Source organism: Streptomyces roseus (assembly GCF_001044425.1).
Classification (GTDB): domain Bacteria; phylum Actinomycetota; class Actinomycetes; order Streptomycetales; family Streptomycetaceae; genus Streptomyces; species Streptomyces roseus.
The window spans coordinates 1-56,906 of record NZ_LFML01000074.1 but is presented as its reverse complement, the minus strand read 5'-3'; the positions used below and the strand labels follow the sequence as shown (position 1 = coordinate 56,906).

Genomic DNA, 56,906 nt, shown 5'->3' with positions numbered 1-56,906 from the left:
GCGGGCGTCGTCGTGCAGCTCGGCGGCCAGACCCCGCTGGGCCTCGCCCAGGCCCTCAAGGACAACGGCGTCCCCGTCGTCGGCACCCCGCCGGAGGCCATCCACGCCGCCGAGGACCGCGGAGCCTTCGGCCAGGTCCTCGCCGACGCCGGCCTGCCGGCCCCCAAGCACGGCACCGCCACCACGTTCGCGGGCGCGAAGGCCATCGCCGACGAGATCGGCTACCCGGTCCTGGTGCGCCCCTCGTACGTGCTCGGCGGCCGCGGCATGGAGATCGTCTACGACGAGGACCGGCTGTCCTCGTACATCGCCGAGTCCACCGAGATCTCGCCGACCCGCCCGGTCCTCGTCGACCGCTTCCTCGACGACGCCATCGAGATCGACGTCGACGCCCTCTACGACGGCACCGAGCTCTACCTGGGTGGCGTCATGGAGCACATCGAGGAAGCCGGCATCCACTCCGGCGACTCGGCCTGCGCCCTGCCCCCGATCACCCTCGGCGGGCACGACATCAAGCGCCTGCGCGCCTCCACCGAGGCCATCGCCAAGGGCGTCGGCGTACGCGGCCTGATCAACATCCAGTTCGCGATGGCGGGTGACATCCTCTACGTCCTGGAGGCCAACCCGCGCGCCTCCCGCACCGTCCCCTTCACCTCGAAGGCGACCGCGGTCCCGCTGGCCAAGGCCGCCGCCCGCATCTCGCTCGGCGCCACCATCGCCGAGCTGCGCGAAGAGGGCATGCTCCCGAAGACCGGCGACGGCGGCACCCTGCCGCTCGACGCGCCGATCTCCGTCAAGGAGGCCGTCATGCCGTGGTCGCGCTTCCGCGACATCCACGGCCGCGGCGTCGACACCGTCCTCGGCCCGGAGATGCGCTCCACCGGCGAGGTCATGGGCATCGACTCGGTCTTCGGCACGGCGTACGCCAAGTCGCAGGCCGGCGCCTACGGCCCGCTGCCCACCAAGGGCCGCGCGTTCATCTCGGTCGCCAACCGCGACAAGCGCTCGATGATCTTCCCGGCGCGCGAGCTCGTCAACCACGGCTTCGAGCTCATGGCCACCTCCGGCACCGCCGAGGTCCTGCGCCGCAACGGCATCAACGCCACCATCGTGCGCAAGCTCAGCGAGGGCGAGGGCCCGGGCGGCGAGAAGACCATCGTCCAGCTCATCCACGACGGCCAGGTCGACCTGATCGTCAACACCCCGTACGGCACCGGCGGCCGTCTCGACGGCTACGAGATCCGCACGGCGGCCGTGGCCCGCGGCGTCCCGTGCCTGACCACGGTCCAGGCGCTCGCCGCGGCCGTCCAGGGCATCGACGCGCTCAACCACGGCGACGTGGGCGTGCGCTCGCTCCAGGAGCACGCCGAGCAGCTGACCGCGGCCCGCGACTAGCAGCCCGTACGAGGAGGGGGACACGGATGCGCGCCGCGCGTCGGTGTCCCCCTCGTCATGAGCGCACAAGGGATCTTCTCGACATGTACAAACTCTTCTTCGACCTGGTCTTCAAGCGGATGGACCCGGAGCAGGCCCACTACCTGGCCTTCCGCTGGATCCGGCTCGCGGCCCGCACCCCCGTCCTGCGCACCTTCGCCGCGGCCGCCCTGGCCCCCCGGTACGAGGAGTTGCGCACCGAGGCGCTCGGGCTGCGCATGCACGGCCCCTTCGGCCTCGCGGCGGGCTTCGACAAGAACGCCGTCGCCATCGACGGCATGGCGATGCTCGGCTTCGACCACGTCGAGATCGGCACGGTCACGGCGCAGGCGCAGCCGGGCAACCCCAAGAAGCGGCTGTTCCGGCTCGTGCCGGACCGCGCGCTGATCAACCGCATGGGCTTCAACAACGAGGGCTCGGCGGCCGTGGCGGCCCGCCTGGGGGCCCGCGTGCCGGTCTTCAAGACCGTCGTGGGCGTCAACATCGGCAAGACCAAGGTGGTGCCCGAGGAGGAGGCGGCGGCGGACTACGTGGCCTCCACCGAGCGCCTGGCCCGCCACGCGGACTACCTGGTCGTGAACGTCTCCTCGCCGAACACGCCGGGCCTGCGCAACCTCCAGGCCACCGAGTCCCTGCGCCCGCTGCTGACGGCCGTACGGGAGGCCGCGGACCGCACGGTGACCGACCGCCGGGTCCCGCTGCTCGTCAAGATCGCCCCCGACCTGGCGGACGAGGACGTGGACGCGGTCGCCGACCTGGCCCTGGAACTCGGCCTGGACGGCATCATCGCCACCAACACCACCATCGCCCGCGAGGGGCTGGGCCTGAAGTCCTCCCCGGACCTCGTCAAGGAGACCGGCGGCCTGTCCGGCGCCCCGGTCAAGGAGCGCTCCCTGGAGGTCCTGCGCCGCCTGTACGCCCGTGTGGGCGACCGGCTGGTGCTGGTGGGCGTCGGGGGCATCGAGAACGCCGAGGACGCCTGGCAGCGGATCCTGGCCGGCGCCACCCTGATCCAGGGCTACAGCGCCTTCGTCTACGAGGGCCCGTTCTACGCCCGCGCGATCCACAAGGGCCTGGCCGCGCGCCTGGCCGCCAGCCCGTACGAGACCCTCGCCGAGGCCGTCGGCGCCGAGACCCGGAAGGCCACGCAGTGACCGAGACCCCGCAGACCCCCGTGACCCCCTTCGGCACCCGCCTGCGCGCGGCGATGGACGCGCGCGGCCCGCTGTGCGTGGGCATCGACCCGCACGCCGCCCTCCTGGCGTCCTGGGGCCTGAACGACGACATCCCGGGCCTGGAGAAGTTCTCCCGCACGGTCGTCGAGGCGCTGGCCGACTCCGTGGCCGTCTTCAAGCCGCAGGCGGCCTTCTTCGAGCGCTTCGGCTCGAAGGGCATCGCGGTGCTGGAGCAGACCGTGGCCGACGCGCGGGCCGCCGGCACGCTCGTGGTGATGGACGCCAAGCGCGGGGACATCGGCTCGACGATGGCCGCGTACGCCGAGACCTTCCTCTCGCCGTCCTCCCCGCTGTTCTCCGACGCCCTGACGGTCTCCCCGTACCTGGGCTACGGCTCGCTGGAGCCGGCCGTGGAGCTGGCCCGCCGCTCGGGCGCCGGACTCTTCGTCCTCGCGCTCACCTCGAACCCGGAGGGCGCCGAGGTCCAGCGCGCGGTGCGCGAGGACGGCCGCACGATCGGTGCGACGATGCTCGGCCACCTCGCGGCGGAGAACGCGGGCGCGGCCCCGATGGGCTCCTTCGGAGCGGTGGTCGGTGCCACGCTCGGCGACCTGTCCTCCTTCGACCTGGACATCAACGGTCCGCTGCTGGCCCCTGGCATCGGTGCCCAGGGCGCGACGGCGGCCGACCTCCCGGCGGTCTTCGGCGCGGCCGTCCGCAACGTGGTCCCGAACGTCTCGCGGGGCGTGCTGAAGCACGGCCCGGACGCCGCCGCCCTGCGCGCCTCGGCGACCCGGTTCGCGGACGAAATCCGCGCGGCGGTCTCCGCCTGAACACCTCGCGTCGTACGGCCTGACGAAAATCGAACGTCTTTCCCCGGACAAAACCGGGGTGGTTTGTCTGTGATGTACGGTTCAGTGGAGGCTGACCAGGACTTTTCGTCCGTTCTCGCTGACTGGAGCGGTCATGGCCGCTAGTCTCCGAGCAGAGTGACGAGCAGCGAACGAGTTTCACCGCTGTTCGGGCATTCGCCTGGTGTGGCGCCCTTGGGCTCCCCACTGGTCCGTATCCGACAGTTCGACATCCGAGGTGACGTAGGCGTGGCTCTTCCGCCCCTTACCCCTGAACAGCGCGCAGCCGCGCTCGAAAAGGCCGCCGCGGCTCGCCGGGAGCGGGCCGAGGTGAAGAATCGACTCAAGCACTCCGGCGCCTCGCTCCAAGAGGTCATCAAGACGGGCCAGGAGAACGACGTCATCGGCAAGATGAAGGTCTCCGCCCTGCTGGAGTCCCTGCCTGGCGTGGGCAAGGTCCGCGCCAAGCAGATCATGGAGCGCCTCGGCATCTCCGAGTCCCGGCGTGTCCGAGGTCTCGGTTCCAACCAGATCGCGTCTCTGGAGCGTGAGTTCGGCACTCCTGCCGGCTGACGCGTTGCCCGAAGTGCTTCCGGCGTTCTCAGGCAGTCCCGAGAACCTGGATAATCGCTCTATGGCAGCAGAGGTTCGTCCGCGGCTGACCGTGCTCTCCGGCCCCTCGGGGGTCGGCAAGAGCACGGTCGTCGCGCATATGCGCAAGGTCCACCCCGAGGTATGGCTCTCGGTGTCGGCCACCACCCGCAAGCCGCGGCCCGGTGAGCGACACGGAGTCCACTACTTCTTCGTCAACGACGACGAGTTCGACAAGCTGATCGCCAACGGCGAGCTGCTGGAGTGGGCCGAGTTCGCGGGCAACCGCTACGGCACACCGCGCGGCGCGGTGGCGGAACGACTGGAGAGCGGCGAGCCCGTTCTCCTGGAGATCGACCTCCAGGGCGCGCGGCTGGTCCGCGAGTCCATGCCGGAGGCGCAGCTCGTCTTCCTCGCGCCGCCGAGCTGGGACGAACTGGTCCGCCGGCTCACCGGCCGCGGCACCGAATCACCGGAGGTCATCCAGCGCAGGCTGGAGTCCGCCAAGGTCGAACTGGCTGCCGAGTCCGAGTTCGACACCACCCTGGTCAACACCTCCGTCGAGGACGTGGCGCGCGAGCTGCTAGCCTTGATGGAAGTTGTCTGATCGTTGACCGTTGTTCATTTCGGTCAATGCTTGATCATTCACCCATTCTTCGGAAGGTAGAGCGTGTCCTCTTCCATCACCGCGCCCGAGGGCATCATCAACCCGCCGATCGACGAGCTGCTCGAGGCCACGGACTCGAAGTACAGCCTCGTGATCTACGCGGCCAAGCGCGCGCGTCAGATCAACGCGTACTACTCGCAGCTCGGTGAGGGCCTGCTGGAGTACGTCGGCCCGCTGGTGGACACCCACGTCCACGAGAAGCCGCTTTCGATCGCGCTGCGCGAGATCAACGCGGGTCTGCTGACCTCCGAGGCCATCGAGGCCCCGGCCCAGTAAGGCACCCGGAATTCCTTTCACCACAGGCCCGGCAGAACATCTGCCGGGCCTGTGGTGTGTCATAGACACGTACGACGATCAGCGAGAGGGCGTGTGTGGTGGGTAAGCCGAAGGTCGTGCTCGGAGTCAGCGGCGGGATCGCCGCCTACAAGGCGTGCGAGCTGCTGCGCCGGCTCACCGAGTCCGGGCACGAGGTACGGGTCGTCCCCACGGCCGCGTCCCTGAACTTCGTGGGCGAGGCCACCTGGGCCGCCCTCTCCGGCAACCCGGCGGGGACCGAGGTCTGGGAGAGCGTCCACGAGGTCCCGCACGTCCGCATCGGACAGGGCGCCGACCTGGTCGTCGTCGCCCCCGCCACCGCCGACCTGCTCGCCAAGGCAGCCCACGGCCTCGCCGACGACCTGCTCACGAACACGCTGCTCACCGCCCGCTGCCCGGTGGTGTTCGCCCCCGCCATGCACACGGAGATGTGGGAGCACCCGGCCACGCAGGAGAACGTGGCGACGCTGCGCCGCCGCGGGGCCGTCGTCATCGAGCCCGCCGTGGGCCGGCTCACCGGCAAGGACACCGGCAAGGGGAGGCTGCCCGACCCCGAGGAGATCTTCGAGGTCTGCCGCCACGTCCTCGGGAGGCGGGGTCCGGCGAGCGGCGCGGCCGGCCCCGACCTGGCCGGCCGGCACGTGGTGATCAGCGCCGGCGGCACCCGGGAGCCCCTCGACCCCGTCCGCTTCCTCGGGAACCGCTCCTCCGGCAAGCAGGGCTACGCGCTGGCCCGTACGGCCGTCGCCCGCGGAGCCCGCGTCACCCTGGTGGCGGCCAACACCGCGCTGGCCGACCCGGCCGGGGCGGACGTCGTACGGGTCGGGACGGCCCTGCAGCTGCGCGAGGCCGTGCTCAAGGCGGCGGCGGACGCCGACGCCGTGGTGATGGCCGCCGCCGTCGCCGACTTCCGGCCGGCGGAGTACGCCGGCGGCAAGATCAAGAAAAAGGACGGGGAGGACCCGGCCCCCGTGGCCCTGGTCCGCAACCCCGACGTCCTCGCCGAGATCTCGGCCGAGCGCGCCAGGGAAGGCCAGGTCGTGGTCGGTTTCGCCGCCGAAACCGACGACGTGCTCGCGAACGGCCGGGCCAAATTGCTCCGCAAGGGATGTGATCTTCTCGTCGTGAACGAGGTCGGCGTAGCCAAGACCTTCGGTTCCGAGGAGAACGAGGCGGTCATCCTGGCCTCGGACGGGACGGAAATCCCGGTTCCCTACGGTCCGAAGGAGGCGCTGGCCGACGTGCTGTGGGACCGGATCGCCCCGCGACTCGCCCCCCGACGCGCCTGAGCGACGACCCTTCTCGTAGCGGATTCCATGAGCCAGAATGGAGTGCCGCAGGTCACATGGCTCCCATTGGGCGAGACAGGTGGTCCGGCAAACGGTGGCGACCGATAAACTGCACACTCGGAACGTGATCGGGCGCAGCCCCCGGTGTGGTTCCGCCAAATGATCAGCCAGCAGCCGCTGCAACCCCAGGGAGCGTTGTGTCCCGTCGCCTGTTCACCTCGGAGTCCGTCACCGAGGGTCACCCCGACAAGATCGCTGACCAGATCAGCGACACGATCCTCGATGCACTTCTCACCGAGGACCCGACCTCGCGTGTGGCCGTGGAGACCCTCATCACCACCGGTCTCGTCCACATCGCCGGTGAGGTGACGACGAAGGCGTACGCGCCGATCGCTCAGCTCGTCCGCGACAAGATCCTCGAGATCGGCTACGACTCGTCGAAGAAGGGCTTCGACGGCGCCTCCTGCGGCGTGTCGGTGTCCATCGGCGCGCAGTCCCCGGACATCGCGCAGGGCGTCGACACCGCGTACGAGAAGCGGGTCGAGGGCGACGAGGACGAGCTCGACAAGCAGGGCGCCGGCGACCAGGGCCTGATGTTCGGCTACGCGTGCGACGAGACCCCCGAGCTCATGCCGCTCCCGATCCACATCGCGCACCGGCTCTCGCGCCGCCTGTCCGAGGTCCGCAAGAACGGCACCATCCCGTACCTGCGCCCCGACGGCAAGACCCAGGTCACCATCGAGTACGACGGGGACAAGGCCGTCCGCCTCGACACCGTCGTCGTGTCCTCGCAGCACGCCTCGGACATCGACCTGGACTCCCTCCTCGCCCCGGACATCCGCGAGTTCGTCGTCGAGCACGTGCTGGCCCAGCTCGTCGAGGACGGCATCAAGCTGGACACCGAGGGCTACCGCCTGCTGGTGAACCCGACCGGCCGCTTCGAGATCGGCGGCCCGATGGGCGACGCCGGCCTCACCGGCCGCAAGATCATCATCGACACCTACGGCGGCATGGCCCGCCACGGCGGCGGCGCCTTCTCGGGCAAGGACCCGTCCAAGGTCGACCGCTCCGCCGCGTACGCCATGCGCTGGGTCGCCAAGAACGTGGTCGCCGCCGGCCTCGCCTCGCGCTGCGAGGTCCAGGTCGCGTACGCCATCGGCAAGGCCGAGCCCGTCGGCCTCTTCGTCGAGACCTTCGGCACCGCCAAGGTGGAGGTGCAGAAGATCGAGGACGCGATCGGCCAGGTCTTCGACCTCCGTCCCGCCGCGATCATCCGCGACCTCGACCTGCTGCGCCCGATCTACGCCCAGACCGCCGCGTACGGCCACTTCGGCCGCGAGCTGCCGGACTTCACCTGGGAGCGCACCGACCGCGTGGACGCCCTGCGCGCGGCCGCCGGCCTCTAAGCGCCGCCCGCCTCCGGGCCACCCCGCCCCACGGCGAACGCGTACGGCCCCGGACCTGCCTTCCCTGGTCCGGGGCCGTACCGCGTCCGCCGACGGCCGACGGCCGACCGCCGACCGCCGCCCGGGCGCCCCGGTCCCGGGGGAGCGCCCGCTGTCGGTGCCATTTGCAAGAATGCTGCTGTGAGCAGCGACGACGGCGAGAGCGCAACCGGGGCGGGGGGCCCGCCGGAGCAGCTCGCGCTGATGCGGGAGATGGTCGCCGAGGCGAAGGCCAAGGCGCCCAAGGCCAAGCCGCGCACCTGGCGCGGGGCCGCCGTCGCCGAGGAACTGCCCGTGGCCCGCGTCCTGGTCAACAAGGGCGTGCTCCACCTCGACCGGCTCTTCGACTACGCCGTCCCCGCCGAGCTCTCCGAGGCCGCCCGCCCCGGCGTCCGCGTGCGCGTCCGCTTCGGGGCCGGCGGCCACCGCGTCCACGGCGGCCGCCGCGAGGGCGGCGGCCTCATCGACGGGTTCATCGTCGAGCGGCGCGCCGAGTCCGACTACGAGGGAGCCCTCGCCGCCCTCGCCCAGGTCGTCTCGCCCGAGGTCGTCCTCGGCCCGTCCGTGCTCGCCCTCGCCCGCGCCGTCGCCGACCGGTACGCCGGCAGCCTGGCCGACGTCCTCCAGCTCGCCCTGCCCGCGCGCAGCGCCCGCGCGGAGGCCAAGCCGTCGCCCGAGCCGCTGCCCCCGCCCCCCGCGCCCGAACCGGGTGGCTGGGCGCGGTACGGGGCCGGCCCCGCCTTCCTGCGGGCACTGGCCACCGGCGCCGCCCCGCGGGCCGTGTGGACCGCGCTGCCCGGCCCCGGCTGGGCCGACGAGCTGGCCCGGGCCATGGCCGCCACCCTCGCCTCCGGCCGCGGCGCCTTGGCCGTCGTCCCCGACGGGCGCAGCGCCGCCCGGGTCGACGCGGCGCTCACCGCCCTGCTCGGCGAGGGCAGGCATGCGCTGCTCACCGCCGAGTCGGGCCCCGAGAAGCGCTACCGCCAGTGGCTCGCCGTGAGCCGGGGCTCGGTGCGCGCCGTCGTCGGCACCCGGGCCGCGATGTTCGCGCCCGTACGGGACCTCGGGCTGGTCGCCGTCTGGGACGACGGCGACTCCAGCCACGCGGAGGACCGCGCCCCCTTCCCGCACGTCCGCGAGGTACTGGAGCTGCGCGCGGTCAGCGACGGCTGCGGATTCCTCGCCGGGAGCACGAGCTGCACCGTCGAAGCAGCCCAGCTGGTCGAGTCGGGCTGGGCCCGGCCGCTCGTCGCCGACCGCGAGACGGTCCGGGCCTGCGCGCCCCGGATCCGGACCGTGGGCGACGAGCTCCTGGCCCGGGACGGGGCGGCTCGCGCCGCCCGGCTGCCCACCCTGGCCTGGGAGACCGTACGGGAGGGGCTGAAGACCGGGCCGGTACTGGTCCAGGTGCCGCGGCGCGGCTACGCACCGCGGCTGGCGTGCGAGCGCTGCCGAACCCCCGCCCGCTGCACGGTCTGCGCGGGCCCGCTGGAGGCCCCCGACGCGCGGGACCTGCACTGCGGCTGGTGCGGCCGGCAGGAGAGCGCCTGGCACTGCGAGGAGTGCGGCTCGTTCCGGCTGCGCGCCCAGGTGGTGGGCGCCCGGCGGACCGCCGAGGAGCTCGGGCGGGCCTTCCCCGCCGTGCCCGTACGGACCTCCGGGCGCGACCACATCCTGGACGAGGTGCCGGACCGGCCCGCGCTGGTCGTGTGCACCCCGGGGGCCGAGCCGGTCGCGGCGGGCGCCGGGTACGCGGCCGCGCTGCTGCTGGACGGCTGGGCGATGCTGACCCGGCCCGACCTGCGGGCCGGGGAGGACGCGCTGCGCCGGTGGATCGCGGCCGCCTCGCTGGTCCGGGGGGAGGGCCAGGTCGTCGTGGTCGCGGAGCCGACGCTGCGGCCGGTCCAGGCGCTGGTGCGGTGGGACCCGGTGGGCCATGCCGTCCGGGAGCTCGCGGAGCGGGCCCAGCTCGGGTTCCCGCCGGTGTCGCGGATGGCGGCCGTGGCCGGCCGGGGCGAAGCGGTGGAGGCCTTCCTGGCCGGGGCCGGGCTGCCGCCGGACGCGGAGGTGCTGGGTCCGGTCCCGGTACCGGGGCGGCGCGGGGAGCCCTCGCGGGAGGACCGCGCCCTGGTCCGTGTCCCGCCGGGCAGCGGGGCCGCCCTGGCGGCCGCCCTGAAGTCGGCCCAGGCGGCGCGACTGGCCCGCGGGGTCCCGGCGTCGGAGGCGGTCCGCATCCGCATCGACCCGCCGGACATCGGCTGAGCCCGGCGGGGTGCAGCCGAACGCCCCCGGTGGGGACGGCCTCGGGGGCGTCCTCAGCGGGGGCGGGGTGGGGCGGGTCACGGCGTCGGGCCTGCCGGCCGTCGGAGAGTCGGCGTCCCGGCGGCCGGCGGCGGGTCAGCCGTTGCGGGGACCCGGGAAGGCTGCCGCGGCGCGGGGCGCGGTCGCGGCCTGGGACTCCTCGCGCAGCGGCTGCGGCGGCACCGAGCGGGCGGCCGGGACCGTGGGCAGCGGCCCGAGGGTCCGCGTGGTCGTGCCCTCGGCCAGTGGCTCCGCGGACTCGGCGGCCTGGGCCCGCCGGGCACCGTACCGCCGGTGCACGGCCTGCTTGGTGACACCGAGCGCGGAACCCACGGCGTCCCACGAGAAGCCGAGCGATCGGTCGAAGTCCACCGCTGCGGTCACCAGCGTCTCGACGCTGTCCCGCAGCTCCTGCGCGAGACGGACGGTGGGCGCGGGGGCCCGGCCGTAGACGACGAAGCCCGTGGAGGGACCGGAGCGGCGCGGGCGGTACACGTTGCCGAGCTGGGCGGTGAGCGTACGCAGAGCATCCACCTGCCGGCGAACCCGCTCGATGTCCCGCACCAGGAGGTGCAGACTGGCCCGTGCTTGGGCGTCGTGGGTGGCGTGGTCGGCCATGAAGAAGCCTCTCGAACCGGTGCTGAAGAGCGGATCGGGCCGCAGACACCGATCTCATCGCGCGGCCCGGTTTCGGTCAATCTCCTTTGACCAACGCGTCATACGGCATTGAAGTCACGCACCGGGGGCGTGTCGGCATATGCGAGAGGCGCGTGTGTCTGCGTACGCCCCCTGATGGGGTGTACGGAGCCGTCCGGCACCCCCCGAAGGGCGCCGACGGCGCCCCGTCGGGCATCCGCCGGCCACCTGTCGGGCACCGTCCACCGGCCCGGGCGGCCCGCTCGGCACCGGGACCATAGACTGGTGCGCTGCTGACAGCCGAGATAGCGAGGTAGGACCCCAGTGAAGCTCGTCTTCGCAGGCACCCCCGAGGTCGCCGTGCCCGCCCTGGACGCCCTCATCGCCTCAGGGCGGCACGAGGTCGCGGCCGTCATCACCCGCCCCGACGCACCGGCCGGCCGCGGCCGCCGGCTCGTCGCCAGCCCGGTCGCCGAGCGCGCCGAAGAGGCCGGCATCGAGATCCTCAAGCCCGCCCGGCCCCGCGACCCCGCCTTCCAGGCCCGGCTGCGCGAGATCGGCCCGGACTGCTGCCCGGTCGTCGCGTACGGCGCCCTGATCCCCAAGAGCGCCCTGGAGATCCCGCGCCACGGCTGGATCAACCTGCACTTCTCGCTGCTGCCCGCGTGGCGCGGGGCCGCCCCCGTCCAGCACTCGATCATGGCGGGCGACCAGGTCACCGGCGCCTCCACCTTCCTCATCGAGGAGGGCCTGGACACCGGACCCGTCTACGGGCACCTGACCGAGGAGATCCGCCCCACCGACACCAGCGGCGACCTGCTGACTCGCCTGGCCTTCGCCGGCTCCGGGCTGCTGGCCGCCACCATGGACGGCATCGAGGACGGCACCCTGCGCGCCGTCGCGCAGCCCGCCGACGGCGTCTCGCTCGCGCCCAAGATCACCGTCGAGGACGCCCGGATCGACTGGAACGCCCCCGCGATGCGCGCCGACCGCGTGGTGCGCGGCTGCACGCCCGCGCCCGGCGCGTGGACCGTCTTCCGCGGGGAGCGGCTCAAGCTCATCTCCGTCGGGCTGGTCGCCGACCGCACGGACCTGGCTCCCGGCGAACTCGCCCCGGCCAAGAACAACGTGTACGCCGGAACCGGCTCGCACGCCGTGGAGCTGCTCTGGGTCCAGCCCCAGGGCAAGAAGCCGATGCGCGGCGCCGACTGGGCGCGCGGGGTGCGGATCGCTCCGGGCGAGCGCCTCGGCGGCGCCGACGTAGGCTGATCCGTACCGGCACACGCCGGCCGTCTTTCGTACACCCGTAAACCCGGAGCACCTTTCACGTGAGCGATCAGTCCCGTCCCCCGCGCAGCGCCGCAGGCCAGCGGCAGGCCAAGCCGTACCGCCGCCCCAAGAAGGACCCCGTCCGGCTGCTGGCCTTCGAGGCGCTGCGGGCCGTGGACGAGCGCGACGCGTACGCGAACCTCGTCCTGCCCCCGCTACTGCGCAAGGCCCGCCAGACCGAGGGCTTCGAGGCGCGGGACGCGGCGCTGGCCACCGAGCTCGTCTACGGGACGCTGCGCCGGCAGGGCACGTACGACGCGGTGATCAAGGCGTGCATCGACCGGCCGCTGGGGGAGGTGGACCCGCCGGTGCTGGACGTGCTCTCGCTCGGCGCCCACCAGCTGCTGGGGACCCGGATCCCGACGCACGCGGCGGTGTCGGCCAGCGTGGAGCTGGCCCGGGTGGTGCTCGGGGACGGGCGCGCCAAGTTCGTGAACGCCGTGCTGCGCAAGATCGCCGCGCACGATCTGGACGGCTGGCTGGAGCGCGTGGCCCCGCCGTACGAGGAGGACGCCGAGGAGCACCTCGCGGTGTACCACTCGCACCCGCGGTGGGTCGTCAGCGCCCTGTGGGACGCCCTCGGCGGCGGCCGGGCCGGCATCGAGGACCTGCTCGAAGCCGACAACGAGCGGCCCGAGGTCACGCTGGTGGCGCGGCCCGGCCGGTCCACGACGGAGGAGCTGGTGGAGGCGCTCGGCGAGGACTCGGCGCTGCCGGGGCGCTGGTCGCCGTACGCCGTGCGGATGGCCGAGGGCGGCGAGCCCGGCGCGCTGGAGGCGGTGCGCGACGGGCGGGCCGGCGTCCAGGACGAGGGCAGCCAGCTGGTGGCGATGGCCCTGGCGGCCGCACCGGTCGAGGGCCGCGACGAGCGCTGGCTGGACGGCTGCGCGGGGCCCGGCGGCAAGGCGGCCCTGCTGGGCGCGCTGGCGGCGCAGCGCGGGGCGTTCCTGCTGGCCTCCGAGAAGCAGCCGCACCGGGCCCGGCTGGTCGAGCGGGCCCTGGCCGGCAACCCCGGCCCGTACCAGGTCATCACGGCGGACGGCACCCGGCCGCCGTGGCGGCCGGGCTCCTTCGACCGGGTCCTGATGGACGTCCCCTGCTCCGGGCTGGGCGCGCTGCGCCGCCGCCCGGAGGCCAGGTGGCGGCGGCGCCCCGAGGACCTGGAGGGCTTCGCCCCCCTCCAGCGCGCGCTGCTGCGCGAGGCCCTGTCGGCGGTCCGGGTGGGCGGGGTCGTGGGCTACGCGACGTGCTCCCCGCACCTGGCCGAGACCCGGGTCGTCGTGGACGACGTCCTGCGCGGCCGGGGGGCGGGTGCCTCGCCGGTGGACGCCGAACTGATCGACGCCAGGCCGTACGTGGCGGGCGTCCCGGCCCTGGGCGACGGCCCGGACGTACAGCTGTGGCCGCACCTGCACGGGACGGACGCGATGTACCTGGCGCTGATCCGGCGCACGGGGTAGGGCGGGAACGCGAGGGGGTCGGCGGGGCGGGAGTCGCGGCCCAGTTCCGGGGTCGTGGCCGGAAGTGCGTCACGGCATGGCAGGCTTGGGGCATGGCCGCTCAGATCTATCCCAGCATCCTGTCCGCCGACTTCGCCCGACTCGCCGAGGAGGCGAAGGCCGTCGAGGGGGCCGACTGGCTGCATGTCGACGTCATGGACAACCACTTCGTCCCGAACCTCACCCTCGGTGTGCCCGTCGTGGAGTCGCTGAGCCGCGCCACGGACATCCCGCTGGACCTGCACCTGATGATCGAGAACCCGGACCGCTGGGCCCCGCAGTACGTCGAGGCCGGCGCCGGGTCGGTCACCTTCCACGCCGAGGCCGCCGCCGCGCCCGTGCGGCTCGCGCGGGAGATCCGGGCGAAGGGGGCGCGGGCGTCCATGGCGCTCAAGCCCGCCACGCCGATCGAGCAGTACGAGGACATCCTCCCCGAGCTCGACATGCTGCTGATCATGACGGTCGAGCCCGGCTTCGGCGGCCAGCCCTTCCTCGACATCATGCTCCCCAAGATCCGGCGTACCCGGGAGCTCATCGCCAAGCACGGACTGGAGCTGTGGCTCCAAGTCGACGGCGGGGTCTCGGCCACGACGATCGAGCGGTGCGCCGAGGCCGGCGCGGACGTGTTCGTCGCCGGAAGCGCGGTCTACGGGGCCGTCGACCCGGCCGCGGCCGTACGGACCCTGCGGGAGCAGGCGGACGTCGCGATCGCCGCGGCGCCCTGGGCTTGCGAGCACTGAGACGAGAGTTCGTGGACGGCTCGGTGAACGGGAGCTGTCCAGGCTGATCAACGGCCGCCGGATCTGACAGGATGAACGGCGAGTCGAGAGTGTGAACAGCAGTGAGGAGAACGCGGTGTCTGCAATGTCGGCGGGACGGTCAGCCCTGCGGATGGGACCCGCGGAGCTGGTGCAGGCGGCTGCCATGGCGCGCCGCTTCTACCTGGAGGGCAAGTCCAAGATCCAGATCGCCGAGGAGTTCGGCGTGAGCCGCTTCAAGGTGGCCCGGGTCCTGGAGACCGCCCTGGAGCGCGACCTCGTACGCATCGAGATCCGGGTGCCGGCCGAGCTCGACGCGGAGCGGTCCGACGCGCTGCGCGCCCGGTACGGGCTGCGGCACGCCGTCGTCGTCGAGTCCCCGGCCGACGCGACCGAGGACGCGCCGGATCCGGAGAACCTCGGCGCGGTCGCCGCCGACCTGCTCGGCGAGCTCGTCAACGAGGGCGACGTACTGGGCCTCGCGTGGGGGCGCTCGACCATCCACATGGCCGCCTCCCTGCACCGGCTGCCCCCGTGCACCGTGGTGCAGCTGACGGGCGTGTACGACGCCGGTACGGCCGAGCGCGGGTCCGTGGAGGCCGTACGGCGCGCGGCCCAGGTCTCGGGCGGCGACGCCCACCCCATCTACGCCCCGATGCTGCTCCCCGACCCGGCGACCGCGGCCGCGCTGCGGAACCAGACGGGGATCGCCCGCGCCTTCGAGTACTTCGACAAGGTGACGGTCGCCGCGGTCTCGATCGGCTCGTGGGAGCCGGGGATCTCGACCGTCCACGACATGCTCACGGACGAGGAGCGGGCCCACTACGCCTCGCTCGGTGTCGCGGCCGAGATGTCCGCCCACCTGTTCGACGCCGAGGGGCGGCGCGTGGGCCGGGACCTCGGCGAGCGCTGCATCACCGTCGAGGCGGACCGGCTGCGGCGGATTCCCGAGGTCGTGGCCATCGCGGGCGGCCTGCGCAAGGCGTCCGCGATCGGGGCGGTGCTCCGCTCCGGGCTCGTGACCAGCCTGGTCACCGACACGGCGGTCGCGGACTACCTGCTCACCGAGTCGGAGCCGGGGCTGCGGCCCGCGCTGGACCGGGCCGACCCGGACGACTGAGTCCGCCCGGGTCGTTCGCGGTTCCTTCCGGACACCCCCGCGGCATTGCCCTGCCCGGGCCCGGTACGGGTCCTGGGGCGGATGGTGCCGTAATCGAGATCCGAACGGCGGCCCGTGCGGGGCGCTGTGGGGCGCATACTGGTCTCAATGACAAAGTCCGCAGTACCTCGCCGCCATTTGCCGTCCAGCCCGTTCAAGGCCCCCGTGGAACCGCCGCTCCGGCAGTTCAGCGTCGGCGACCGGGTCTCTCACGATGAGCACGGCCTCGGCCGTGTCGTCGGTATCGAGGAGGGGATCGCTGTCCTGGTCGACTTCGGGTCGGTCCAGAAGAGAATTCTGAGTCCTTACACCAAGATGTCCGCGCTCTGAAGCCGTCGCCGTCCGGTCGCCGTCACCAGGTGGTCGGGCGTGCGGGCGATTCGCGAGCGAATCGGATGTTTGGCACGATCGGTGCATGATCTTCAGGGACGTGCCCCGGTCGTTGCTGCGTCGCGTCGCGGAGGCCCTGCTCCTGTGCGTCGCGCTGGCCGGCGTGGCGGGGTGCGGTGGGCAGAACGCTGCGCCGTCCGCTCCCGCATCGGCTTCCGTGCCCGGTTCAGCGGTGCCGGGCACTTCGGTGCCGGGATCCTCGGTGCCCGGCTCTTCCGTGGCGCCGCCCGCCTGGGCCAAGGGGATGGCGACCGTACGGGCGGACGCGCTGCCGGTGCAGGCGCGTGACGTGCTCGCGCTCATCGACAAGGGCGGGCCGTACGCGTACCGGCAGGACGGCACCGTGTTCGGGAACTTCGAGAAGGTCCTGCCGCAGCAGAAGCGCGGCTACTACCACGAGTTCACGGTGAGGACGCCGGGGGAGCGCGACCGCGGGGCGCGGCGGATCGTGACCGGTGAGGGCGGGGAGTTCTACTACACGGACGACCACTACGAGACCTTCAAGGCGGTCCTGCGATGACCCTGGATCCGCGACCGCCCGGGCCGGCGCTGGCCGCCGCCGAGGAGGCGGGCTGGACGACGCTCCGGGTGGACCTGGCCGGAGTGCACGGCAAGGCGGAGCTCCTGCGGCGCTGGGGGGCGGCACTGTCCGTGCCGCGGTGGTTCGGGGGGAACTGGGACGCGCTGGGGGATGCGCTGATCGACCTGTCCTGGCTGCCGCCGGCTCCGGGACGGCTGGTGGTGGTGACGTGCTGGCAGCCGTACGCGGATGCCTGGCCGGGGGAGTGGCAGACGTTGCGGGAGGTCGTCGAGGAGGCCCTCCAGTGGTGGCGCGACGCCGGGGACGGGGCGCTGGACGTCCTGCTGGCGCAGACGCCCCCGCCGGACGAGTGCGCTCGGCCGGGGTCGCCCCGGCCGTGACGCGGGGCGGGCGGCCCGGAGACGGGTGTGGGGCAGAGGTCTCGCCTCCGCCCCACGGGGTCCGGCCGTCGCCTAGCCCTTCGGGATCCACGGGGGCGTCTGGCCCCAGGACCAGACCGGGATCTTGGCCGCGTCCACCGGCGGGGGGTTGGGGCCCGAGTAGATCAGGGCCATGCGGGTGCCCCACTCGATGTAGTACGCGAACACCGCGCGGAACTCGGGGTCCGTCGGGAGGCCGACCTCGTCCGCCGTGTCCATCAGCAGGTCCACCCAGCGGCGGCGCCGCTGCTCGGTGATGCCCCGGCCCAGGTGCTTGGTGGCCATGTGCTGGTGGCCGCCGTGGTGGGCCGTGTACTGCGCGGGGCCGCCGAAGACCTCCGACAGCCACACGGCGACGTGCCGGGGGTGCTCCGAGTCCATGCCCGCGAAGACCGGGGCCAGGATCTCGTCCTGCAGGGCGTGCGCGTAGAAGGCGTCCGTGAGGCGGTTCATCGCCTCCGCTCCGCCCATCCACTCGTAGATGGTGGGGGTGGTGCCGGGTGTGGTGCTCATGACTGGGGTGCGGCCTTTCCGGGGCCGGCCACGTCGGTGACGCGGTAGTGCTGCATCTCCTCGATGGCCTTCACGTACGGGCGGATCGCGCTGAAGAACGCCGGGAAGTGCTCGCCCTTGCGGAATCCGTTCAGGTGGGCGTCGACCGACGTCCAGCGGATGCGGAGGATGTAGCGCTCCCGGTCGTTCTCCTCCTCGCAGCGGGCGAGCTCGTAGTCGATGCACTCGGGCGAGGCGGCCAGGGCCTGCGCGGCCTGCCGGTACGAGTCCTCGAAGGCCTGCTGGTCGTCCAATGCGATCCGGTAGCGGATGTATTCGACGGTGGTGGTCATGGGGCGTGCCTCTCCCTGTGATCGGGTGCCGGTCGGCTCGCTGTCAGACTTGCGTGATCATGCCCGGGTGGGGAGGGCTTTCCTCATTCCGACGCAGACTTCTTGGAGTCGGGGGCCCCGGACGCGTCCGAGACGTCGGGGCCGGCCGCGCGGACCTGCTGGACCTTGGCCAGGGAGTCGCGGAGTTCGGTCAGCCACTCGTCCGTGTTGCGGCCGACGAGACGCACGCACCAGGCGAGGGCGTCGGCCCGGCTGCGGGCGACTCCGCCCGCCACCAGGGTGTCGAGGACCTGGCGCTCCGGCTGGCGCAGGCGCGTCATCACCGGGACCGCCAGGTGCGTGAACAGGACGCGGTCGTCGCCGGACTGGACGGCCCAGGCGACCTTGCGGCGGTAGAGCTCCTCCGCCTCCCGCGCGACCTCGATGCGCTGCTCACGGGTGCGCTCGCGGAACTCCTTGACGGACTCGGTCGCCGGGATGGTGCCGACGACCGTGATCTCCTCGCGGTCGACCGAGACGTCGATCAGGGACTCGTACACGTCCACCGGAAGGCGGTCCGCGAACCACGTGCGAAGCTGCTCGCTCTGCTCGGCTGTAATCATGTAATCAACGTTGCATCCGATGCCGGCTTGATCGCAAGCGGATCGGTGTTCGCTCTCAGCCCATCGAGCGGTACCGGTGGATCAGCGAGACCGCCATCGCCCCCTCGCCCACGCCCGAGGCCACGCGCTTGACCGAGTGGGCCCGTACGTCACCGGCCGCGAACACGCCGGGGACGCTCGTCTCCAGCGGGTAGGGAGCGCGCTCCAGGCTCCACTCCGCCGGGAGTTCCCCGCCGTTCGCGATCAGGTCGGACCCGGTGAGCACGAAGCCGTACTCGTCGCGCTCGACCACGCCCGAGAGCCAGTCGGTGTGCGGGCGGGCGCCGATGAACGTGAACATGAACCGGGCCGGGACCCGCGTGTCCTCACCCGTCGCCGCGTCGTGCAGGGTCAGCTGCTCCAGGTGCTCCTCGCCGTCCAGCCGGACCACCGTCGTGCGGACCTTGACCTCGATGTTCGGGGTGCGGTCGATCTCGTCGATCAGGTAGCGGGACATGCTCGCGTCCAGCGATTCGGCGCGGACCAGGATGGTCACGCGGGCCGCGTACTTGGCGAAGTGCACCGCCGCCTGCCCGGCCGAGTTGGCGCCGCCCACGATGAACACGTGCTGCGAGATGCACGCCGAACTCTCCGTCGTCGCCGCGCCGTAGTAGAGCCCCGCGCCCTCGAAGCGGTCCGCGCCCGGGGCCTCCAGGCGGTTGTACGAGACCCCGGTGGCCAACAGCACCGTCTCGGCGCTGATCTCCGTGCCGTCGGCCAGGGTCAGGATCTTCGCCGGGTCGTCCCGGGTCAGCGAGACCACCTCCACCGGGTGCAGGATCTCGGCGCCGAAGCGGGAGGCCTGGATGGTGGCGCGGCGGGTCAGGTCGCCGCCGGAGAGCCCGGACGGGAAGCCCAGGTAGTTCTCGATCAGGCTGGAGGTGCCGGCCTGGCCGCCCGGGGCGCGGGAGTCCAGCATCAGGGTGGACAGGCCCTCCGAGGCCGAGTAGACGCCGGCCGCCAGACCCGCCGGACCCGCGCCGACGATCACGCACTCGTAGTGCGGGCGCGAGGCGGTGGTGGCGAGCCCGAGGCGCTGGGCCAGCAGGGTGTCGGAGGGCGCCGAGAGCACCGCCCCGTCGGGGAAGCGGACGAGGGGCAGCACCGCGTCGGGCTGGGCGGCGATCAGGGTCAGCGCCTCGGGATCCCGTTCCACGTTCAGGAAGCGGAACGGCTGGCCGTTGCGGGTGAAGAAGTCCCGCACGGCGTGCGTGCCGGGGGAGACGAGGTGCCCGGCGACGATGATGCCGTCGTACGCGGGGCGGTAGGTGGCCAGCCAGTCGGAGAGCAGGTCGTCCAGCACCGGGAAGAGCCGCTCGTGCGGCGGGTCCCACGGCTTGAGCAGGTAGTAGTCCAGCCGGACCCGGTTGATGGCGGTGATCGCCGCGTCGGTCTCCGCGTACGCCGTGAGCAGCACGCGGCGGGCGTCCGGGAAGCGGCTGACGGCCTCCAGCAGGAACTCCACGCCGGTCACGTCGGGCATCCGCTGGTCCACGAGGAACAGCGCCGGATCGTGGCCGCGTTCGTCGAGGGAGTCCAGGATCTTGAGGGCGTCGGCGGCGGAGGAGGCGCCGAGCACCCGGTAGCGGTCGCCGTAGGCGCTGCGCAGGTCGCGGCGGACGGCCCGCAGCACCTGCGGATCGTCGTCCACGGCCAGGATGACGGGCTTCCTGCTCTCGGCCCGTTCCGCCGCGGCCCCGCCCGCGGGGGTGGTCACGGGGGCGGTGGCGCTCTCCGGGGCCGCGCTCATGCCGCGTCCAGCATCAGCTTGTCGGCGTAGCACCAGGCCCACGCCTCGCCGGGCTCGTGCGAGGCCGCGATGGGGTGCTCCGTGGCGCGGTAGTGCTTGGTTGCGTGCCGGTTCCTGGAGGAGTCGCAGCATCCGACGTGCCCGCAGCTGAGGCACATCCTCAGGTGCACCCAGCTGTCGCCGAGGGCGAGGCACTCCTCGCAGCCCTCGGTTCCTGGTTTCACCGGACGTATCCGATCGATGTGTGTGCACAACAGGTCCGTCGTCATCGTCCCCGTCCCTCTCCTCAGTCCTTCGCGCACCCGTGATTCACGGCGCCTCCAGACCATAGGGCGGTGCCCCCGTAATGGTTCAGCGATTCGGCCGATGTCATGAAGTCTCGCGGCTACTTCATGACCTCCCGAAGCGACTACGTGAGGTGCCCCCGCGACCTGCCCTCCCACCTCATGAAGTCGCATACGGGCGCTTTGACGCAGCCCTCGGGCACAAGCAGTGTGGGTCACGCCAACGACAACAGGCGGCGCCTGGAGGAATCCGTGAGCAGAAAGATTCTGGTCATTGTCTCCGAACACGGTTACTGGGCCGAAGAACTGATAGGCCCGGTATCCAAGTTCGATGAGCGGGGCTACGAAGTCGTATTCGCCACGCCGACCGGAAAGCGTCCGCACGCTCTTCCGCCGAGCCTCGACGCGAACTACATCGACCCTCCGCTGGGACGCTCGGTCACCACCGAGGAGAACGCCCGGCTGGGGCGGGAGTTCGAGCAGTCGAGCCGGCTGGACACGCCGCTGGACATCGAGGCGTGGGCACCCGAGCGCCCGTACACGAGCGACGAGGGCTACCTGCGCAAGCTGGAGGGGTACCACCGCGATCTGGAGAAGCTGGAAGCCGACATCGCCGGCTACGACGCGCTCCTGATCGTCGGCGGCAGCGGCCCCATCGTCGACCTCGCCAACAACGAGCGCGTCCACGCGCTGATCCTGGCCTTCAAGAACGCCGGCAAGGTCGTGGCCGCCGAGTGCTACGGCGTGGCCTGCCTGGCCTTCGCCCGGGACTGGGGCGACCGCAAGAGCATCATCTGGGGCAAGCACGTCACCGGCCACTGCAAGGAATACGACTACAAGGACGGCACCGGATTCCTCGGTACCGACTTCAACATGGGTCCGCCGCCGTACCCGCTGGAGTACATCCTGCGCGATGCCACCGGGCCGCGCGGCGCGTACCACGGGAATTTCGGTCACCCGCTTTCGGTGATCGTCGACTACCCGTTCGTGACCGGCCGTTCCACCCCCGATTCCTATCTGACGGGGCAGAAGATCGTGGAAGTCCTGGAGGACGGTCTCACCCGTTACGGGTGGTAGGGGGAATCATGGAAGCCACTCCCGGACGGGAAAGGCTGATCGAGCAGTTCAAGGCCGACGGCCTGAATGTGATGTTCGGAAATCCGGGGACGGTGGAACAGGGATTCCTCGACGCGGTGGACGCGGCGGAGGACTTCTGCTACGTCCTCGCCCTCCAGGAGACCGTGGCCGCCGGCATCGCCGACGGCTACGCCCGGGCCACCGGCGGCGCCGCCCTGCTCCAACTGCACTCCGGGGTGGGGCTGGGCAACGGCATCGGGATGATGTACCAGTCGTTGCGCGGCCACACCCCGCTCGTGGTGGTCGCCGGCGACGCCGGGGTCCGCTACGACGCCATGGACGCGCAGATGGCGTCCGATCTGGTGGCGATGGCCAGGCCGGTGACCAAGTACGCGACCCGGGTCACCGACCGGCACTCCGTACTGCGCACCGTCCGCCGGGCGGTCAAGATCGCCCTGACCCCGCCGCGCGGCCCGGTCTTCGTGGCGCTGCCGATGGACGTACTGGACGAGCTGAACTCCGAGCCCGTCCTGCCCGCCCAGGTACCGCTCACCGACGTGGCACCCTCCCCGGCCTCGGTGGGACGGGCGGCCGAGCTGCTCGCCTCCGCCGAGCGGCCCGTGATCCTCGTCGGGGACGGGGTCTCGCTCTCCGGGGCCCAGCGCGAACTCGTCGCCGTCGCCGAGCTGCTGGGCGCGGACGTGTACGAGGTGGACTCCTCCGAGGTGAACATCGCGGCCTCGCACCCGCTGCGGCGCGGCCAGAGCGGCCACATGTTCGGCCCGCACAGCAAGGAGCTCGTCGCCGGCGCCGACGGGGTGCTGATCGTCGGCACCTATATCTTCCCGGAGGTCTTCCCCGAGCTGGAGAACCCCTTCCGGGCCGGCGCCAAGGTCGTCCACATCGACCTGAACGCCTACGAGATCGCCAAGAACCATCCGGTGGACCTGGGCCTGGCCGCCGACCCGAAGCAGGCGCTGCGCGCGCTGGCCGGCGTACTGGAGCGCAGGCTGAGCCCGCAGCGGCGGGCGGCCGCGGCCGCCCGGCTCGACGCCCGCACCCGGGAGCGGGCGCTGTCCGCCCGGGGCACGGACGCCGGGCAGGACGGCACGCCGATGGCCGTCTTCCTGCGGACCCTGGCCGAGCGCACCGGCGGGGACCTGATCGTCTTCGACGAGGCGCTGACCACCTCGCCGCTGGTCACCCGGTACCTGCCCCCGGAGCGCCCGGGCGACTACCACCTCACCCGGGGCGGCTCCCTCGGTGTGGGCTTCCCAGGGGCGGTCGGCGCCAAGCTGGCCCGCCCGGACCGCCTGGTCGTCGGCTTCGCGGGCGACGGCGGGTCGATGTACACGTACCAGGCGCTGTGGACCGCGGTCCGCCACGGCATCGACGCCAAGTTCGTGGTCTGCAACAACCGCAAGTACCGGCTGCTGGACGACAACATCGCCCAGTACTGGCGGGAGCGGGACATCCCGGAGCACGGCTTCCCGGGCTCCTTCGACCTCTCCCACCCCGAGATCGACTTCGCCGGGCTGGCCCGGGCGCTCGGCGCCGAAGGGACGCGGGTGGAGAAGCCCGACGAGGCGGTCGCCGCCGTGGCCCGGATGCTGGAGCACCCCGGACCGTTCCTGGTCGACGTACAGATCTGACGCACCGCACACCACCACGGACAGGAGGAGACGCATGCCCGCCGAGCGGCTGACCGAGGACGCGATCCGCGCCTTCGCGGAGAACTGGTACGTGGCCCTGGACCGGCACCTGTCGCCCGAACAGGTGCTGGCCATGATCACCGAGGACCTGGAGTTCAAGGTCCCCGAGGACACCTTCATCGGCCACGAGGGCTTCGGCCGCTGGTACGAGGCCGTCACCCACCGCTTCTTCGACGAGGTCCACACCGTCACGAAGGTGGAGCCCGTCATCGAGGGCGACCGCGCCGTCGTCCGGGTCCTGGTCAACTGGCAGGCCAAGATCTGGGACCCGCCGGCCGCCCGCAGCGAGTGGCTCGGCTTCGACGCCGACCAGACCTGGACGGTCGTGGCCGGTCCCGACGGACCGCTGATCAAGCAGTACACCGTCAACGACCTGGCCCCGATGCCCGGTTCCGGCTCGCTCTGAGCGCGGGAGCAGGGCAGGCGAAGGAGGAGCGACGATGACCGAAGTGACACGGGAGCGGGTCGAGGCGGCGTACGCCGCACTCGGCTCCGGGGACCGGGCCCGCATCCTGGAGTATTACGCCGAGGACCTGCGCTGGCTGGTGCCGGGAAGCCACCCGCTGGCCGGCTGGTACGAGAGCCTGGACGCCTTCCTGGAGCTGATGGGGCAGACCCACAAGCTCACCGGCGGCACCTTCCGGATGGACATCCAGGCGGTCCTCGTCGGCGAGGACTGCAGCGCCGACGTCTGCCGCAACGTCGCCCTGCGCGACGGAGCCGACCGGGCGAGCCAGTCCCCGTACGAGCGGATGGACTACCCCGTCTTCCACTTCATGCGCTGGCGGGACGGGCGGATCATCGAGGGCCGCGACGGGCTCTTCGGGGACTCGGCGACCGCGTTCAGCCAGTTCTGGGCGCCGTTCGCGCCCGACGGAACCCGCCGCGACCGATAGGGGGAGGAGCGCTGTGGACGCACGACAGATCCTTGAGAAGTACTACGAGTACGCCAACGCCGGGGACTGGGACCGCTGGTGCGACCTGTTCGCCGAGGACCAGGTCATGGACGAGCAGCTCGCCGGACACATCGAGGGCCTGGAGGTCCTGCGCTCGATGATGAAGGGCATGGGAACGATGTACCGGGTCTTCCGGAACGAGCCCGTGCACTTCCTCGTCGACGGGGAGAAGGCCGCCGCCGTCTCCCACCTCAGCGCCGTCAGCCCCGCGGGCGAGACGATCGAGGCCGAGGTCATGAACTTCTTCCGGATCGTGGACGGAAAGATCGCGTACATGGCGAACTACCACGACACCGTCCCCTTCCAGGTGCTGGGCCAGGGCTGAGGGGGGCCGACTCGTGGGAAACGCGGAGAGAGAAGAGTACGACTACGTCATCGTGGGATCCGGCACCGCGGGCAGCGTCCTCGCGAACCGGCTCTCCGAGGACCCGGACGCCTCCGTCCTGGTCCTGGAGGCGGGCGGCAACCGCATCCCGCCCGAGGTGGACGACCCGTCCTCCTGGTACAAGCTGCTCGGCGGCCCCGTCGACTGGGGCTACACCAGCGTCCCGCAGCCCGGTCTCGACGGCCGCCGCACCTACGAACCGCGCGGCAAGGCCCCCGGCGGCAGCAGCAACCTGTACATCATGATGCACATCCGCGGCCACGCCTCGGACTTCGACAACTGGGCGTACCAGGGCGCCGCCGGCTGGGCGTACGAGGACGTCCTGCCCTACTTCGCCCTCCTGGAGGGCCAGGAGGACGCCACCGCGCCCACCACCGGCACCCGCGGCCCGCAGCGCATCACCAACGCCGGACAGCACGGCCCCAACCCGGTCTCCCGCGCCTTCATCGACGCTGCCGTGGAACTCGGCCACCAGGAGATCGCCGACTTCAACACCGACGGGCCCCGGCGCGGCCTCTTCGGCACCGGCTGGCACCACATCGACGTGGCCGACGGGCGCCGCCAGGGCGCCCTCGCGGCCTACCTGGAACCGGCGCTGGAGCGGTCCAACCTGACGCTGCGCACCGGCGCCCAGACCACCCGCCTGCTCTTCGACGGCGACACCTGCACGGGCGTGGAGTACACGCAGCTCGCACCGGCGGCCGAGTTCCCGGGCCGGACCGTGGGCGACGCGCACCGCAGGGCCGCCGAGCCCGGAGTCCACTCCGTGCGGGCCCGCCGCGAGGTGATCGTGGCCGCCGGCGCGATCGAGTCGCCGAAGCTGCTGCTGCTCTCCGGCATCGGCGACCCCGGGCAGCTGCGCGAGCACGGCATCGAGACGGTCGCCGCGCTGCCGGGGGTCGGCGAGAACTTCCACAACCACGTACTGACCGGGCTGATGGCCGAGGTCACCCAGGAGCTCCCGCCCCCGGCGCAGAACCTGTCGGAGAGCGCTCTGTTCCTCTCGTCCCGTCCCGGTCTTCCCGCTCCCGACCTGCAGATCGCCTTCGTCCACGTCCCGTTCGACGTGATCGTCGGCAAAGACCACCCGAACACGGTGAGCATCCTCCCCGGTGTCGTACGGCCCGTCTCGCGCGGCTGGATCCGGCTCGCGAGCGCCGATCCGCTGGCCCACCCGCTGATCAACCCGAACTACCTGGGCGACCGGTGGGACCTGGAGCGGATGGTGCAGGGGATCAAGCTGGCCCGGGAGATCTTCGCGACCTCGGCCTTCTCGCCCTGGTACAAGCAGGAGCTCCAGCCCGGCCCCGGCTTCGTCTCCGACGAGGACCTGCGGACCTTCGCCCGGCAGAAGTCGGAGAGCTACCACCACCAGGCCGGCTCCTGCCGCATGGGCATCGACGACCTCTCGGTCGTCGACCCCGAGCTGCGGGTGCACGGCGTACGCAACCTGCGCGTCGTCGACGCCAGCGTGATGCCCGCCGTCCCGTCGGGCAACTGCCACACCGCCATCGCGATGATCGCCGAGCGCGCGGCCGACTTCCTGAGGGGGACCTCCCGTGCCTGACGCCGTACTGCGCGAGGGCGCGCTGAGCGGGACCCGGATCGCGGTCCTGGTCGAGAGCGACTTCTACGAGCCGGAGATCTTCTACTACGGCCACCGGTTCGCCGAGGAGGGCGCCGAGGTCGACTTCCTGACCCGGCTGTGGGGCAACGACTCCATCACCTTCTCCGGGCACGAGTACCGGGCTCCGTTCACCGCCGACAAGTCCCTGGAGGGGCTGAGCGACGAGGAGCTGCGCCGGTACGCGGCGATCATCGTGCCCTCGGGCATGGTGGCCGACCGGCTGCGCTACACCGAGGACGTGGACGTACTGGCCCCGGCGACGGAGCTGCTGCGCCGGGCGTTCGAGGAGCCGACGGTCCTCAAGGGGATCATCTGCCACGGCATGTGGCTGGCCGCCTCGATCCCGGACAAGATCCAGGGCCGCAAGCTGGTCTGCCACAACAACCTCATCGGCGACGTACGCAACATGGGCGCCGAGTACGTCAACGAGGACGTGGTGGTCGACGGCGACCTGGTCACCGGCCGCACCGGCGCCCATCACCACCTCTTCGCCCGCCGGATCATCGAGCTGATCGCGGCGGGGCGGGGCCGGGGGAGCGCCTGATGCCCGGCGCCGGGGAGCGCGCCATGGTCTGGTCGCACGTGGGCCTGAACTGCGCGGACCAGAAGACGACGGAGGACTTCTACACCCGGTACTTCGGCTTCACCCGGGCCAGGGTCGTCGACCTCGGCGAGGCCAAGATCGTGTTCCTGCGCAAGGGGGACGCGTACCTGGAGCTCTTCGCGGCGGACACCGGCCCGGCCCGGCCGGCGCAGGACGACGGGCCGCAGGCCCCCGGCCGGATGCGCCACCTGGCCTTCCAGACCGACAGCGTGGACGCGTTCCTGGCGGAGCTGGGGGACGCGGCCGAAGTGACCCTGGGCCCGCTGGACTTCGACGACTTCATCTGCGGGTGGCGGACCGTGTGGGTCCGCGATCCCGACGGGGTGATCGTCGAGGTCAGTCAGGGATTCGAGGACGACCGCTCACACGACAAGGACGGTGCATGACATGGCGGACGCCGTGAGCTTCTCCTTCTCCGACACCATCGCGGGCTACGTCGGCCGCTTCGACTCCGAGTCCCGCCTGCTGCGGCTGAAGACATCGGACGGGCGGGAGTTCGACGTCTCCCTGGCCGGCGACCCGAGCGCGGAGCTGGTCCGCAACCTGGACGAGCCGTACATCGACGCCTCCGGGCACATCGACGAGATGCTCTCGCCGGGCCGGTTCCTCTTCGTCTACGGCATCCACTATCCGGAGCGCGGCGGGCGCTTCGACGCCAAGCGGCTGGTGTTCCTGGGCCGCGGCGCCGAGGACTACCGGTTCGAGGAGCCCAGCTGGTGGGTCAAGCAGATCGAGTCGCTGGCCGACTTCTACATCCGGGCGCAGTTCGGCGACGGCCCGGTGGACTTCACCGAGTACCGCACCGAGATCCGGCTCGGCGGCGACAAGACCGCCAGCCACGTCCAGGAGACCGACACGATCTCCCGCCTGGTCTACGGCATGGCCTCGGCCTACCTCCTGACGGGCAAAGACGAGTACCTGGAGGTCGCCGAGCGCGGCACCGAGTACCTGCGCAAGCACATGCGGGTCGTGGACAGCGAGGAGGACGTGGTCTTCTGGTACCACGGCATCAGCGTCGACGGGGACAGCGAGCGCAAGCTGTTCACCTCGGAGTTCTCCGACGACTACGACGCGATCCCGATGTACGAGCAGATCTACGCGCTGGCCGGCCCGATCCAGACGTACCGGGTCACCGGTGACATCCGGATCAAGAACGACGCGGACGCCACCATCCGGCTGTTCGACAAGTTCTTCAAGGACGAGGAGCAGGGCGGCTACTACTCGCACATCGACCCGATCCTGTTCAGCGCGGACCACGAGTCCCTCGGCGAGAACGCCGAGCGCAAGAACTGGAACTCGGTCGGCGACCACGCGCCCGCCTACCTGATCAACCTGTACCTGGCGACCGGCGACCAGAGGTACGCCGATTTCCTGGAGTACACCTTCGACACCATCGCGGACAAGTTCCCGGACTACAAGAACAGCCCGTTCGTCCAGGAGCGCTTCTTCCGCGACTGGTCGCACGACACCGCGCACAGCTGGCAGCAGAACCGCGCGGTCGTCGGGCACAACCTCAAGATCGCCTGGAACCTGATGCGGATGAACTCGCTGAAGGCCAAGCCGGCGTACCAGGACCTCGCCAAGAAGATCGGCGAGATCATGCCGGCGGTCGGCAGCGACGTGCAGCGCGGCGGCTGGTACGACGTCGTGGAGCGCATCAAGTCCGTCGGCAAGGACGGACAGGAGACGTATCGTTTCGCCTGGCACGACCGCAAGGCCTGGTGGCAGCAGGAGCAGGCGATCCTCGCCTACCTCATCCTGAACGGCACGGTCGGCGGAGACGCCTTCCTGCGCGAGGCCCGGCAGGCGGAGGCCTTCTACAACACGTTCTTCCTCGACCACGACGAGGGAGCCGTCTACTTCAACGTGCTCGCCAGCGGTACGCCGTACCTGCTCGGCACGGAGCGGCTCAAGGGCAGCCACTCGATGTCCATGTACCACTCGGCGGAGCTCTGCTACCTGTCCGCCGTCTACAACAACCTGCTGATCAACAAGCGGGAGATGGACTTCCACTTCAAGCCCGACCCGACCAACCTGCCCGACCGCGTGCTGCGGGTCTCACCCGACCTGCTGCCCGCCGGCTCCGTGCAGATCGCGTCCGTCGAGATCGACGAGAAGCCGTACCGGGACTTCGACGCCGACGGTCTGACCGTCAGGCTGCCGGACGTCCAGGGACGGATCAAGGTCAAGGTCCGGCTGCGCCCGGTGACTTCATAGCGCTCAACGGGGGGCGCCCCGACTAGAGGGGAAAGCAATGTCTCTGAACGTCAAGGAACGCCGCAACAAGGGCGGTACCGTCCTCGTCGCCACCGGCGAGATCAACAGTGAGACCTCCGGACAGCTGCTGCAGTCCCTGCTGCCGCTGGTCCGCGAGGGCCGGCCGCTGCGTATCGACCTCACGGCCGTCACGTACGTGTCCAGCGCGGGCCTGCGCACCCTGCTCGTCGTCTACCGCGAGGCCCAGCACGCCGGGGTCGGGGTCACCCTGTACGGGGTGAGCGAGGAAGTCCGGTTCGTCATGTCGGCCACCGGTTTCCTCGACTTCTTCGAGACCGGCGAGGCGGCGGCCGCGCGCTCCAAGGCCAAGGCGCCGCTCAAGACAGCGGCCGTGCGATGACCGAGGCCCGGTCCGAGCAGGTGCTGCGCGTCGACGCGTACCCGACCCACGAGGTGGGCGGGTACCGCGTCCGCGCCGGCAAACCGTTCCCGTTCGGGGCCAACGTGGTCCCCGGCGGGGTCAGCTTCTCCGTCTACTCCGACCAGGCGACCTCCATGACCCTGGTCATCTTCAAGCGCGGAGAGCCCGAGCCGATGGCCGAGCTGGAATTCCCCGAGGAGTTCCGCACCGGCAGCGTCTTCGCCATGACGGTCTTCGGCCTCGACCACGAGAACATCGAGTACGGGTACCGGGCCGACGGCCCCTACGACCCGGTCTCCGGCCACCGCTTCGACGCCCGCCAGGTCCTCTCCGACCCCTACGCCCGGCTGATCGCCGGCCGCGACGTGTGGGGCGTGGAGCCGGACCGCAGCCGCGGCTACCAGTACCGCTCCCGCGTCTGCCTCCAGGACTTCGACTGGGGCGACGACACCCCGCTGGGGCTGCCCGCCGAGGACCTCGTCGTGTACGAGACCCACGTGCGCGGTTTCACCCGGCACCCCTCCTCGCAGGTCACCGCCCCGGGAACCTTCGCGGGGCTGCGCGAGAAGATCCCGTACCTGAAGGAACTCGGGGTCAACTGCATCGAACTGCTCCCGGTGTTCGAGTTCGACGAGAGCGACAACATGCGCTCCAACCCGGAGACGGGCGAGCACCTCTTCGACTACTGGGGCTACAACACCGTCTCGTTCTTCGCGCCCAAGGCCGGCTACGCGGCCACCGGACGCTACGGGATGCAGGGCGACGAGTTCCGCACCCTGATCAAGGACCTGCACGCGGCCGGCATCGAGGTCATCCTCGACGTCGTCTTCAACCACACCGCCGAGGGCAACGAGCAGGGGCCGACGATCTCCTTCAAGGGGCTCGACAACGCCACGTACTACATGCTCACGCCCGAGGGGTACTACTTCAACTTCAGCGGCACGGGCAACACGGTCAACTGCAACCACCCCGTCGTGCGCAACTTCGTGCTCGACTGCCTGCGCCACTGGGTCGCCGACTACCACATCGACGGCTTCCGCTTCGACCTCGCGGCCATCCTCGGCCGGGACCTGGACGGCACCCCGCTGCCCAACCCGCCGCTGCTGGAGATGCTCGCCTACGACCCCGTCCTGCGGCACACCAAGCTCATCGCCGAGGCCTGGGACGCGGGCGGCCTCTACGAGGTCGGCAACTTCCCGGCGTACGGGCGCTGGGCCGAGTGGAACGGGAAGTACCGCGACACCGTGCGCAGCTTCCTCAAGGGCGACCCCGGCGTGACCGGGGAGCTGGCCACCCGCATCGCCGGCTCGCCCGACCTGTACTCCACCCGCGGCACCTCCGCCTCGGTCAACTTCCTCACGGCCCACGACGGGTTCACCCTGGCCGACCTCGTCTCGTACAACGACAAGCACAACGAGGCGAACGGCGAGGGCAACAACGACGGGGCCAACGACAACAACAGCTGGAACTGCGGGGCCGAGGGGCCGACCGACGACCCCGAGATCAACCGGCTGCGCACGCGCCAGATGAAGAACGCGATCGCCATCCTCATGACCAGCCAGGGCATCCCGATGCTCCTGTCCGGCGACGAGGTGGCCCGCACCCAGCAGGGCAACAACAACACGTACTGCCAGGACAACGAGCTGTCCTGGTTCGACTGGGACCAGGTCGACGAGAACGCCGAACTGCTCCGGTTCACCCGGGAGATGATCGCGTTCCGCGGGCGCCACCGGGAACTGCGCTCCACCTCCCACCCCACCGGCCAGGTCCGCGAGAGCCTCGGACTGCCGGACATCAGCTGGCACGGCGAGCGGGCCTGGCAGCCCGACTGGTCGGCGGACAGCCGGCTGCTGGCCGTGGCCCGCTGCGGCACCGGTGACGACGACGTGGTGTACGTGGCCATGAACTCGCACTGGGAGGCGCACGACCTGGAGCTGCCCGCGCTGCCGCACGGGCGCAGCTGGCACCTGTTCGCGGACACCGGGGCCGAGGCCCCGCACGACATCCGCACCCCCGGCGGCGAGGCCGAGCTGGAGAACGCCGGGAAGTACCTGATCGGTCCGCGCTCGGTCGTGATCCTGGTCGGCCGGACGCCCGATCCGGAGCTCTAGCCGCCGCCACCCGATCTGACCGAACGCTCCAACCGCAGTGCCGAAGGAGACCTGACATGCCGCTTTCCGTGTCCCTGAGCATCGAGGGCGACACCACCGTGATCGAGCTGGCGGGCGAGCTGGACGCCAAGACCGCGCCGGACTTCCACCAGACCATCGAGAAGGCCGCCGGGCACGGCACCGGCACGGTCGAGATCAGGATGGCCGGTGTCGGCTACATGGCCAGCGCCGGACTGCGGTCCCTGGTCTTCGCCCAGCAGAAGGTGGCCAACCACGTGACCATCAAGGTGGTCGGCGCGATCGAGCCCGTGTCCCGGACCATCCGGACGGCCGGGCTGGACCGCAGCATCGTGCTCTCCGATGAGTGAAACGCATGAGTGACATGGTCGAACTGGCGAGGACGTCCGCCGAGCTGGAGGTGCCCGCCACGCTGGGGGCACTGGGCGACATCGCCGCGTTCGTCCTGCGGCTGGCCGGCCGGGCGGGCCTGGGCAAGGGGCCCGCGTACCGGATCCGGCTGGCCGTGGACGAGCTGGCCACGAACATCGTGATGCACGGGTACCGGGGCGGCGACGGGCGGATCACCGTCCGCGGCCGCTCCGGCCCCGGCCGGGTGCAGATCTCCATAGCGGACTCCGCGCCGGCGTTCGACCCGGTCGAAGGCCGCCTGCCCCCCGCACCCGGGATTCCCCCCGAGCGGCGCAGGATCGGCGGACTCGGCATCCACCTGGCGCTGACCAGCGTGGACGAATTCAGCTACGTACGCAGGGACGGCCGCAACATCAGCACGCTGACTGTGAACGCTGAGGGGACGGACCCATGCCCTCCACGACCGTGATCATCCTCGACGAGTACCCGCCGCCTCCGCTCGAACTCCTCGACGCGCTGCGCTCGATGGACGCGGAGCTCGTCGGCCGCACGCTGGCGGAGCTGCGGGGTGGACCACTGGACGACCTGCCCGTCGCCGACGTCCTGCTCGCCCCGGCCGAGGCCGACGGCGAGTCGGTGCGGCTGGCGGTGCGGCGGCTGCGCCGCTGGGCCGGGGCCCCCATCGTGGTCGTCTGGACGGTGACGGAGTTCGCCGCGCTGGAGGAGCACGTCCGGCTGGGCCACGACTACCTCGTACCGCCCTTCCTGCCCGCCCTCGTCGGGGCCCGGCTGCACAGCTGTTCGGAGCGCGCCGGACTCGGCCGCACCCTGCGCGAAGCCGACGCCCGCGCCGAACTCATGGGCTACGAGAAGGAACTGGAGATCGGCCGGGAGATCCAGGCCGGCTTCCTGCCGGAATCGCTGCCGGTGCCCGAGGGCTGGGAGATCGACGTCCGCTTCCGGCCCGCCCGGCAGGTCGCCGGGGACTTCTACGACGTCTTCGAGATCTCCCGCGGCCGGCGCCTGGCCTTCGTCGTCGCCGACGTCTGCGACAAGGGGGTCGGAGCGGCGCTGTTCATGGCGCTGATCCGCTCGCTGCTGCGGCACACCGCGGAGAACAGCGGACTCCAGCACCTCGTGGCCGGCGGGCGCGCCGGCGGCAGCAGGCGGATCCCGGTCGTCGGCGCGACACCCCTGCTCAACGCGGTCACCGCCACCAACGGCTACCTGACCCGCAACCACCTCCGGCAGGGGTACTTCGCCACCCTGTTCTTCGGTGTGCTCGACCCCGCCACCGGCAGCCTCGTGTACATCAACGGGGGCCACAACGCGCCGCTGCTGCTGCGCGCCGAAGGCGGCGACCCGCTCGCCCTGGAGGTCACAGGACCCGCCGTGGGGGTGCTGCCGGACTGCGTGTACACGCTCGGCTACGCCCAGCTGAACCCCGGCGACACCCTGTTCGTGTTCACGGACGGGGTGCCGGAGGCCCGCTGCCCCGACGGCAGCTTCCTCGGTGACGAGCGGATGCTGGAGCTGCTCGCCGGCCCCCCGGTGAGCGGCAGGGAGGTGGTCGACCTCATGGACACGGCGGTACGGGAGCACACCGGCACGGCCGAACAGCACGACGACGTCACCATGCTGGCCCTGCACCGGCCACGTGCGGCGCGGGGGCCGCACGCGGACCGGACCACGGCCGCGGGCCGCACGGCGGTGGCCTGATGGCCCGGACCATCGTGGTGCACTCGCACCGCGGGGGCACGGGGAAGTCCTCGGTACTGGCGAACCTGGCCCTGCTCATCGCGGCCGGGGGACGCCGGGTGGGGGTGGTCGACACGGACATCCAGTCGCCCACCCTGGACCTGCTCTTCCGCCTCGGCCCGGGTCCTTCCCTGGCCGACTACCTGCTCGGCCGCTGTGAGATCGAGGCCGCGGCGCAGCCGGTCGGCGTGCCCGGGCTGTACGTCGTACCGGCACGGACCGGGACGGCGGCCCTGCGCGAGCTCATGACCAGCGGCTACGACGTCGGGCTGCTGCCCGAGGGCTTCGACCGGCTGGTCGAGCACTACGCGCTCGACGTGCTGCTGCTCGACACCCACGCCGGGCTGAACAACGAGTCGGTGACCGCGATGGCGAGCGCCGACGTCCTGATGATCCTGGCCCGGGCCGACCGGATCGACCTCTCGGGGGTCGAGGAGACCATCGCCCTGGCCGGGCGGCTGGCCTGCCGGCGGGCTCTGGTCATGAGCATGGCTCCCGAGGGCATCGACGGACGGCAGGTCCGCCGGCGTGCCGAGGAGGTGTACGGCGCCCCCCTGGCCGGAATCCTTCCGTATGTGCCGGAAATGGCCGCACTGTACGGCGAACGCATATTCGCCGAAGCCCATCCCGACCACCCCCTGGTCGGTGAATTCCGCACCATCATCTCCGCGTTGGACGCACCTCACGAAGTATCGCGCGCCTGACGCTCCCCCCTTACGCCCCCTGCGGGGGGCGTGTTGAATCGGCAGCGATTCCAGAACAAGGAGAGAAGTCATGAAGATTCTCGTCGTCATGACGGCCAAGGCAACGCTCCACCTCTTGGACGGGGAACAGCACCCTTCGGGTTTCTGGGCCGAGGAATTCGTCGTTCCCTACACCCTCTTCAAGGCCGCAGGCCACACCGTGGACGTGGCGACGATCGGGGGCCGGGCCCCCACGGTCGACCAGACCAGCATCGACCCGCAGTTCCTCCAGTGGGTCCGCCCCGAGGGCTCGCCGAACGAGGACGCGGCCAACGCCGCCGAGTACGTGAGAGTCGTCGAGGGCACCCCCCAGCTCAAGAACCCCCTCGCCCTCGAATCCCTGGGGGAGAAGGACGTCGCCGAGTACGACGGCATCTACGTCAGCGGCGGTCACGGCGCCATCGGAGACCTGCCCCACTCCGACGCGCTCGCCCAGATCCTGCGCTGGGCCATCGCCCAGGACAAACCGCTCGCCACCGTCTGCCACGGCCACACCTCGCTCCTCGCCCTGCGCGACGGCGAAGGCCGCTGGCCGTTCGAGGGCTACCGGATGACGGCCTTCTCGCACAGCGAGGAGATGGTCACCAACATGGCCGGCCGCCTCCCGCTGATCCTGGAGGCCGAGCTCACCCGGCTCGGCGCCCGCTACGAGAAGGCCGAGAAGATCTGGGACTCGCACGTGGTGGTGGACCGCAAGCTCACCACCGGCCAGAACCCGTACTCCTCCAAGGCCCTTGCCGAGACGTTCCTGGAGCAGCTCGCCAAGGGATAGATCGCCCCCGCACCCGACACCGGAAGGCAGCCATGACCAAGCGCGCGCTCAGCGACCAGCCCTTGGCCAACCCCGGGAAGCTGTTCATCGGCGGCACATGGGTCTCGGCCCAGGACGGCCGTACCGAGCCGGACATCAGTCCCGTGGACGGGCAGGAGATCGTACCGGTGGCGCAGGCCGCCGCCGCCGACGCGGACGCGGCCGTGGCCGCCGCCCGCGCGGCGTACGAGGAAGGTCCCTGGAGCAGACTCTCCGCCCAGGAACGCGCGCTGCGACTGAACCGGGTCGGTGAGCTCATCGAGCGCGACCTGGAGGAGATAGCCCTGCTGGAGACGGTGGACATGGGCAAGCCGTTCGCCTTCTCCAGCACGGTCGACGCCCCCATGGCCGCCCAGCTCATGCACTACTACGCCGGCGCCGTCACCCGGGTCGACGGCTCCTCGCGGGCCCCGGCCGGCGGGCAGCTCGCGTACACCCTGCGCGAACCGCTGGGCGTGGTCTGCGCCATCACCCCGTTCAACTTCCCGCTCCTGCTGTCGATGACGAAGATCGCACCGGCGCTGGCGGCGGGCAACACGGTCGTCCACAAGCCCTCACCGGCCACCCCGCTCACCGCGCTGAAGATCGCCGAACTCTTCCAGGAGGCGGAGATCCCGGACGGCGTGCTGAACGTCATCACCGGTCCGGGCGTGGAACTCGGCGAGACCCTCACCGGGCACCCGGACATCGACAAGATCGCCTTCACCGGCTCCACCGCGGTCGGCCAGACGATCATCCGCAAGTCGGCCGGCACCCTGAAGAAAGTGACGATGGAGCTCGGCGGCAAGTCCGCCAACATCGTCTTCGCCGACGCCGACCTCGACGCCGCCGAGGAGCTCGCCTTCTTCGGCATCTACTACAACAAGGGCGAGATCTGCACCGCCGGCTCGCGCCTGCTGCTCCAGCGCCCCATCCACGACGAACTGGTCGAACGGCTGGTGAGCCGGGCCGCCGCCCTCAAGCCCGGCGACCCGCGCGACCCGGAGACCCTGTTCGGGCCGCTGGCCCACCGCGGCCAGTTCGAGAAGGTCAGCTCGTACATCGAGATCGGCGAGAAGGAAGGCGCCGTCCTGCGTACGGGCGGCACCGGCTGGACCCCGGAAGGGGCCTCGAGCCAGGGCCTGTACTTCCTGCCGACGATCTTCACCGGCGTCGACAACGGCATGCGGATCGCCCAGGAGGAGATCTTCGGCCCGGTCCTGTCGATCATCCCCTTCGACACCGAGGAAGACGCGATCCGGATCGCCAACGACAGCGCGTACGGGCTCGCGGCGGGCGTCCACACCAAGGACCTGCGGCGTGCCCACCGGGTGGCCTCCCAGATCAAGGCCGGAACGGTCTGGGTGAATTGCTACAACCAGTACGACCCCTCCGTGCCGTACGGGGGCTACAAGGCCTCCGGATACGGGCGCGAGTGCGGACCGGAATCCCTGGAGAGCTACACGCAGACCAAGTCGGTCTGGATCGGCATGGACTGAGCGCCGGCCCACCGACCGGCGGGCCGGCCCACCGGCGGCCCGACCGGATGACCGGAAGACCGATTCGGCGATCCACCGATTCGGCGATCGACCGAGGAGGAGCGGCAATGCGCACAGGCATCATCGGCACCGGGCGGATCGGTTCCACCCTCGCGCGGATCCTGGTGGCGGCCGGGCACGAGGTCGTGCTGGCCAACGCCCGCGGGCCGCAGTCCCTCGGCCCCCTGGTGGCCGAACTGGGCCCGGCGGCCTCGGCGGCGCACCCCGCCGAAGCCGCCGACCAGGCCGAACTGCCGGTGCTGATGGTGCCGTACGCGAGCGTCCGCGGGCTCCTTCCGGCCGCGGCCGTGCAGGACAAGGTGCTGGTGGACGCCACGAACGCGTTCGGCGCCGGCGGCAAGCCCGCCGATCTGGGCGGCCGCGCCTCCAGCGAACTCGTCGCCGAGTGGTATCCCGGCGCCCGGGTCGTGAAATCCCTGAACACCATGCATTTCGAGACTCTCGCCGTCGCCGGCGGCCCCTTCCGGACGAAGTCCGAGGGGAGCGCAGCGGAGGGCGAACGCCTGGCCCTTTTCACGGCGGGCGATGACGAGAAGGCGAAGGAAATCGTCGCGGGAATCATCGCGGATTTGGGATTCGCTCCCGTCGACACCGGCCCGCTGCACTCCGGGGGAATTCTCCAGCAGCCCGGCGGGCCCCTTTTCAACCGGCCGCTCACGGAAGCGCAGGCGCTGGCATGGATCTCTCACTGAACGTGAACGGAAGACCCGAGCAGTTCGCGGCGGAGCCGAACGAACTGCTCGTCGAACGGCTCCGCGACGGCCTCGGGCTGACCGGCACCAAGGTCGGCTGCGACACCGGGCAGTGCGGCACGTGCGTCGTCCAGCTCGACGGGCGCTCCGTCAAGAGCTGCCTGATCCTCACCGCCGCCGCGGCGGGCTCCCGCGTGACCACGATCGAGGGCGTCACCACGCGCGGCGGCGAACTCAGCGGCCTCCAGGAGGCCCTGCGCCAGGAGCACGGGACCCAGTGCGGGTTCTGCACACCCGGCATGGTCATGGCCCTCGGCGAGCTCGTCGAGAACACCGCCGACCGCGAGGCGCCCACCGAGCCCGAGATCCGCGAGTGGCTCACCGGCAACCTGTGCCGCTGCACCGGCTACCACAGCGTCGTACGGGGCGTGCAGCGCGCGTGCTCCGCCGCCCGGGCCGAGATACCCGCGGAGATCAGCGGCGCCGCCGCCGTCTCCGCGGCCGCCGGGTCCGGGTCCGCCGGGTCCGCATCCGAGCCCGCGCCGGCGTCCGTGTCCGCCTCCGCGTCGGCGTCCGCGTCCGGCAAGGAGGTGTGAGGGAGATGACCGCAGTGACGGGGGAGGCACCCCTCCAGGGATCGGGCGTACTGGGCCGGCCGATGGACAGCCGCGAGGATCCGCAGCTGCTGCGCGGCGAGGCCACGTACGTGGGCGACGTCAACCTGCCCGGCACCGCCCACATGGCGATCCTCGGCAGCCCGGTGGCCCACGCGAAGATCCTCTCCATCGAGACCAAGGCCGCGGAGCAGATGCCCGGCGTGCTGAAGGTGGCCACCGCGGCCGACTTCACCGACGTGATGCCGCTGCCCTGCATCTGGATCCCCGGCGGGGTCGAGAGCCACTTCCCGCCCCACCCGTACGGGCTCCCCGGCGCCCGGCCGGTCCTGACCGGCGACTCCGTCCGCCACGTCGGCGACCCGATCGCCGTGGTCGTCGCCGAGACCCCGCGCCAGGCCGCCGCCGCGCTGGCCGCCATCGCCGTCGAGTACGAGCCGCTGCCCGTGGTCACCCGGGCCGACGCGGCGCTCGCCGAGGGCGCGCCCCAGCTGCACGAGGCCGTACCGGGCAACCTGAACGCGTACTGGACCTGCGGCGACAAGGACCGCGCCGAAGCGGCCCTCGCCGAGGCCGAGGTCAAGGTCGAACTCGACCTGGTCAACCAGCGCACCATCAACAGCCCCATCGAGCCGCGCGGCGCCGTCGGCGACTACAACGCCGCCACCGACGAGTACACGCTGTACGCCTCCACCCAGGGCCCGCACAACCACCGGTTCCTGCTCGCCGCGCTGGTCCTCGGCATCCCGTTCAACAAGCTGCGGGTGATCGCCCCGACCGTCGGCGGCAGCTTCGGCACCAAGGGGTACCTCTACCCCGACATGGCGCTGGTCCTGGTGCTCTCCAAGGCACTGGGCCGGCCCGTGAAATGGGTGGACACCCGCACCGGGCTGATGAACTCCACCGTCCAGGGCCGCGACCACCGCCAGCACGTGGTGCTCGCCGGCACCCGCGACGGCCGGATGACCGGCCTGTGGGCCACCAGCTACGCCAACCTCGGCGCGTACCCCTCCACCATCGGCCCCGGTGTCGCCACCGCCCTCATGGGCCGCTCCATCAGCGGCATGTACGAGATCCCGGCCGCCTTCTGCGAGGTGTACGCCGCCTTCACCAACACCGTCCCGCTCGGCGCCCAGCGCGGCAGCGGGCGGGCCGAGGCGGCCTTCCTGATGGAGCGGCTCGTCGACCGGTTCGCAGCCGAGATCGGCATGGACCCGGCCGCCGTACGGCGCAAGAACCTCGTGCCGAACGAGAAGTTCCCCTACGACAACGGTCTCGGCTGGACGTACGACTCCGGGGACTACCAGGTCAACTTCGACAAGGCGCTGGAGCTGTCGGGCTACGCCGACATGCCCGCCCGCAAGGCCGAGGCCCGCACCCGCGGCAAGCGGCTCGGCGTGGGCATCGCCACCTACGTAGCGATCTGCGGGGTCGGCCCCTCCACCCGGATGTCCCAGGAGGGCATGCTCGGCGGCACCTGGGAGAGCGCGAACATCCGCGTCAACCCGACCGGCGAGGTCACGGTCACCGTCGGCTCCGCCTCCACCGGCCAGAGCCACCACACGGTCTTCGCGCAGGTCGCCGCGGACGAGCTGGAGATCGACCCGGCGCAGGTCCAGGTGTACGAGGGGGACACCCTCCGGGCCCCGTACGGGCAGGGCACCTACGGCTCCCGCTCCTACAGCATGGCCGCGCCCGCCGTCGCCCTCACCGCCCGCAAGATCAAGGCGAAGCTGGTCAAGGCCGGAGCCGTCTTCCTCGGCATCCCCGAGGAGAAGGCCGTCTACGCGGCCGGCAAGGTCTACGAGGAAGGCAACGAGGAGAACGCCAAGACCTTCGCCGACCTGGCCATGGCGATGTGGTACGGCTGGGGGCTGCCGCACGAGATCGAGCCCGCCCTCGACGAGACCACCCACTTCGACCCGCCGGACTTCAACTACCCCTTCGGCACGCACGTGGCGGTCGTCGAGGTCGACGAACTCACCGGCGAGACCGAGGTGGTCGCCTACACCGCCGTCGACGACGCCGGCCACATCGGCAACCCCAAGATCGTCCTCGGACAGATCGAGGGCAGCATCACGCACGGCCTCGGCCAGGCGCTGATGGAGGCCGCCGTATACGACGAACAGGGGCGGCTGCTCAGCTCCGACCTCACCAAGTACGCCCTGCCGCGCGCCACGGACGTGCCGTTCTTCACCCTCGGCAAGACCACCACGCCCAGCCCGCACAACCCGCTGGGCGCCAAGGGCGCCGGCGAGATCGCCACCGTGCCGCCCGCCGCCGCCGTCGTCAACGCGGTCGTCGACGCCCTGTCCGACCTGGGCGTACAGCACATCGACATGCCGCTCACCCCCGAGAAGGTCTGGCGCCGCCTGAGAGGGGAAGCCCAGTGATCCTCACCGAGTTCGACTACGTCCGGCCCGTCGGCCTCGACGAGGCCCTGGCCCTGCTCGGCGGCACCCGGGGCGCCAAGGTGCTGGCCGGCGGCCAGAGCCTGCTGCCCGCCCTGCGCGCCGGGGAGGAGAGCGCCCGGCTGCTCGTCGACGTACGCCACCTCGAAGAGCTCCGCGGTGTCGGACGGAGCGCCGAGGGGATCCGGATCGGCGCGCTGACCACCCTCGCCGAGCTGGCCGCCCACGCGGTCGTCCTCGCCGAGGCTCCCGAGGTGGCGGCCGCCGCCCGGGCCAACGGGGACCCCCAGGTCCGCAACCTCGGCACCGCCGGCGGCAACCTCGCCGCCGGAGGCCGCGCCACCGACCTGGCCGTCGCGGCCCTCGCCGCGGACGCCCGGGTCGAACTGGCCGGCCCCGGAGGCCGGTGGACCGTGCCCGCCGAGGAGTTCGCGGAGTCCGGGGCGCCGGCCGGGACCGTGGTCACCGCACTGCTGGTGCCCGCCGCCGGGCGGGCCGCGGCCTTCGAGAAGACCGCCGACCCGGCCACGCTCTACCCGGTCTGCGCCACCGCCGTACGGATCACCCCCGACGGGCCGCGCATCGCGGTCACCGGAGCCACCGCCCGCCCGCTGCGCCTGCGCGGGGTGGAGGAGCGGCTGCGCGGGGGCCCGTACACGACCGAGGCCGTGCTCGCGGCCTTCCGCGCCGAGCCCAGGGAGCTGTTCGTCCCCGGGCGCGGTACCTCGGCCGAGTACCTCGGCCACCTCGCGGGGGTGCTCGCCGCCCGCGCGCTGCAGAGGGCAGACCAGGCCCTCGCCTGAACCGCCCACCACGGGGAGTTGACGCAGTGGCCGAATTGTCCAGGACGACCACGGGGGAACCGGCCGGTCCGGCCGCCGAGGCGGCCGCGACCCCCAGAGGCTCCGGCTTCTGGGTGGTTGGGGCGGTGCTCGTCCTGCTGATGCTCTCCTCGTCCGTACCCTCCGCCCTCTACGTGCTCTACCAGCAGAGATGGGGCCTGTCCTCCGGCATGATCACGGTGGTCTTCGCCCTGTACGCCGTGACCGTCCTGATCGGCCTCCTGCTCTTCGGATCCCTCTCGGACACCCTGGGCCGGCGCCCCGTGCTCGGCGGCGGCCTGGTCCTGGCGATCGTCTCCATGGGGCTGTTCGCCGGGGCACAGGGGCCGGGGCTGCTGCTCGCCGCCCGCGCCGTACAGGGGCTCGCGGTGGGACTGGCCACCGGGGCGATGGGCGCCGCCCTGCTCGAACTCGCCCCGCGCTCGCGGCCGGCGCTCGGCGCCCAGGTCAACAGCGCGGGGCCGACGGTGGGGATCGGGCTCGGCGGGATCGGGGCCGGGCTGCTCGTCCAGTACGCGCCCGCCCCGACCGTGCTCAGCTACCTGCTGCTGGTCGCCGCCTTCGCCGTGACGTTGGTGGGGGTGTTCAGGATGCGTGAGAGCGCTCCCGAGGCGCGCTCCGGCGGCCGGATGCGGATCAGCGCCCGCCGCATCCACGTACCGGCCGCCGTACGGGGCCGCTTCGCCGTCCTCGTCCTGACCATCGTCGCCGTCTGGTCGGTCGGCGGCTTCTACCTTTCGCTCGGGCCGCACCTGGCCCTTTCCCTGCTCGGGAGCTCCAACTACCTGGTCGGCGGGGCCACCGTGGCCCTGCTCGCGGGCGCGGCGACCGCGGCCCAGCTCCTGCTCGGCCGCGTCGAGCCCCTGCGGACGGCGGTCCTCGGCCTGTGCGGGCTGCTGGCCGGCCTGGGCCTGGTCCTGCTCGCGCTCGGACTGCGCTCGGCCCCCGTGTTCCTCGTGGGCACCGCCGTACTCGGCGGGGGCTGGGGCGCGGCGTTCCTCGGCTCCTTCCGGGCGCTGAGCACGCTCGCCGAGCCGGCGCACCGAGGCGAACTCACTGCCGCCGTCTACGTCTTCGCGTACCTGGCGATGAGCGTGCCGGCGGTCCTCGCCGGAATGCTCACCAACATCCACGGTCTGCACCGCACCTCGGTCGGCTTCATGGCCGCCGTCGCCGGGGTCTGCGCGCTGGCCCTGTTCGTCACGCTGCGGCTGGCCGCCCGCACCCGGGCCGAAGGGAGCACCCCATGAAGGCTGCCGACATGAGCACCGCGGAGCTGCGGTCGGCCCTGCTCGGGCTGGAGATCTTCGCCGGGCTCACCGAGGACCAGCTGGACTGGCTGGTCTCCGTCTCCGAGCCCCGGGTGCTCGCCGACGGGGAGGTCCTCTTCCGGGACGGCGAGGAGGCCGACGGCTTCCACGTGCTGCTCGCGGGCGGGCTCGTCGTCACGAAGGTGGTCGACGGCCGGGAGGAGGTGCTGACCCGGCACTCCACCGAGGAGGAGAGCGCCGCGGCGGAGGAGCACGACGGCAAACCCTCCGCCGCGCACCGCTTCACCGGCGAGCTGCCGCTGCTGACGGACGGGTCCTACGTGGCCACCGCCGCCGCGAGCGGCCCGGCGACCACGGTCGTGGCGTACCCGAAACCCGTGTTCTTCGAGATGCTGACCCGCTGCCACGGGGTGGCGGCCGTCCTGATCCCCGTACTGGCCTGGCGGATCAAGTCCTCCGAGGTGCAGGCCCGCAAGCGGGCCACCGTCGAGGCGCTCGGCACCCTGGCCGCAGGCCTCGCGCACGAGCTGAACAACCCCGCGGCCGCCGTGGCCCGGGCCGCGCAGGAGCTGGCGCCCGCCCTGGAGGGCCTCACCCGGACCGCCCAGGCCTGGGGCGCCGCCGCGACGGGTGCGGAGCGCTCCGTGTTCGACCGGCTGGCCGAGGAGCTCGACAAGCTGCCGCCGCCCACCACCACCGACCCGTTCGCCCAGGCGGACGCGGAGGAGGAGATCGCCGACTGGGCCGAGGAGGCGGGCACGGAGCGGCCCGGGCTGCTCGGCTCCGGGATCTCGGACCTCGGGCTGGAACTGGGCTGGCTGCTGGAGCGGCTGGAAGGGGTCTCGGAGCCGGCCCTGCCCGCCGCCCTCGACCACCTCGCGGCCCTGCTGGAGATCCGCTCGCTCGCCGCGGAGCTGCGCGCGGCCGGTCCCCGGATCTCGCAACTCGTCGCCGCCACCCGCGATTACGCCAATCTCGACCGGGCCCCCGAACAGCGCTTCGCGGTGGCCGACGGGATCGAGAACACGCTGGTCGTGCTGCGTGCCAAGCTGGCCGGCATCGCCATCGTGCGTGAGTACGAACCGGGCCTGCCCGAACTGACGGGCTATCCCAGCGAGCTGAACCAGGTGTGGACCAACCTGGTCGACAACGCGGCCGAGGCCATGGAGGGCGCCGGCACCCTCACCCTGAGGGTCCGGGCCGAAGGCGTCTGCCTGGTCGTGGAGATCGCCGACACCGGGCGGGGCATCCCCGAGGACTCCCTGCCGCGGATCTTCGAACCCTTCTACACGACGAAGGACGTGGGGAAGGGCACCGGCCTCGGCCTGCACCTCAGCTACCGCATCGTGACCCAGCGGCACCACGGCTCGATCACCGCCCGCTCACGTCCCGGCGAGACCCGGATGGTCGTCCGGCTGCCGCTCACCACGGCCGCCGCCTGCGCCGCACCACCCGACGAGCCCACCTCCGACAGCTCCACCACCCGTTGAAAGAGACTGGAGTCGACATGGCCAAGTACGACATCTCCAAGCTGCACCCGGTGTTCGTCCGCCAGATGGACGCCCTGGCCGCCCTGGACATCGAGGCGGTGATGAAGAACTACACCGACGACGCGGTGCTGTTGCGCTTCGAGGGCGCCTCGGTCGGCATCGAAGCGGTGCGCGAGACGTTCACGGGCTACCTGACGGTGAAGCCGACGCTGGTGGAGCTCCAGGAGTACATCGAGACCGACGACACGATCTTCTACCGCGCGATCATGAATCTGAACGGCGAACCGGAGCACGCGTTCGGGACACTCGTGGTCCGCGATGGCCGGATCTGGCGCCAGACCGCCGGTTTCGGCGGCTGACCAACGATATCTGGGTAGCGTGTGCGGGGAGGGCGAAGGCAGCGCCCTCCCCGTACGTACAAGCTCCTGCGGCGACCGGAACGGCGTCGGCCGGAACGCTTGCCCTGTGAAATGGCAAAGGGGAGGTCATGGAACGCGAAACCGGACGTGTCGAGGCTTTCAGTGACGGCGTATTCGCGATCGTCATCACGATTCTGGTCCTGGAATTAAAGGTTCCGGAGGAAAAGGGATCGGACTTCTGGCACGGGGTGGCGCAGCAGTGGCCGCACTATGCCGCATACGTGGTGAGTTTCCTCATCATCGGTGTGATGTGGGTGAATCACCACACCATCTTCAGCCACCTGAAGCGGGTCGACCGGCCGCTGTTGTTCCTGAATCTCCTGGTGCTGATGGTGGTGTCGGTGATTCCGTACACCACGACCGTGCTGGCCGAGCACCTCGTCGAAGAGGGCGGCTCCGCCAACGCCGCCGCGGTCCTCTACAGTTCGGTCACCGTCGCCTACGCGCTCGCGTTCCTGGCCTTCTGGTGGTACGTCACACGGGTCGGCCACCTCTTCCACGAGCGGGTGGACAGGGACGGCGCCCGGGCCACCCGGGTGCGCTTCGGCCTCGGCGCCGTGGCGTACCCCATGACCGTCCTCCTGTCCTTCTTCTCCGCTCCCCTCACTCTCGCCGCACACTTCCTGATCGCGCTCTACTATGCGGCGAACCAGATCCCCATCCCCCTCGTGGTAGAGGAAGAGCGGCTCGAATCTGTGAGCGACCTCAGGAAGTAGCCGCCGGGGCCTACGGCCGCTCAGTACGGTCAAGTAGGGTATTGGATCTAGTGGTCGCGGGGGAGGCCCAGATGGCTCGCGTAGTCCTGCCGGAGGAGTCCACGAAGGAAATCTCCGAATTGATTGACGTCCTGATCTCTCTTTTCTTCGAATCCTTACCCCGGCGGGACCAGCGAAACTGGGCCCGCGTTTATCTCAACGGCCTCGTGCGGACCAGCGGGAAGAAAACAATCCGTAACATCGCCGGAACGGGCGCGAGCTCCGTCGAGCAGAGCCTCCAGCAGTTCATCAGCAAGTCCCCCTGGGACTGGACCCCAGTGCGCCGCTCCCTCGCGCAGTACCTCGAACGCACCGCCCAGCGCCCGCTGGCCTGGGTGGTCCAGCCCATGGTCATCGAGAAGGCCGGCGACCGCTCCGTCGGGGTCGGCCGGCAGTTCGTCCCCCAGCTCGGCCGCACCGCCAACTGCCAGCAGGCCAGTGGCATCTGGCTCGCCTCCAGCGAGGCCAGCTTCCCCGTCGAATGGACCCTCACCCTCCCGGGGCCCTGGACGAACGAGCTGATGCGCCGCCGGCGGGCCGGCATCCCCGACACCGCCCGCTCGCTCACCCCCGCCCAGGACGCCGTACACGCCGTCCAGCGGATGGCCGCCACCTGGCAACTCCAGCGCCGCCCCGTGGTGATGGAGGTCGCCAACGGCGACATCCCGCAGAGCATCGAGTCCTTCGCCCTGCAGGACATCCCCTTCGTCTTCAAGGTCGACGGCTCACTGCCCGTCTCCTTCGGCGGCGCCGGCCGCCACAAGCCCGGACCCCACACCGCACCCGCCCGCGAACTCATCGACTCCCTGCGCTCACAGCGCCGCGTCGTGGAGTGGACCCGGCACGGCCGCGCCGAGGGAGCGGTGACCCTGCTGACCTCGGCCGCCATCCTCGCGACCCCCGGCGAGGACCGGCCCCTGCCGATGCCGCCGACCCCGCTGCTGCTCGTCGGCGCCTGGACCGAAGCCGCCCTGCTGCCCTCCGAGTTCTGGATCACCAACATCGGGGACCGGCCGCTGGCCCAGCTCTTCCTGCTCGCCAAGCTCACCGACCGGGTGTCCCTCGATTTCACCGAGACCTGCGAACCCGTGGGCATCCGCGACTTCGAGGGCCGCTCCTTCCGCGGCTGGCACCACCACGCCACCCTCGCGAGCGTCGCCCACGCGTCGAAACTGCTCGGCGCCAGGGGCCGGGTCCCCGAGGGCCACCCCGCCCCCGGGCGGCCCGTCGTCGGCGTGGTCCCGGCCGTCCGGCCGCGCACCGGAGCGCCCGCTCCCGTACCGCGGACCGGCCCTCCGGTGCTGCCGCCGCGGCCGCTGATCCCCGGCCAGAGCGCGAGACGCGAGTACATCCGCTGATGCTCGACATCGCCGAGGAGCTACGCGCGTGGTGTGCCGCGCACCGGGAATTCGCCCTGGCCACCGTGGTCGCCGTCACCGGGAGCGCGCCGCGCGGCCCGGGCGCCTCGCTCGCCGTCGACGCGGGCGGCACCGCGCTCGGCTCCATCTCCGGGGGCTGCGTGGAATCCGCCGTGCACGAGCTGTGCCTCGACGCCATCGCCTCGGGCGAAGGCGGCCTGCACCGCTTCGGGTACAGCGACGACGACGCCTTCGCCGTCGGCCTGACCTGCGGCGGGATCCTGGACGTGCTGGTCACGCCGGTGCGCGGGCAGGATCCGGTGCGGCCCGTCCTCGGCTCCGTGCTGGAAGCCGCCGCCGGCGGGGGCCGCGCCGCGCTGGCCCGGGTGGTCTCCGGCCCGCCGCCGCAGCTCGGCCGGGCCCTCGCCGTCCACCCGGACGGATCGTACGAGGGCTGCCTGGGCGGGGGGCCGGCCCTGGACCGGGCCGCCGCCGTGCACGTACGGGACCTGCTGCTGGCCGGGCGGACCGGGACCGCCGAACTCGGCACCGCGGGCGGGCTGTGCGGGCAGCCGCTGACGCTGCTGGTCGAATCGGCCGCCGAAGCGCCCCGGCTGATCATCTACGGGGCCATCGACTTCGCCTCCGCCCTCGCCCGGATCGGGTCCTTCCTGGGCCACCGGGTCACCGTCTGCGACGCCCGGCCCGTCTTCGCCACCCCCGCCCGCTTCCCCGACGCCGACGAGGTGGTCGTGGACTGGCCGCACCGCCATCTGGCCGCGGAACGGGAGGCCGGACGGGTGGACTCCCGTACGGCGGTCTGCGTCCTGACCCACGACGCCAAGTTCGACGTACCGCTGCTGGCCCTCGCCCTGCGCCTCCCGCTCGGCTACGTCGGCGCCATGGGATCGCGGCGCACCCATGCCGCACGCGAGCGGCGGCTGCGCGAGGAGGGGGTGCCGGCGGCCGCGCTCGCCCGCCTGCGCTCGCCCATCGGACTGGACCTCGGCGGCGCCACACCTGAAGAGACGGCCCTGTCGATCGCCGCCGAGTTCACGGCCGCCCGGTACGGAGGATCGATCCTGCCCCTGGCGCACCGGCCCGGTCCGGTGCACCGCGAGAGGACCAAAGTGCCGTAAGGGACCAAAGCCCCGCGGGGAGAGCCGAGGGTCCCGTAGGAACAGACCACGGGGCCCGGAATGTCCTGGACGATCGGCCCGGGCGGCATGAAGCGCGGGCCATGGGAGAATGAAGTACGTGCGTTTCCCCGGCCGCCCGTCGGGGCCGCAGCCGGATCCTTCGATCGACTGGGATGTTCAGCACGTGCGTTTCCTCAATGACCAGAAGCCGCCGTACGACCTGACGTACGACGATGTATTCATGGTGCCGAGCCGCTCCGCGGTCGGTTCCCGCCAGGGCGTCGACCTGTCCTCGCCCGACGGCACCGGCACCACCATCCCGCTCGTCGTGGCGAACATGACCGCCATCGCGGGCCGACGCATGGCCGAGACGGTCGCCCGCCGCGGCGGCATCGTGGTCATCCCGCAGGACATCCCGATCGAGGTCGTCACCGACGTCATCTCCTGGGTCAAGACCCGCCACCACGTGCTCGACACCCCGATCACCCTGGCGCCCACCCAGACCGTCGCCGACGCGCTCTCCCTGCTGCCCAAGCGGGCCCACGGCGCCGGTGTCGTGGTCGACGCCGACGGCCGCCCGGTCGGCGTCGTCACCGACCACGACCTGACCGGCGTGGACCGCTTCACCCAGCTCTCCGAGGTCATGTCGAAGGAGCTCCTGCTCATCGACGCCGACATCGACCCCCGCGAGGCCTTCAACAAGCTCGACGCCGGCCACCGCAAGCTGGCCCCGGCCGTCGACAAGGACGGCAGGCTCGTCGGCCTCCTGACCCGCAAGGGCGCGCTGCGCGCGACCCTCTACACCCCGGCCACCGACGCCGACGGCAAGCTGCGCGTCGCCGCGGCCGTCGGCATCAACGGCGACTTCGTGCAGAAGGCCAAGCAGCTGCTCGACGCGGGCGTGGACACGCTCGTCATCGACACGGCCCACGGGCACCAGGAGTCGATGATCAACGCGATCAAGGCCGTGCGCGCGCTCGACCCTCAGGTCCCGATCGTGGCCGGCAACATCGTGGCCGCCGAGGGCGTCAAGGACCTCATCGAGGCCGGCGCCGACATCATCAAGGTCGGCGTGGGCCCCGGCGCCATGTGCACCACCCGCATGATGACCGGCGTGGGCCGCCCGCAGTTCTCCGCGGTCCTGGAATGCGCGGCCGAGGCGAAGAAGCACGGCAAGCACGTGTGGGCCGACGGCGGCGTCCGCCACCCGCGCGACGTGGCGATGGCGCTGGCCGCCGGCGCCTCGAACGTCATGATCGGCTCCTGGTTCGCCGGCACGTACGAGTCCCCGGGCGACCTCCAGCAGGCCGCCGACGGGCGCTTCTACAAGGAATCGTTCGGCATGGCGTCGGCGCGCGCCGTGCAGAACCGCACCAGCGAGGAGTCCGCGTACGACCGCGCCCGCAAGGGCCTGTTCGAGGAGGGCATCTCCACCTCCCGAATGTTCCTGGACCCCTCCCGCCCCGGCGTCGAGGACCTGATCGACTCGATCATCGCGGGCGTCCGCTCCTCCTGCACCTACGCGGGCGCGGGCTCCCTCGCGGAGTTCGAGGAGAAGGCCGTGGTCGGCGTCCAGTCGGCGGCCGGCTACGCCGAGGGCAAGCCGCTGCACGCCAGCTGGAGCTAGTCCCCGCACTTCCCGGTGGCCCCGGGCCCGTCCCTCGCGGACGGGTCCGGGGCCACCGGCGTCGTGCGGGACCGTTCGGCGTGCCGTTCGACCGGTCGGCGCAGGTGGCGGGCGGATACGCCATGCGGCGGATAACTCCGGGCGCCGGCTCCGTCACGCTCAGGTCATCCGACCTGGAAGGGGCACCCCGTGACGACCACCACCCTCTGCCGCCGCACCGACGCCCACGCCCTCGCACGCCTGCACAGCGAGCACGGCAAGGCCCTCTACGGGTTCCTCCTCGGTCTCACCTTCGGCGACCGGCACCGCGCCGAGGACCTCCTCCAGGAGACCCTCTTCCGCGCGTGGAAACACCCCGAGGTGCTGGAGAGCGACCACGCCTCCATGCGGCCCTGGCTCTACACCGTCGGCCGGCGCCTCGCCATCGACGCCCGCCGGGCCCGCCAGGTGCGCCCCGCCGAGGTCGGGCCGGACGCCCTCGACATCCACGCGCCCTTCGCGCAGGACGGCACCGAGCAGGCCGTCACCGCCCTCGACGTCCGCGAGGCGCTGAAGACCCTCAGCCCGGAGCACCGCGCGGTTCTGGTGCAGATCTACTTCCGCGGTGCCTCGGTGTGCGAGGCCGCCCGTGCGCTCGGAGTCCCCGCCGGGACCGTCAAGTCCCGTACGTACTACGCCCTGCGGGCCCTGCGCGAGGCCATGCCCGGCTACGGCCCGGGCCCGGGCGCCGGCCCCGGCTCCGGCGCCGCCTCCGGGCCCGACCGCCGCGTCGCCGCCTGAGCCGCCACCGCCGCCCGCGAGCGGACCTGGAGCTTCGCCAGGATGTGCGAGACGTGCGTCTGGACCGTCCGGGCGGACAGGAACAGCGCGCTCGCGATCTCCGGATTCGAACGCCCCTGCGCGACGAGCAGGGCCACCTTCAGCTCCGCCGGAGTCAGCGCCTCCCACCCGTTCGCCACCCGCCGCCGCGCCGAGCGGCTGCCGCGCCGCACCCCCAGGCTCCGCAGCCGGGCGTCGGCCCGCACGACGTCCCACCGCGCGCCCAGGTCCTCGTACGCGGCCACCGCCTGCGCCAGCGCCGACCGGGCCGCCGCCAGATCGCCCTGCCAGGCCCGGGCCACCGCCAGGTCCTCCCACGCGTGACCCAGCACCAGCGGCCGGCCGCCGCGCCGCGCCCGCTCCAGCGCCCGCGCCAGCAGCTGCGGGTCCTGCGCGAACAGCCCCTCGCAGCGCAGCAGCGCCAGCGCCGGCCCCGGGTACTCGGCCAAGGCCGCCGCCGTGCGACCGCAGGCCGCCACCGCGGCCCGGGCCGTGGCCGTGTCCCCGCACTCCAGGGCAAGCCGGACGATCTCCGACAGGATCCAGGGGCGTTCGTACGCCCGGGCCTCCACCGGGCCGTCCGCCAGCGCCGGCAGCAGCTCGCGCACCGCGTCGGCCGGGCGGCCCGCCCGCTCCGCCAACAGGGCTCGGGCCAGCAGTACGTGCCCGCTGTAGCGGCGGGCCGCCGGGGCCTCGAACGCGGCCGGCGGGAGCCGGGCGAGCTCGGCCCGAGCCGCCTCACGCTCGTCCCGGTGGCCCCGTACGAGGGCCCGCAGCCCGTGCACCACCACCGGGAGCCAGCCGTCCGAGACGGGCAGTCCGTCCGCGCGGTCGACCCCGGCGAGCGCCGCGTCCCAGTCGCCGAGCCGGTAGTCGAACGCGGCCTGCAGGGCCTCCGTCACCACCAGCCGGCCCGTCGAACGGGTGGCCAGCGCCAGCTCCCGCGCCTCGCGCAGCGCCGCCGCGACCGGCTCGGGCTCGTCGAACCGCTCATGGCCCTCGGCCTGGTTGGCCAAGAGCAGCAGCCGCATGTCGTTGGCCTCGGGGCCGCGCCGGGCCCAGGCGATCCCCTCGGCGACGTGGCGCAGCGACTCCCGACCCCGGCCCAGGTGGAACAGGGCGAAGGACATCGCGTGATGGGCCTCCGCCCCGCACAGCGGATCGCCCAGCCGGGCCGCCTTCGCCACCACCGGTACGGCCAGGGCGCGGGCCTGGGCCGCGGAGCCCCGTTCGGCCAGGGCCAGCACCCGGCAGGCCTCCAGCCGCAGGCGCAGCGCGGGGGAGGGGACCGGCTCCGCCAGCGCGTCCTCGGTGACGGCCAGCGCCCTCCCCATGTCCCCCTGGATCATCAGCGCCGACACCAGCTTGAAGGCCAGCGCCGCGCGGGCCCCGGGATCCGCGGCCCGCTCGTGCAAGGTGGCCAGCAGCCCCGCCGACTCGGGGCGGCGCAGCATCAGGGCCGCGTCCGCGAGGCTCCCCTCCAGGGCCTCCCGGTCCGCGCGGTCGGCCTGCCCGACGGCCCGCTCCAGCAGTTCGGCGGCGGCTCCGGGCGCCGCCGCGATCAGGGAGGGCGCCGAGTCCGCCAGCCACTGCACGGCCCGCCGGTCCAGCGCCCCGCCCGCGAGGAGCTGTTCGGCCGTGCGGGCCGGATCGTGCCCGGCCCCGGCGAGGGCCGCGGCGGCTTCCTGGTGCAGGGCGGAGCGGGCGGCCCGGGGCAGTTCGGCGTACAGGGCCAGGCGCAGCGCGGGATGCCGGAAGCGCAGCTGCTCGCCGGTGTCCTCCAGCAGCCCGGCGAGCAGCGGCTCCTCCAGCTCGGCCAGCACCTCGCGCGCCGGCCGGGCCTGTACGAGGGCCAGCTCGCGGGGTGTGAAGGCCGGTCCGAGCAGGGCGGCATGGCGCAGGGTGGTGTAGGCGGAGCGGGAGAGGTAGCCGAGGCGCCGGGGGAGGGAAGCGGGCGGGTCGGGCAACTCCGTCTCGGATACGCGGAGTTCCGCCAGGGCGGCGCCGGTGGTCTCGATCAGGGGGGACCAGTGCGCGGCCAGCTCACGGAGCAGGGCGGGGTTGCCGCCCGCCTGCGCGGCGGCCCGGCGCAGGCGCGGGCCGGGAGGCGCGCCCAGCACACCGCCCAGCAGCTCGGCCGACTCCTCCCCGGTCAGCGGCTCCAGCCGGACCGTGCGGCCGCCCGGGGCCGCGCCCAGCCCGGCGCACACCTCGTCCACCTCGGGGCGCCGGGGCAGGGGTCTGCGGGTCGCCGCGAGGAGCAGCGGCAGCCGGTCGGCCAGCCGGCCCAGCCGCCGCCACAGCAGCAGACTGGCCGGATCCGCCCAGTGCAGATCGTCCAGCACCAGCAGCACGGGGCCCCGCGCACACCACTCGCCGACCCCGGACACCAGCAGGTCCGCGGCGGCGAGCCACGCCCCGCCGGGCTGTTGCGCGGCCCTGGCCTCGCGGAGCAGGGCGATCACGGCCGCCCGGCCGGCGCCCTCGGGGTGCAGGCAGTCCAGTGCGGCCCGCAGCGGCAGCTCCGCGGCGAACGGCTCGGCGGCGGCGCTGCGCACCCGCAGGCCCAGGGCGGCCGCCTCCGCCAGCGCCTCGTCCACGTACGCCGTCCGGCCGGCGCCGGGTTCGCCCTCCACGAGCAGGCGGCCGCCGCGGCCCCGCGCTCCGCCGCGCACCCAGTCCCGCAACCCGTCCCGCTGCCGTTCCCGCCCGACCCGCACGCGGCGAACCTCCAAGACTGTCCCCCCGGCTGCCGCCGGGCCGTGGTCAGTACCGGGGCGGCTGCTGTCCGGGCCATGAACTATGCACGCCCGCACGGTACTTGGGAATGCGCAAGGAGATCTTCATGCCCGCCCCGACGCCCGTCTCGATCACCGGGCCGTACGCGTCCCCGTACACCTGGCGGATCCGCTCGTCCACGTTCGTCAGCCCGATGCCGGACGAGGAGCCGCCGCCCTCGCCGGCCAGGATCCGGCGCAGCACGGCCGGATCCATGCCCACCCCGTTGTCCTCGATGGTGATCAGCGCCTCCGCGCCGGCGTCCCGCGCGGCGATCGTGATCAGGCATTCCTCGGTGGAGTCCTCCAGCCCGTGCTTGACGGCGTTCTCCACCAGCGGCTGGAGGCACAGGAACGGCAGCGCCACCGGCAGCACCTCGGGCGCCACCTGGAGGGTCACCTTCAGCCGGTCCCCGAACCGGGCGCCGGCCAGGGCCAGGTACTGCTCGATGGAGCGCAGCTCCTCGGCCAGGGTGGTGAACTCGCCGTGCCGGCGGAAGGAGTAGCGCGTGAAGTCGGCGAACTCCAGCAGCAGGTCCCGGGCCCGTTCCGGATCCGTGCGGACGAACGAGGCTATCGCGGCGAGGGAGTTGAAGATGAAGTGCGGGGAGATCTGCGCGCGCAGCGCCTTGATCTCCGCCTCCATCAGGCGGGTGCGCGAGCGGTCCAGCTCGGAGAGCTCCAGCTGTACGGAGACCCAGCGGGCCACCTCCGTGGCCGCCCGTACGAGCACCGCGGACTCCCGGGAACCGTAGGCCACGAGGGCGCCCAGCACCCCGTCCTCGCCGGTGAGCGGCGCGAACACCGCCCATTTCAGCGGGCAGTCGGGGCGGGTGCACTCGGTTCGCACGCTCATGCTGCGGCCGGAGTCCAGCATGACGGCGACCCGGGCCATCGCCCGCCGCTCGTGGTGGTCGGCGCCCGGCCCGTCCCAGGCCAGCACGGACCGCCGGTCGGTGAGGCACAGGGCCTCCGTGCCCAGCAGCGAGCGCAGCCGTCTGGCGGCCTTGCGGGCGGCGTCCTCGGTGAGCCCGGCGCGCAGCGGGGGAGCGGCCAGCGAGGCCGTGTGCAGGGTGTGGAAGGTGGCCCGCTCCACGGGGGTGCCCAGGTCCGGGCCGCCCGCCCGCCCGCCGCGCCGGGCGTGCCGGCGGCCGCCGGCCCAGCCCAGGCCCAGCAGCAGGGCCGCGCCGGCCACGGCCAGCACGGTGAGCAGTGCTCCGGTCATGGAGCACCGCCCGCGCGGGTGCCGGAACCGGAAGCGGAGCCGGCCCCCGTCACGCTCTCCGGCAGGTGCAGCCGGGCCAGCGTCGCCGCCGTGCCCGCCGGTATCCGCGACCGGGTCGCCAGCGAGACGAGCACCATCGTCAGGAAGCCCAGCGGCACCGACCACGCCGCCGGCCACGCCATCAGCGTGTGCATCCAGCCCGCCGGCGGCAGCCCCGCCCGGGTCGCCAGCACCGCGCCCAGCGCCGCCCCGCCCCCGATGACCAGCCCGGCCACCGCTCCCGGCGGGGTCAGCCCGCGCCACCAGATGCCCAGCACCAGAAGCGGGCAGAAGGACGAGGCCGACACCGCGAAGGCCAGCCCCACCGCGTCGGCCACCGGCACGTCCGACAGCAGCACGCTCCCGCCCAGCGGCACCAGCACCGCCACGAGCACCGCTATCCGGAACGTCCCGACCCCGCGCGTCGCCAGGACGTCCTGGTGCAGCACCCCGGCCACCGCCATGGTCAGCCCCGAAGCCGTCGACAGGAACGCGGCGAAGGCACCCCCGGCCACCAGCGCCCCCAGCAGATCCCCGAGTACCCCGCCCACCATCCGCTCCGGCAGCACCAGTACCGCCGCGTCCGCGTCCCCTGTCAGGGCGAGCTCGGGCGCGTAGGTCCGGCCCAGCAGCCCGTACACCGGCGGCAGCAGGTAGAAGCAGCCGAGCAGACCCAGCACCACCAGCGTGGTGCGCCGCGCGTCGCGGCCGTTCGGGCTCGTGTAGAAGCGCACGGCCACATGGGGCAGGCCCATCGTGCCGAGGAAGGTGGCCAGCACCAGCCCGTACGTCGCGTACAGGCCGAGCGCCGGGCGGTCCCCCTCCTTGGCCTGCGACCAGCGCGCGGTGTCGGGCCCGGAGGCGGCCCGGGTCCGTGGAACCGGGGTCTGCGGGGCGAACTCCAGCCGCGCCCCGGCCCGTACGGCGTGCTCCCCCGGCTCCAGCGTCAGAGGGGCGGCGGTGTACCCGCGGCCGTCGACCTGACCGGTGACCTTCAGCGCCAGCGGCGCGTCCAGCGAGAGCCGTACGTCCTCGGCCAGCGTGACGGCGGTGTGCTCGCGGAAGACGGCGGGGGCGTCGAAGGAGGCGCGCGGCGCCCCGTCCCCGGCCCACGCGGCGAGCAGGAAGAAGGCGGGCACCAGCAGGGCGGTGAGCTTGAGCCAGTACTGGAAGGCCTGCACGAAGGTGATGCTCCGCATCCCGCCGGCCGCGACGGCCGCGATCACCACGAACGCGACGACCACCCCGCCCACCCAGTGCGGGGCGCCGGTCAGGATCTCCAGGGTCAGCCCGGCGCCCTGGAGCTGCGGCAGCAGGTACAGCCAGCCCACCCCGACCACGAACAGCACCGAGACCCGGCGCACCGTCAGCGACTCCAGGCGGGCCTCGGCGAAGTCCGGCAGCGTGTACGCCCCCGAGCGCCGCAACGGGGCCGCCACCAGTGCCAGCAGGACCAGGTACCCCGCCGTGTAGCCGACCGGGTACCAGAGCATCTCGGGCCCTTGGAGCATCACCAGTCCGGCCACCCCGAGGAAGGAGGCCGCGGAGAGGTACTCCCCGCTGATCGCCGCCGCGTTGAGCCGGGGGCCCACCGTCCGCGAGGCGACGTAGAAGTCGGAGGTGGTCCGCGATATCCGCAGCCCCAGGGCCCCGACCAGCACCGTGACCAGGACGACGACGGTGACCGCGGTCAGCGCGTACGTCTGGTTCACGGCTCCGTCCTCATCGCCCGGGGGAGGGGGTACCGGAGTCTACGCACGCCCCCGGACCCGGCAACAGACGCGAACCGGGCCGATCGCCACCCCTCCCATCGGCCGAAAAGGCGCGTCAGAGCGCGGGATCGCGGTGTTCGGCGCAGTCGCGCAGCGCGATCTCCAGTTCCACGTACGAGTCCTCGGCGCGGCGGAAGGCCAGGGTCAGGGCCGCCTCGGCGCGGGGCGGGAGCTGCCGGCCGACGCCCTCGTTCGCCTCGTACAGGACCTCGGCCCAGCGGGCGGCCGCGCTGCGCAGGCTCGCGAGCAGCGACTCGGCCTCGGCGGGCCCGGCGGGCGGGGTCCGGGGCAGCGCGGTCAGCGCGTCGAGCAGCGCCTGGATCTCCGCCATGCGCACCACCCCCCGCTCGTTCCCGGCGGCTCCACCATAGGTCCGCGCCGGGTCGGCAGCGGGCGGACGGGGCCGCCCTGCGACCGACGGCAGCGTCGGGGCGCCGTACGTCACCTCCGGTGCGACGAACGGTTCCCGCGCGCGCCGGACGGTCGGCGGTCCGCCCGGCCGCCGGTCGGCCGAACGGCCCGCCGACCGGGCCGGCGGGTCGCGGGCGCGCCCCGGCGCGCTATCCGGTGGCCTGGCGCATCAGCAGATCGCGCAGCTGGCGGGCGTGGCGGCGGCTGACCTGGAGCTCGGCCGATCCGACGCGGACACTGGTGGTGCCGGCGTCCAGCCGGAGCTCGTCGATGCGGCCCAGCGCCACCAGGTGGCGGCGGTGGATGCGGACGAACCCGCGGGCGGCCCAGCGCTCCTCCAGCGTGGAGAGCGGGATGCGGACCAGGTGGCTGCCCTCGTCGGTGTGCAGCCGCGCGTAGTCGCCCTGGGCCTCGACGTACGCGATGTCGGCGATCGCCACGAACCGGGTGACGCCCCCCAGCTCGACCGCGATCTGCTCGGCGGTCCGGTCGGCGACGGTCACCTCGGGGGCGGGGCGGCGCTGCGCCGGTACGGAGGGATGGGCGGGCGCGGCCGGCCCGGACGGGGCGGCCGACCCGGGCGGGGCGCCGGTGACC

The 56,906-nt window shown here is 72.3% G+C and carries 56 protein-coding genes (1 of these 56 running past the window's edge); 45 read left to right on the top strand and 11 right to left on the bottom strand.

What is annotated here, in order from left to right:
• From carB to ACS04_RS19135, 9 genes are all read left to right on the top strand, one after another.
• Positions 1–1,395, top strand: the 3' end of a protein-coding gene (gene carB / locus ACS04_RS19175; protein WP_048477867.1) for a carbamoyl-phosphate synthase large subunit. 1,914 nt of this gene lie to the left of the window's left edge; only the last 1,395 of its 3,309 coding nucleotides appear in the window; the start codon falls outside the window, past its left edge; the stop codon is at positions 1,393–1,395.
• Positions 1,396–1,478: 83 nt separating this feature from the next.
• On the top strand, positions 1,479–2,588 hold the full coding sequence (locus tag ACS04_RS19170; protein WP_048477866.1) for a quinone-dependent dihydroorotate dehydrogenase: 1,110 nt from the start codon (positions 1,479–1,481) through the stop codon (positions 2,586–2,588).
• Entirely contained in the window at positions 2,585–3,442 is an 858-nt protein-coding gene (gene pyrF / locus ACS04_RS19165) for an orotidine-5'-phosphate decarboxylase (RefSeq protein WP_398024136.1), read from the top strand. The genes ACS04_RS19170 and pyrF overlap by 4 nt, the downstream gene beginning before the upstream one ends.
• A gap of 267 nt (positions 3,443–3,709) precedes the next feature.
• The gene (locus ACS04_RS19160) at positions 3,710–4,033 is read left to right on the top strand and encodes an integration host factor (protein ID WP_008740406.1); all 324 of its coding nucleotides are present in this window, start codon (positions 3,710–3,712) and stop codon (positions 4,031–4,033) included.
• 61 nt (positions 4,034–4,094) lie between these two features.
• Positions 4,095–4,658, top strand: a complete 564-nt coding sequence (gene gmk / locus ACS04_RS19155) for a guanylate kinase (RefSeq protein ID WP_048477865.1) — start codon at positions 4,095–4,097, stop codon at positions 4,656–4,658.
• Between the two features lie 63 nt (positions 4,659–4,721).
• Complete coding sequence (gene rpoZ / locus ACS04_RS19150; protein ID WP_004948662.1) at positions 4,722–4,994, top strand: DNA-directed RNA polymerase subunit omega; 273 nt, start codon at positions 4,722–4,724, stop codon at positions 4,992–4,994.
• Between the two features lie 98 nt (positions 4,995–5,092).
• Positions 5,093–6,322 carry a bifunctional phosphopantothenoylcysteine decarboxylase/phosphopantothenate--cysteine ligase CoaBC gene (gene coaBC, locus ACS04_RS19145; RefSeq protein WP_048477915.1) on the top strand — a complete coding sequence of 410 codons (1,230 nt, stop codon included), beginning with the start codon at positions 5,093–5,095 and terminating at the stop codon, positions 6,320–6,322.
• A gap of 197 nt (positions 6,323–6,519) precedes the next feature.
• Positions 6,520–7,728, top strand: coding sequence for a methionine adenosyltransferase (gene metK / locus ACS04_RS19140; protein ID WP_030873691.1), 1,209 nt, complete (start codon positions 6,520–6,522; stop codon positions 7,726–7,728).
• 180 nt (positions 7,729–7,908) lie between these two features.
• On the top strand, positions 7,909–10,029 hold the full coding sequence (locus ACS04_RS19135) for a primosomal protein N' (protein WP_048477864.1): 2,121 nt from the start codon (positions 7,909–7,911) through the stop codon (positions 10,027–10,029).
• Between the two features lie 135 nt (positions 10,030–10,164).
• Here the strand turns inward: ACS04_RS19135 and ACS04_RS19130 are convergent, their stop codons facing one another.
• Positions 10,165–10,686, bottom strand: coding sequence for a hypothetical protein (locus ACS04_RS19130; protein ID WP_048477863.1), 522 nt, complete (start codon positions 10,684–10,686; stop codon positions 10,165–10,167).
• A gap of 342 nt (positions 10,687–11,028) precedes the next feature.
• On the opposite strand from ACS04_RS19130, the gene fmt reads away from it, so the two are divergent.
• From fmt to ACS04_RS19095, 7 genes are all read left to right on the top strand, one after another.
• A complete protein-coding gene (gene fmt / locus ACS04_RS19125) occupies positions 11,029–11,973 on the top strand; it encodes a methionyl-tRNA formyltransferase (RefSeq protein ID WP_048477862.1) in 945 nt (314 codons plus the stop codon).
• 59 nt (positions 11,974–12,032) lie between these two features.
• Positions 12,033–13,493, top strand: coding sequence for an RsmB/NOP family class I SAM-dependent RNA methyltransferase (locus ACS04_RS19120; RefSeq protein WP_048477861.1), 1,461 nt, complete (start codon positions 12,033–12,035; stop codon positions 13,491–13,493).
• A 92-nt stretch (positions 13,494–13,585) separates the two neighbouring features.
• Positions 13,586–14,272 (top strand): ribulose-phosphate 3-epimerase, encoded by a 687-nt coding sequence (gene rpe, locus ACS04_RS19115; protein WP_048477860.1) that lies wholly within the window; start codon positions 13,586–13,588, stop codon positions 14,270–14,272.
• 124 nt (positions 14,273–14,396) lie between these two features.
• Positions 14,397–15,410, top strand: a complete 1,014-nt coding sequence (locus tag ACS04_RS19110) for a sugar-binding transcriptional regulator (protein ID WP_048477859.1) — start codon at positions 14,397–14,399, stop codon at positions 15,408–15,410.
• Positions 15,411–15,557: 147 nt separating this feature from the next.
• Positions 15,558–15,779 carry a CarD family transcriptional regulator gene (locus ACS04_RS19105; RefSeq protein ID WP_030157491.1) on the top strand — a complete coding sequence of 74 codons (222 nt, stop codon included), beginning with the start codon at positions 15,558–15,560 and terminating at the stop codon, positions 15,777–15,779.
• A gap of 85 nt (positions 15,780–15,864) precedes the next feature.
• Entirely contained in the window at positions 15,865–16,359 is a 495-nt protein-coding gene (locus tag ACS04_RS19100; RefSeq protein ID WP_048477858.1) for a guanyl-specific ribonuclease, read from the top strand.
• Positions 16,356–16,760 (top strand): barstar family protein, encoded by a 405-nt coding sequence (locus ACS04_RS19095; RefSeq protein ID WP_048477857.1) that lies wholly within the window; start codon positions 16,356–16,358, stop codon positions 16,758–16,760. The genes ACS04_RS19100 and ACS04_RS19095 overlap by 4 nt, the downstream gene beginning before the upstream one ends.
• 72 nt (positions 16,761–16,832) lie before the next feature.
• On the opposite strand, the gene ACS04_RS40285 is transcribed toward ACS04_RS19095, so the two are convergent.
• The 5 genes from ACS04_RS40285 to ACS04_RS19070 all read right to left on the bottom strand — a co-directional run bounded on the left by ACS04_RS40285 (position 16,833) and on the right by ACS04_RS19070 (position 20,304).
• A complete protein-coding gene (locus tag ACS04_RS40285; RefSeq protein ID WP_048477856.1) occupies positions 16,833–17,312 on the bottom strand; it encodes a group II truncated hemoglobin in 480 nt (159 codons plus the stop codon).
• Positions 17,309–17,644 carry a putative quinol monooxygenase gene (locus tag ACS04_RS40280; RefSeq protein WP_048477855.1) on the bottom strand — a complete coding sequence of 112 codons (336 nt, stop codon included), beginning with the start codon at positions 17,642–17,644 and terminating at the stop codon, positions 17,309–17,311. Before ACS04_RS40280 ends, ACS04_RS40285 begins: the two co-directional genes overlap by 4 nt.
• An 83-nt stretch (positions 17,645–17,727) precedes the next feature.
• Positions 17,728–18,246, bottom strand: coding sequence for a hypothetical protein (locus ACS04_RS19080; RefSeq protein ID WP_048477854.1), 519 nt, complete (start codon positions 18,244–18,246; stop codon positions 17,728–17,730).
• A 55-nt stretch (positions 18,247–18,301) separates the two neighbouring features.
• On the bottom strand, positions 18,302–20,035 hold the full coding sequence (locus ACS04_RS19075) for an FAD-dependent oxidoreductase (RefSeq protein ID WP_048477853.1): 1,734 nt from the start codon (positions 20,033–20,035) through the stop codon (positions 18,302–18,304).
• Entirely contained in the window at positions 20,032–20,304 is a 273-nt protein-coding gene (locus ACS04_RS19070) for a UBP-type zinc finger domain-containing protein (RefSeq protein WP_048477852.1), read from the bottom strand. The genes ACS04_RS19075 and ACS04_RS19070 overlap by 4 nt, the downstream gene beginning before the upstream one ends.
• Before the next feature lie 267 nt (positions 20,305–20,571).
• Between ACS04_RS19070 and ACS04_RS19065 the strand changes: the two genes are divergently transcribed.
• The 29 genes from ACS04_RS19065 to ACS04_RS18925 all read left to right on the top strand — a co-directional run bounded on the left by ACS04_RS19065 (position 20,572) and on the right by ACS04_RS18925 (position 50,046).
• Positions 20,572–21,396 carry a type 1 glutamine amidotransferase domain-containing protein gene (locus ACS04_RS19065; protein ID WP_048477851.1) on the top strand — a complete coding sequence of 275 codons (825 nt, stop codon included), beginning with the start codon at positions 20,572–20,574 and terminating at the stop codon, positions 21,394–21,396.
• A gap of 8 nt (positions 21,397–21,404) precedes the next feature.
• Positions 21,405–23,048: a thiamine pyrophosphate-binding protein gene (locus ACS04_RS19060; RefSeq protein WP_048477850.1), complete on the top strand. Its 1,644-nt coding sequence runs from the start codon at positions 21,405–21,407 to the stop codon at positions 23,046–23,048.
• A 34-nt stretch (positions 23,049–23,082) separates the two neighbouring features.
• Positions 23,083–23,514 (top strand): nuclear transport factor 2 family protein, encoded by a 432-nt coding sequence (locus tag ACS04_RS19055; protein ID WP_048477849.1) that lies wholly within the window; start codon positions 23,083–23,085, stop codon positions 23,512–23,514.
• A gap of 34 nt (positions 23,515–23,548) precedes the next feature.
• Positions 23,549–24,004 carry a nuclear transport factor 2 family protein gene (locus ACS04_RS19050; protein WP_048477848.1) on the top strand — a complete coding sequence of 152 codons (456 nt, stop codon included), beginning with the start codon at positions 23,549–23,551 and terminating at the stop codon, positions 24,002–24,004.
• Positions 24,005–24,017: 13 nt separating this feature from the next.
• Positions 24,018–24,389, top strand: a complete 372-nt coding sequence (locus ACS04_RS19045) for a nuclear transport factor 2 family protein (protein ID WP_048477847.1) — start codon at positions 24,018–24,020, stop codon at positions 24,387–24,389.
• Positions 24,390–24,402: 13 nt separating this feature from the next.
• The gene (locus ACS04_RS19040; protein WP_048477846.1) at positions 24,403–26,016 is read left to right on the top strand and encodes a GMC family oxidoreductase; all 1,614 of its coding nucleotides are present in this window, start codon (positions 24,403–24,405) and stop codon (positions 26,014–26,016) included.
• The gene (locus ACS04_RS19035) at positions 26,009–26,620 is read left to right on the top strand and encodes a DJ-1/PfpI family protein (RefSeq protein ID WP_078864977.1); all 612 of its coding nucleotides are present in this window, start codon (positions 26,009–26,011) and stop codon (positions 26,618–26,620) included. Before ACS04_RS19040 ends, ACS04_RS19035 begins: the two co-directional genes overlap by 8 nt.
• A complete protein-coding gene (locus tag ACS04_RS19030; RefSeq protein WP_078864975.1) occupies positions 26,620–27,066 on the top strand; it encodes a VOC family protein in 447 nt (148 codons plus the stop codon). The genes ACS04_RS19035 and ACS04_RS19030 overlap by 1 nt, the downstream gene beginning before the upstream one ends.
• A 1-nt stretch (position 27,067) precedes the next feature.
• Complete coding sequence (locus tag ACS04_RS19025; protein WP_048477845.1) at positions 27,068–28,897, top strand: AGE family epimerase/isomerase; 1,830 nt, start codon at positions 27,068–27,070, stop codon at positions 28,895–28,897.
• A 37-nt stretch (positions 28,898–28,934) separates the two neighbouring features.
• Positions 28,935–29,297 carry an STAS domain-containing protein gene (locus ACS04_RS19020; RefSeq protein ID WP_048477844.1) on the top strand — a complete coding sequence of 121 codons (363 nt, stop codon included), beginning with the start codon at positions 28,935–28,937 and terminating at the stop codon, positions 29,295–29,297.
• Positions 29,294–31,429 (top strand): glycogen debranching protein GlgX, encoded by a 2,136-nt coding sequence (gene glgX, locus ACS04_RS19015; RefSeq protein ID WP_245236446.1) that lies wholly within the window; start codon positions 29,294–29,296, stop codon positions 31,427–31,429. The genes ACS04_RS19020 and glgX overlap by 4 nt, the downstream gene beginning before the upstream one ends.
• Positions 31,430–31,485: 56 nt before the next feature.
• Positions 31,486–31,797 carry an STAS domain-containing protein gene (locus ACS04_RS19010; protein WP_030157520.1) on the top strand — a complete coding sequence of 104 codons (312 nt, stop codon included), beginning with the start codon at positions 31,486–31,488 and terminating at the stop codon, positions 31,795–31,797.
• A gap of 5 nt (positions 31,798–31,802) precedes the next feature.
• Complete coding sequence (locus tag ACS04_RS19005; protein ID WP_245236445.1) at positions 31,803–32,267, top strand: ATP-binding protein; 465 nt, start codon at positions 31,803–31,805, stop codon at positions 32,265–32,267.
• On the top strand, positions 32,249–33,517 hold the full coding sequence (locus ACS04_RS19000) for a PP2C family protein-serine/threonine phosphatase (protein ID WP_053080827.1): 1,269 nt from the start codon (positions 32,249–32,251) through the stop codon (positions 33,515–33,517). Before ACS04_RS19005 ends, ACS04_RS19000 begins: the two co-directional genes overlap by 19 nt.
• Positions 33,517–34,260: a MinD/ParA family ATP-binding protein gene (locus tag ACS04_RS18995; protein WP_048477843.1), complete on the top strand. Its 744-nt coding sequence runs from the start codon at positions 33,517–33,519 to the stop codon at positions 34,258–34,260. The genes ACS04_RS19000 and ACS04_RS18995 overlap by 1 nt, the downstream gene beginning before the upstream one ends.
• Positions 34,261–34,330: 70 nt before the next feature.
• Positions 34,331–35,071 (top strand): type 1 glutamine amidotransferase domain-containing protein, encoded by a 741-nt coding sequence (locus ACS04_RS18990; protein WP_048477842.1) that lies wholly within the window; start codon positions 34,331–34,333, stop codon positions 35,069–35,071.
• 32 nt (positions 35,072–35,103) lie between these two features.
• Positions 35,104–36,588, top strand: a complete 1,485-nt coding sequence (locus ACS04_RS18985; protein WP_048477841.1) for an aldehyde dehydrogenase family protein — start codon at positions 35,104–35,106, stop codon at positions 36,586–36,588.
• Positions 36,589–36,695: 107 nt separating this feature from the next.
• A complete protein-coding gene (locus tag ACS04_RS18980) occupies positions 36,696–37,340 on the top strand; it encodes an NADPH-dependent F420 reductase (RefSeq protein ID WP_048477840.1) in 645 nt (214 codons plus the stop codon).
• Positions 37,341–37,342: 2 nt separating this feature from the next.
• The gene (locus ACS04_RS18975) at positions 37,343–37,936 is read left to right on the top strand and encodes a (2Fe-2S)-binding protein (RefSeq protein WP_245236444.1); all 594 of its coding nucleotides are present in this window, start codon (positions 37,343–37,345) and stop codon (positions 37,934–37,936) included.
• A 5-nt stretch (positions 37,937–37,941) separates the two neighbouring features.
• Positions 37,942–40,347, top strand: coding sequence for a xanthine dehydrogenase family protein molybdopterin-binding subunit (locus ACS04_RS18970; protein ID WP_048477839.1), 2,406 nt, complete (start codon positions 37,942–37,944; stop codon positions 40,345–40,347).
• On the top strand, positions 40,344–41,168 hold the full coding sequence (locus ACS04_RS38210; RefSeq protein WP_053080826.1) for an FAD binding domain-containing protein: 825 nt from the start codon (positions 40,344–40,346) through the stop codon (positions 41,166–41,168). Before ACS04_RS18970 ends, ACS04_RS38210 begins: the two co-directional genes overlap by 4 nt.
• Positions 41,169–41,194: 26 nt before the next feature.
• Positions 41,195–42,457, top strand: coding sequence for an MFS transporter (locus ACS04_RS18960; protein ID WP_053080825.1), 1,263 nt, complete (start codon positions 41,195–41,197; stop codon positions 42,455–42,457).
• Positions 42,454–43,968, top strand: coding sequence for an ATP-binding protein (locus ACS04_RS18955; protein WP_053080824.1), 1,515 nt, complete (start codon positions 42,454–42,456; stop codon positions 43,966–43,968). Before ACS04_RS18960 ends, ACS04_RS18955 begins: the two co-directional genes overlap by 4 nt.
• A gap of 17 nt (positions 43,969–43,985) precedes the next feature.
• Positions 43,986–44,327: a nuclear transport factor 2 family protein gene (locus ACS04_RS18950; protein WP_048477838.1), complete on the top strand. Its 342-nt coding sequence runs from the start codon at positions 43,986–43,988 to the stop codon at positions 44,325–44,327.
• 128 nt (positions 44,328–44,455) lie between these two features.
• A complete protein-coding gene (locus ACS04_RS18945) occupies positions 44,456–45,103 on the top strand; it encodes a TMEM175 family protein (RefSeq protein ID WP_048477837.1) in 648 nt (215 codons plus the stop codon).
• A gap of 71 nt (positions 45,104–45,174) precedes the next feature.
• Complete coding sequence (locus ACS04_RS18940; protein ID WP_078864972.1) at positions 45,175–46,500, top strand: IS701 family transposase; 1,326 nt, start codon at positions 45,175–45,177, stop codon at positions 46,498–46,500.
• Positions 46,500–47,639: an XdhC family protein gene (locus ACS04_RS18935; protein ID WP_048477836.1), complete on the top strand. Its 1,140-nt coding sequence runs from the start codon at positions 46,500–46,502 to the stop codon at positions 47,637–47,639. Before ACS04_RS18940 ends, ACS04_RS18935 begins: the two co-directional genes overlap by 1 nt.
• A gap of 184 nt (positions 47,640–47,823) precedes the next feature.
• The gene (locus tag ACS04_RS18930) at positions 47,824–49,266 is read left to right on the top strand and encodes a GuaB1 family IMP dehydrogenase-related protein (RefSeq protein ID WP_209441727.1); all 1,443 of its coding nucleotides are present in this window, start codon (positions 47,824–47,826) and stop codon (positions 49,264–49,266) included.
• Positions 49,267–49,455: 189 nt separating this feature from the next.
• A complete protein-coding gene (locus tag ACS04_RS18925; RefSeq protein WP_048477835.1) occupies positions 49,456–50,046 on the top strand; it encodes a sigma-70 family RNA polymerase sigma factor in 591 nt (196 codons plus the stop codon).
• Here the strand turns inward: ACS04_RS18925 and ACS04_RS40055 are convergent.
• The 5 genes from ACS04_RS40055 to ACS04_RS18900 form a co-directional block, all read right to left on the bottom strand.
• Positions 49,974–52,805, bottom strand: coding sequence for a LuxR C-terminal-related transcriptional regulator (locus ACS04_RS40055; protein ID WP_053080822.1), 2,832 nt, complete (start codon positions 52,803–52,805; stop codon positions 49,974–49,976). The two genes, ACS04_RS18925 and ACS04_RS40055, sit on opposite strands and share 73 nt — an antisense overlap.
• Positions 52,806–52,851: 46 nt before the next feature.
• Entirely contained in the window at positions 52,852–54,087 is a 1,236-nt protein-coding gene (locus ACS04_RS18915; RefSeq protein WP_048477834.1) for a sensor histidine kinase, read from the bottom strand.
• Positions 54,084–55,838, bottom strand: a complete 1,755-nt coding sequence (locus ACS04_RS18910) for a sodium/solute symporter (RefSeq protein ID WP_048477833.1) — start codon at positions 55,836–55,838, stop codon at positions 54,084–54,086. Before ACS04_RS18910 ends, ACS04_RS18915 begins: the two co-directional genes overlap by 4 nt.
• 115 nt (positions 55,839–55,953) lie before the next feature.
• The gene (locus tag ACS04_RS18905) at positions 55,954–56,229 is read right to left on the bottom strand and encodes a hypothetical protein (RefSeq protein WP_048477902.1); all 276 of its coding nucleotides are present in this window, start codon (positions 56,227–56,229) and stop codon (positions 55,954–55,956) included.
• 229 nt (positions 56,230–56,458) lie between these two features.
• Positions 56,459–56,906, bottom strand: a 448-nt coding sequence (locus ACS04_RS18900) for a LytR/AlgR family response regulator transcription factor (RefSeq protein WP_048477832.1), incomplete at its 5' end; no start/stop codon positions are given.

Bases quoted from the DNA above. Each gene is read 5' to 3' on its own strand.
- ACS04_RS19170 (WP_048477866.1), top strand. From the start codon at position 1,479: ATGTACAAACTCTTCTTCGACCTGGTCTTCAAGCGGATGGACCCGGAG.
- ACS04_RS18995 (WP_048477843.1), top strand. From the start codon at position 33,517: ATGGCCCGGACCATCGTGGTGCACTCGCACCGCGGGGGCACGGGGAAG.
- ACS04_RS18970 (WP_048477839.1), top strand. From the start codon at position 37,942: ATGACCGCAGTGACGGGGGAGGCACCCCTCCAGGGATCGGGCGTACTG.
- ACS04_RS19110 (WP_048477859.1), top strand. From the start codon at position 14,397: ATGTCGGCGGGACGGTCAGCCCTGCGGATGGGACCCGCGGAGCTGGTG.
- ACS04_RS18990 (WP_048477842.1), top strand. From the start codon at position 34,331: ATGAAGATTCTCGTCGTCATGACGGCCAAGGCAACGCTCCACCTCTTG.
- ACS04_RS40285 (WP_048477856.1), bottom strand. From the start codon at position 17,312: ATGAGCACCACACCCGGCACCACCCCCACCATCTACGAGTGGATGGGC.
- ACS04_RS18905 (WP_048477902.1), bottom strand. From the start codon at position 56,229: ATGGCGGAGATCCAGGCGCTGCTCGACGCGCTGACCGCGCTGCCCCGG.
- ACS04_RS19105 (WP_030157491.1), top strand. From the start codon at position 15,558: ATGACAAAGTCCGCAGTACCTCGCCGCCATTTGCCGTCCAGCCCGTTC.
- ACS04_RS19030 (WP_078864975.1), top strand. From the start codon at position 26,620: ATGCCCGGCGCCGGGGAGCGCGCCATGGTCTGGTCGCACGTGGGCCTG.
- ACS04_RS18955 (WP_053080824.1), top strand. From the start codon at position 42,454: ATGAAGGCTGCCGACATGAGCACCGCGGAGCTGCGGTCGGCCCTGCTC.
- ACS04_RS19070 (WP_048477852.1), bottom strand. From the start codon at position 20,304: ATGACGACGGACCTGTTGTGCACACACATCGATCGGATACGTCCGGTG.
- ACS04_RS19080 (WP_048477854.1), bottom strand. From the start codon at position 18,246: ATGATTACAGCCGAGCAGAGCGAGCAGCTTCGCACGTGGTTCGCGGAC.
- ACS04_RS18985 (WP_048477841.1), top strand. From the start codon at position 35,104: ATGACCAAGCGCGCGCTCAGCGACCAGCCCTTGGCCAACCCCGGGAAG.
- ACS04_RS19020 (WP_048477844.1), top strand. From the start codon at position 28,935: ATGTCTCTGAACGTCAAGGAACGCCGCAACAAGGGCGGTACCGTCCTC.
- ACS04_RS19075 (WP_048477853.1), bottom strand. From the start codon at position 20,035: ATGAGCGCGGCCCCGGAGAGCGCCACCGCCCCCGTGACCACCCCCGCG.
- ACS04_RS40280 (WP_048477855.1), bottom strand. From the start codon at position 17,644: ATGACCACCACCGTCGAATACATCCGCTACCGGATCGCATTGGACGAC.
- ACS04_RS19000 (WP_053080827.1), top strand. From the start codon at position 32,249: ATGCCCTCCACGACCGTGATCATCCTCGACGAGTACCCGCCGCCTCCG.
- ACS04_RS19050 (WP_048477848.1), top strand. From the start codon at position 23,549: ATGACCGAAGTGACACGGGAGCGGGTCGAGGCGGCGTACGCCGCACTC.
- glgX (WP_245236446.1), top strand. From the start codon at position 29,294: ATGACCGAGGCCCGGTCCGAGCAGGTGCTGCGCGTCGACGCGTACCCG.
- ACS04_RS18935 (WP_048477836.1), top strand. From the start codon at position 46,500: ATGCTCGACATCGCCGAGGAGCTACGCGCGTGGTGTGCCGCGCACCGG.
- ACS04_RS19010 (WP_030157520.1), top strand. From the start codon at position 31,486: ATGCCGCTTTCCGTGTCCCTGAGCATCGAGGGCGACACCACCGTGATC.
- ACS04_RS19130 (WP_048477863.1), bottom strand. From the start codon at position 10,686: ATGGCCGACCACGCCACCCACGACGCCCAAGCACGGGCCAGTCTGCAC.
- ACS04_RS18980 (WP_048477840.1), top strand. From the start codon at position 36,696: ATGCGCACAGGCATCATCGGCACCGGGCGGATCGGTTCCACCCTCGCG.
- ACS04_RS19025 (WP_048477845.1), top strand. From the start codon at position 27,068: ATGGCGGACGCCGTGAGCTTCTCCTTCTCCGACACCATCGCGGGCTAC.
- ACS04_RS18940 (WP_078864972.1), top strand. From the start codon at position 45,175: ATGGCTCGCGTAGTCCTGCCGGAGGAGTCCACGAAGGAAATCTCCGAA.
- gmk (WP_048477865.1), top strand. From the start codon at position 4,095: ATGGCAGCAGAGGTTCGTCCGCGGCTGACCGTGCTCTCCGGCCCCTCG.
- ACS04_RS18950 (WP_048477838.1), top strand. From the start codon at position 43,986: ATGGCCAAGTACGACATCTCCAAGCTGCACCCGGTGTTCGTCCGCCAG.
- ACS04_RS19005 (WP_245236445.1), top strand. From the start codon at position 31,803: ATGAGTGACATGGTCGAACTGGCGAGGACGTCCGCCGAGCTGGAGGTG.
- ACS04_RS19055 (WP_048477849.1), top strand. From the start codon at position 23,083: ATGCCCGCCGAGCGGCTGACCGAGGACGCGATCCGCGCCTTCGCGGAG.
- ACS04_RS19095 (WP_048477857.1), top strand. From the start codon at position 16,356: ATGACCCTGGATCCGCGACCGCCCGGGCCGGCGCTGGCCGCCGCCGAG.
- ACS04_RS19100 (WP_048477858.1), top strand. From the start codon at position 15,865: ATGATCTTCAGGGACGTGCCCCGGTCGTTGCTGCGTCGCGTCGCGGAG.
- rpe (WP_048477860.1), top strand. From the start codon at position 13,586: ATGGCCGCTCAGATCTATCCCAGCATCCTGTCCGCCGACTTCGCCCGA.
- ACS04_RS19060 (WP_048477850.1), top strand. From the start codon at position 21,405: ATGGAAGCCACTCCCGGACGGGAAAGGCTGATCGAGCAGTTCAAGGCC.
- ACS04_RS18915 (WP_048477834.1), bottom strand. From the start codon at position 54,087: ATGACCGGAGCACTGCTCACCGTGCTGGCCGTGGCCGGCGCGGCCCTG.
- ACS04_RS18945 (WP_048477837.1), top strand. From the start codon at position 44,456: ATGGAACGCGAAACCGGACGTGTCGAGGCTTTCAGTGACGGCGTATTC.